Genomic DNA, 57,671 nt, shown 5'->3' with positions numbered 1-57,671 from the left:
GAAGACTAACTATGGTCGTCCGCACAACGGCGGCTAGTCCGAAAAAGCGGACCAAATCCCCAGAGGAAACGCGCATAGACGAGAGTGCCAAAGTCCACACCTTCTCTAACCTCAGTGGCGCTATCGAGATCGGGGCGCGAGTGGTGATTGCTCCGGGGACTTCCATCCGCGCCGATGAAGGAACCCCCTTTCACATTGGCGACGACAGCAAAATTCAGGACGGAGCAATCATCCACGGTTTAGAAAAAAGCCGTGTGGTGGGAGATGACGGCCGAGAATATTCGGTGTGGATCGGCCGGGGCAGCTGCATCACCCACATGGCACTCATTCACGGGCCTGCCTATGTGGGCGATCGCTGCTTTATCGGTTTTCGCTCCACCGTCTTTAATGCCCGCATCGGGGCCGATTGCATCGTCATGATGCACGCCCTCGTTCAAGACGTGGAAATCCCCGCCGGTAAATTCGTGCCATCCGGTTCCGTGATCACCAGCCAACAACAGGCCGACCGCTTACCCGATGTCACAGAAATCGATCGAGCCTTCACTCGTCACATTGTCGATATCGACCTCGCCCCCAGCGTCCCGGTCAAGGCCCACAGCCCAGCGACTCCTGCACCGGCAGCCGCTATAAACATCGCTAATGAGACGCTATATAGAAATTCGGTGACACCTATGAGTTTAAATACAAACATTCGAGCGCAGGTTCGCTCCCTCCTCTCCCAAGGCTACAAGATCGGCATCGAATACGCTGACAAACGCCGCTTTAAAACCAGTTCTTGGTTAAGTGCCGGCTTTATCGACGGCGGCCGCGAAGAACAGGTATCCCAATCCCTAGAAGCCTCCCTCAGAGACCTACAAGGCGAATACGTCCGCCTGATCGGAGTCGATCCCGCCGCTAAACGGCGCATACTGGAAATGATTATCCAACGCCCCGAAGACACCCCCGGAGAACCAGCCCGCACCACCACCGCCGTCCACGGCGGTCATGGCAACGGTAACGGCCATTCCGACCTGTCGGTACAAGTGCGTTCCCTGCTGGCCCAAGGACTGAAAATCGCCACCGAACACGCGGATAAACGCCGGTTTAAAACCAGTTCTTGGTTAACTGGACCTGCGATCGAAACCAAGAGCGAAGCGGGCATCATTCGCGATATTGAAGCGATCGTGACTGAAAATAGCGATGAGTACGTTCGCCTGATCGGGATCGACCCGCAAGCGAAAAAACGCGTCGTCGAAATGATTATTCACCGCCCCGGCGGCACCCCCGCTAGTAACGGCAGCGGCAAAGCCAGCAGCTACAGCGCCCCCGCTAGTAACGGAGCCAGTCATAGCAGCAGTGGTAGCTTAAGTGGGGAAACGATCGCTCAAATTCGTTCCCTGCTTGCCCAAGGCTACAAAATCGGCACCGAACACGCGGATAAACGCCGGTTTAAAACCAGTTCTTGGCAGAGTTGCGCCCCGATCGAAAGCAATCGCGAATCCGATGTAATTACTGCTTTGGAAGATTGTTTACGCGAGCATAGCGGCGAATACGTCCGCTTACTCGGTATCGATGCTAAAGCCAAAAAACGGGTTTTAGAAACGGTGATTCAGCGTCCCGATGGTTCGGTGAGTAGTAATGGCAGCAGTAAAACCGCCACCGTTGCTGAACCGAGTTTCAAAAGCTATGCTTCTGGCTCCTCCGGCGGCGGTACTGCCACTTTAACCAGTACCTTAACGGCGGAAACGATCGGTCAGATTCGTTCTTTATTGAACCAAGGTCACAAAATCGGGGCCGAACACGCGGATAAACGTCGTTTTAAAACCAGTTCTTGGCAAAGCTGCACCCCGATCGAGAGCAGTCGCGAATCCGATGTGGTGGCCGCTTTAGAAACCTGTCTGCGCGACCATCAAGGGGAATACGTTCGTCTGATCGGGATTGACTCCCAAGCGAAACGCCGTGTTCTCGAATCGATTATTCAACGCCCTTAATTTCAGGACTCGGCGATCGGTGAAGGGAGATAGGTGTTAGGTGTTGGCAGACCGGGAAAAATACCGGAAACTCTAACCCCTACCCCCTAACCCCCGCTCACTGATCACTGATCACTGAGTAACTGTCAATTATGTCCTTACCCCCCGTTCAACCTATTAGCCGCTCGGAATTCTATGTCAATGGTGATGTCACCATTCATGAGAGTGCGATCGTGGCTCCGGGGGTGATTCTCCGAGCAGCCCCCAATAGCCAAATAATTATCGGTGCGGGTGCTTGCCTGGGTATGGGAACAATTTTAACCGCCTATCAGGGTGTGATTGCTATCGGTGCAGGGGCAATTTTAGGTACAGGTGTTCTAATGGTCGGTCAGGGTGAAATCGGTGAAAATGCCTGTATTGGTTCAACCACAACGATTTTTAATGCTTCTGTGGCAGCGATGTCGCTCGTACCGTCCGGCTCCCTGATCGGAGATACTTCCCGTCAAATTACCATCGAGGTGTCAGCGACCCCATCGGAACCGGAAAGACCCCCTTTACCGGAACCGCAACCCGTAGTCAGTCAAGTGTCCCCAGTCCCGTCCATGGAGGAAGTGGTCGCCGAAACCGTGGCCAGTCCTTGGGATGGCGAGGAAACGGTGGCCGAGGCCAGTCCTGCGGAAACCAGAGAACCAGCATCTACTACTAACCGACCGAATCAAGCATCGGTGGTCGGAAAGGTCTATATCAATCAGTTATTGGTCACGCTATTTCCAGAACGTCATCGTTTTAATGGCAACAATAACCTTAATTCTTGAAGGGGAAAATAATCGTTCACAAGCCAAAAATCTCAACAATAATTACTGAGTAATTAGACCTAATTTATCTAGAGTTCACTGCTGTCTAACTGTCCTCTAGGTACTGGGTATAATTGCTTAAAAATCTAATTCATCTTTAGCGATTGCCGACAATTTTTTGAGGTTGTAATTATTGATAATCTTCCTCAATTAAGGAGTAGTTTTAATCGCTCAAAGCCTGATGAGCAGAAGTTTCTGTGTGTCAATCAGGTAAATTTTTGTTGATTTTTTTGTGTTTTTGTAGAGATTGTCAAAGTTAGATGACGACAGATTAAAGAAACTAATCCCCCCGAGAAAAAAAAACAATCAAAATTTTAGGGATAGAGAAAAAAAATGATCAGAATAGGATAAAGTTCGTGTTAAGATGATCAGTTGAAAAAAACATTAGTGAAAATTGCTCCCTAACTTCGCTCCTAGCAGCAGGGGACAGGAGCTTAAGAAAAATCTATGTCGGTTGACGGCGAGATTTTACAGGTGCGACTAATCATGCAGTTTATGGAGGAATAATCCCAATGGTGCAAGCCAAATCCAAAGGTTTCCAGGCCGGCGTAAAAGACTACCGACTGACCTACTACACCCCCGACTACACCCCCAAAGATACCGATCTACTAGCTTGCTTCCGGGTGACACCCCAACCCGGAGTTCCTCCGGAAGAAGCAGGTGCGGCAGTAGCGGCGGAATCTTCCACAGGTACCTGGACCACCGTTTGGACCGATAACTTAACCGACCTCGATCGCTATAAAGGCCGTTGTTATGATATCGAACCCGTACCCAACGAAGATAACCAGTTCTTCTGTTTCGTTGCCTATCCTTTAGATCTATTTGAAGAAGGTTCCGTCACCAACATCCTCACCTCGATTGTTGGTAACGTTTTCGGTTTCAAAGCTCTACGCGGTCTCCGTTTAGAAGATATCCGTTTCCCCGTCGCTTTAATCAAAACCTTCCAAGGTCCTCCCCACGGTATCACCGTTGAACGGGACAAATTAAACAAATACGGTCGCCCCCTACTCGGTTGCACCATCAAACCCAAACTCGGCCTTTCCGCTAAAAACTACGGTCGTGCCGTTTATGAATGTCTCCGCGGTGGTTTAGACTTCACCAAAGACGACGAAAATATTAACTCTCAACCCTTCATGCGTTGGCGCGATCGTTTCCTTTTCGTCCAAGAGGCGATCGTTAAATCCCAAGCAGAAACCAACGAAGTTAAAGGACATTACCTCAACGTAACCGCTCCTACCTGCGAGCAGATGATGCAACGGGCTGAATTCGCCGCCGAAATCAAAACCCCCATCATCATGCACGACTACCTCACCGGTGGTTTCACCGCTAACACCACCCTGGCGAAATTCTGCCGCGACAAAGGGTTACTGCTCCACATTCACCGGGCAATGCACGCGGTTATCGACCGTCAGAAAAATCATGGTATCCACTTCCGCGTTTTAGCTAAGTGCTTACGTCTGTCCGGTGGTGATCACCTGCACTCGGGAACCGTTGTCGGTAAACTCGAAGGTGAACGCGGCATCACGATGGGTTTTGTTGACCTAATGCGTGAAGACTATGTAGAAGAAGATCGCGCTCGTGGTATTTTCTTCACCCAAGACTACGCCTCCTTACCCGGGGTAATGCCGGTTGCTTCCGGTGGTATCCACGTTTGGCATATGCCGGCGCTGGTGGAAATCTTCGGTGACGATTCCTGCTTACAGTTCGGTGGTGGAACCCTCGGCCACCCCTGGGGTAACGCACCGGGTGCCACCGCTAACCGTGTGGCTCTGGAAGCTTGTATCCAAGCTCGTAACGAAGGTCGCTCCTTGGCCCGCGAAGGTAACGACGTTATCCGGGAAGCTTGCCGTTGGAGTCCTGAACTGGCTGCCGCTTGCGAACTCTGGAAAGAAATCAAATTCGAGTTCGAGGCTATGGATACCCTCTAATACAGCCCTTCAGAAGGTTGTTAGCAGTTATCGGTGCAAAATAATGCCGGGGACTTGCCCAAAATCGGCAAGCAGTCGCTAGAATTTCAACACTGATAACTGTCTAGCCAATAACTGAAAACTGTATAAAATGTATCCGAAAAAAGTTGTTCAAGATACCGCGAAAGTCTTACAAAGTTACCTAACTTACCAAGCGGTTCGCACGATTATCGATCAATTGTCAGAAACTAATCCGACTTTGGCTATTTGGCTGAGTCACTATACTTCTAGCCATTCCATTCAGGATGGCGAGGCCTATATTGCGGGGTTGATGACTGAGAATAAAGAGTTAGTTTTGCGGATCATGACGGTAAGAGAACATCTAGCCGAACAGGTTTTAGAGTTCTTGCCAGAGATGGTAAAAACGGGAATTATTAATGACAATACCGAACATCGTCGGCAACTTTTGGAACGTCTCACCCGTACTGCTATAAGTCAACCAGAGACATCGGAATTAAATCTCGATGTTGATGATCTACCCAACCCATAAGGAATCAAGAAACCCATGAAAACTTTACCTAAAGAGAAGCGTTACGAAACTCTTTCCTACTTGCCCCCCCTCACCGATCAACAAATTGCTAAACAAATTCAATACATGATCGATCAGGGTTATATTCCTGCTGTGGAATTTGAAAAAGATCCCAAACCCGCGGATTATCATTGGACGATGTGGAAACTGCCTTTATTCTCTGTTTCTGGCCCCCAAGAAGTTCTTAATGAAGTTCGCGAGTGCCGCACCGAGTATTCTGATTGCTACATCCGCGTTATCGCTTTTGACAACATCAAACAATGTCAAACCATGAGCTTTATTGTTCATAAACCCAACGCCGGCCGCTACTAATTTGGCTGTCATCTAATTATTAACTATTGAGGGGGGTTCTTAGACCTCCCTTTTTTTCTATTTGTCTGGTAGAATTTTTAGCAAGAGTGAATCCGAGCTAGAAATACTATGAGAGAAATCGTTTTTTAGATAAGCGGAGGAGCTAGAAACCCAGCGATCGATGGTTAGGGATGCGGTTCACTGTCATTTTCTCGGTGAGTCAACCCGTCTTCAATTAATTGGGTTACATATTGTTGGCTGAAAAAGTCAGAATATAAAAGTTACTATGTAAAGGGTAAATTTATCCCAAAAAGTAATTAGTGGAATTTTCGACAAAAAGATATAGTTAAACCTGTCTAGGCAAAAGAAAAGATTAACAAATAAAAAAAAATGAGACTTGTTTAAGTTTGAGGTGTATCACAGTCTCACGGCATAATATTAATTTACAATTTACCTCAGCTGCTTTAGAAGGTCTAGAGTTAGTACAATAATATTATTAAGATTGAATAAATTTTAAACAGGCGACTTTAATATAACTTGTGGAGAGAACCTTTAGATAATCGGAGACACATTTGGCTTGTTGGGCGAGTCTCTGAGTGTAAACTTGAGCCATGACATGAGATGATGATAGCTGAAAAACAACTTAAAAGGCTATTTCAAGCCTTCAAAGAGCGTGACGATGTTGCTTTTTACAGAGCGGCGGAGTCTCTTATTGCCGATGAATTAGCCGCTAATCATCATGCTCTTGCTCAAGAGCTACAGCAAGTTTTAGGAAAGCAACCGTTGAAACAGATTCCACAGAATGGATTAAGATTACTCCCTAAAGATCGTCGCAGTGGCGAGGATTTAGTTATACTTGAAGAAAGCTCTATAGATTCAACTCAAATTGTTTTTAATCAAGAAACTAAAGCTAAAATAGAGAGAGTCTTAGATGAGCATCGTCAACGACAAAAATTAGCTAAGTATGGATACTTACCAAAGACTAAACTTCTTTTCTGGGGGCCTCCTGGGTGTGGTAAAACGTTTACCGCAAAATATTTGGCGTATGAACTTGGGCTTCCAGTAGGTTTATTAAGATTAAGTGCTGTTATTTCTAGTTTTTTAGGAGATACTGCTTCTCATCTCCAGCGTGTTTTTAATTTAGCTAACACAACTCCAATGGTACTGCTTTTAGATGAAGTTGACGCAGTGGGCAAGAATCGAGATGATCCTAATGATGTGGGGGAACTCAAACGAGTTGTTAATAGTTTACTGCAAGCTATGGATTCTTTTGATTCATCCAAAAGTATTGTCATTGCAGCGAGTAATCATCAATATTTACTAGATCCTGCTTTGTGGAGACGATTTGATGATTTGATTGAATTTTCCTTACCCACTAAAACCGAACGAGAGTTTTATCTTCAAAGTCTTTTAAATGGAGTTTATTTTGATGGCTCACTGGAATATATCGCTAAGAATATGAGTTCACTATCGTATGCAGATATTCAACGTATCACGATAGAAGCTATTAAAACGATGATTCTTGAAGGTCGAGAACAACTTCAAAGTCAAGATATTTCCGAGCAACTTAAAGCTTTTAAAAAAGCCTCATCTGAAGCAAGAACAAAAACTAGGATAATTGTGTAATGAACCCAGATTTTCCCCTCTTATCTCTCACTCAACCTCAAACGGCTAAACGTGGTAAGGAACGACCTCGTTTGCTGCCACTTTCACCAGAGAAAATCCAACAGCGAAAAGAGAAAGCTGATAATTTAAGACAGCAAGTTAGAAGGATCTCTCGTCAACTACAAGAAATGTCTGAAGAGGAAAGAAAGGCCGTATTAATTAAACTGGAACATGAACAAAAAATTAATTTAAGTGGTACAGGTTTAAAACCAATTGCTGAATCTACGCAACATTTTACTCTTGCTGTTCCTCGAACTGAAAAATTAGATAAACTTGAAGAAAAAATTGAGGAATTTGGGGAAGGAGACTTAAAAAGAGGGCAACCCCCTAATAAAGATTTTGCCTATCTTAATACGATAGAAGAAGCTTCTCCCCAAGACCGTCTTTGCCAAGTGTTTTTTGAGCAATATGATGAATTAATTCAGAAGGATTGGATTATTTTTGAGATTGAAATGATGTCTTTAGAAAGGGGGAAAAAGCAGCAGAGACAGGAGTTATTAAAAATACGAGAAGAAATAAGCAAACTATTTGAGAGTGGGACTAAAGGAAATTTATTTGAGCATGAAGAAATCAAAGGAACTTGTCGTGCTGTAATTCGATGTACCGGAGAAGTTTTTCAAGAATTAGTAGAAGATAGGAAGTGGCAAACTAAAATAGTCTATTTTGATGCTCGTCCAGCCTTTGAAACATTTCATCAAACACTAAGAAACTTTAGTGTTGAAAAATTAGGTGAATTTATCATTCCTCCCTCAGATGCACCAATGGTCTGTATTGTAGATTCAGGCGTTACGATTGAAAATCCTTTTCTAAAACCTGTGGTGAGAGAAGATTTAATCCTTTCTTTTCTTAGGACTGAATCAGATAAAGATAATCCTAACGATGAGTGTGGACATGGTTCTGGTGTGGCTTCTTTAGCTTCTTATTATGCTTTAAATTTATATCAAAATGCAGAAAATAGTGGTAAGATGTGGATTGCAAGTGCTAGAATTTTAAATAAGGATAATGAAATTGAGGATGAACGATTATTTTCAAAAATACTAACAGAAGTCGTGGAGACTTTTGAAAAAATTGGAATTAAAATTTTTAATTTATCCCTTCAATTTATAAATCGAAAATGGCATGAAGAAGCAAAGCGAACGATTCCTCGTCGTTCTTGGATAGCTAGGACGATTGATAGACTTTCGAGAAAATATGATGTAGTTTTTATTACAGTTACAGGCAATATATCAACTTCTAATGTCAAATACTATTATGGGGATGGATTAGCTTATCCAGAATATTTTATAGACGATGAAGCCTCAATTTATGACCCTGGACAAGCATCACTCGCTATTACAGTAGGTTCTATGAGTCCTACTACTCAAGCAGTAGGACAAATAACAACAGCAATGGCAATAGCAGAAGAACATCAACCTTCTCCTTTTACTCGTTGTGGACCTGGAATTAACCGTGAAATTAAACCTGAGTTAGTGGAATATGGTGGCAATTATTTATTAGATCAAAATGGCGCAGTAAGAGAAAATCCGGGGATGAATGTAATAATGGCAAGTCATCAACTGACACCTGCAATTACTCATAAGTCAGGGACAAGTTTTGCTGCTCCTCGTGTTGCTCATAAAATGGCTCGTATTCTCTATGATATGCAGTCTCTTGGTTTTTATGATATTTCTGCCTCTTTATTGAAAGCACTAACCGTTAATTCTGCTACTTACCCTCCCTATTATGGAAATTTTGACAATTTTAAGCAGGCAATGGATGAGAAAAAACCTAAACATTGGTTAAATGTGGTTGGTTACGGAATACCAGATGATATCAGAGCAACGGAATGTGATAAATACACGGCAATTCTAATATTCCAGGAGAAAATTCAACCTAATACTGTCAAGTTTTTTGATATTCCTGTTCCTGAGTGTTTAGTAGAAACACCACCAACAAAAGTAAAACGGTTAACTGTTACAGTGGTTTATGCTCCTGAAGTTCAGCGATGGGGATTAGAAACCTACTTAGGAACAACCCTTAAATGGCGAATGTTTAGAGGCAATGTGGATCAAGAAGAAGTTATTAAGTATATGTCTGTAGAAGAAGAGGAGAATGATGAGGAGACTGGAGAAAATCCCAAAGAATTAAAATTTGAACCCGGTATTACTCTACGTTCTAGAGGAACAGTTCAACATGGAATATGCGAGTGGAAGCAACACAAACCTGTGTATAGTCAAAACTGCTACACATTAGCTATTGCTGCTTACGAAAAATGGAATCGTGAAAATCCTGATCCTGTATCTTATGCGGTAGTTGTACGCCTTGAAGATACGACACAAACAGCAGATGTTTATGTGGAAGTTCAGAATATCATGGCACAACTTGAAGTTCAAGCTAGAAGCAATATTTAAAAACGCTATATCTAAGACTTCATAGCTAATAAAGTCAATAAAAAGCGGGTATTATCATAAGTGATCTATTTATTTAGGATTGCTATAGCTGGACTTCCCCCCTTGACAAAAGACCATAACCCGTGCTGTATCTGATGTGCCGTTACTGGGTACAAATTAAGGAAACCCCAAATAAATCTAACGCCTTCGAGCCGTTGCTTTTTTATTTTTTGATTCGATTCGTCAAACTATACCGATATTTTCTAGGTGTCGATAGCCTTGAATAGAGGTTCCTTTTAGGTTCAAAAATTTGTCAACTATCATAAGTAAAATACTCTCGTTTTTGGCGATTATATCAAATCTTAACTCTATTGTCTATCTTTGTGGCCTTAACTTGTTTGTGCCTTAAGTCCTTCCCTATATGAATTTTAGCTTTTATTTTAAGTTAATTATTTGCATAACAATTCTGGAATAGCCTATTTTTCCGATTTTATTGATACAAAGAGCGGGTGAAATCTAAAACTTTTTGTTGCTTTTCTTTGGGTAATTTATCGATTAAAGCTGTTAGCTTTTCTGTTAAAGATAACCAAGTTTTGTTCTGAGCTTTCCAGATGACAATAAATTGCTGCATTGGGAGAGAACAAAGGGCTATAGTTTCCCCTAGATTATTACTAAATTCAATTTCGTAACAACCATCATTGTAGTCTTCAACAATTGTCCCTTGTTCTCCCATTATTAAGTTATGTTCAGGCAAGTCAACTAATAATTCCACAAGGTCAAATAATTCTGGTTTAATCATGGTCTTTTTCTCACATATAAAGTTACTAATTTAGCTGTATCACTATCAGGCTCAACAATCCATCCAGTCCTCACTATTTCTTGTTGCCCTGGTTCAATTCCTGTAATTTCTAGGTCAACTTGATAGCGTTTGCCATGTCGATCTGTACTTTGATAAACAGCTTTTGCTTCAAGGGATTTGTTAGCGATTTGTTGTAGAAGTGGCTCATAATTATCTTGAGTATATCCTAAGTGGCGTTGAAACATGATGGCTTTATTTAATCCTTTTGGATTGTCTAAATTGAGAGCATATTGGGTTAATTTTCTAGAATCTATTTTGACTTTGTTGACAATATCTTTTAATTTCATTGGAATTAAGACGATTATTAATTTTGACTTTGCCTCTAGTTTCATATTTCATAAGGGAGCATCTCACCCTTGCAATAAGTAGAAATGCTTAATGAGATCAATAAAAAAGTTAAAAAAGGCAACCATTTAGCTCTGGACTTTACCCGTACAAAAATACTAGCTATGGCTAAAAGTCTTACAGAGCCTGAGTTAAAGCCATATAATACCAATGAGCTACTGAACACAAAATCCTGAAGTCTTTATGCAGATAGGGTTTGCGGCAAAATTTTTCAAATTCGACCCTTAGACCATTATAGCTTGTTTCGGGGCAGAAAACCAGCAAAAACATGGCTACAGAGGGAATTGCTTACTCTAAAGATTAATGACATCATCTGTGATCATAAGGTTAGCGATCACCATACAGCCAACTCCACAGAATCGCTCTACTCTAGATACAGTCAACGGTACAGCCATTTTCAAGGGGAAAATGTACCCAGTAGCGTCTTTTCAATTTTTTCTGAGAAGCGACCTGCAGTAAGGGTAAGGGTTCCGCCCTAATGCCAATAAACAGCGATCTTATCTCCCCAAGCCTAGATTATACTGTTCGGATATGCCCTGCCCTACAGTTTGAGTTTTCAAGGTTATGGGTGCTAGTTTTCGGTACTTGTTAGAGTCTATAAGCTGCGCTGGTATTGGAACTTTTAGTACAAATGCTCAAACTGCACCAGTCAAGATTTAATGGGTGAAAAGTATGTTAACATCGCTGACTCTTCGGAATTTCAAAAGCTATCAGGAGGCAACCTTGTCTCTAGCACCCATCACCTTTTTAATCGGTGCTAATGCGTCAGGTAAAAGTAATACACTAGAAGCAATTCGCTTACTTTCGTGGTTAGCGAAAGGCAGCAGGTTAGATGACATTGAACGCAACATTCAAAGCGGGAATGCAATTGCTCGTGGACAAGCGATCGATCTTTTCGGTGCAGAAAAACAGTATTTTACCTTGGGAACACACATTGATAACGCTCCTGACGGTTGGACTGATTTCGAGATTGAAATTGGGCTATTATCAGACCAACTTATTATAATCGGAGAAAGTGTCAGTAAAGCTAGTAAAGATCAGGAATTAACACTTTACAAAATTGATGGCGATCCCAACTCACACACCGATGAAATTAGGGTGATGTATAACAATTTTAAGACAGGTAAAAATAAGCCTCATATACCTTGTTCTAACCGACAAGCCATTTTTTATCAATTGGAAACTCCCAGTCGGTTCCAGCCAAGTCATACTCAATCACAAAAAATTATTCCAGCAGTTACTAAAGTAATTCGAGAAACCTTGAGAAATATTGTCTTTCTTGATCCTCGTCCAGCAGTAATGCGGGATTATGCTTACGCTAAAGATGATGATATTAAAGAAGATGGCTCTAACCTTTCTAGTGTTCTTTACGCAGTTTGTCAGCAGGGAGAGACTCAAAAAAACAAGTTGCTTGACTTCATTCGTTCATTACCAGAACAGGATATTACCGATATTCGCTTTATCATTACAGACCGCAAGGATGTTATGGTGAAACTAATAGAGTCTTTTGGGAACAAAGAACATCAGATAGATGCTCCTTTGTTGTCTGATGGTACTCTGAGAGTTTTAGCGATTGCTGCAACTCTACTAAGTGTAAATTCTGGAACTTTCGTAATTATTGAAGAGATCGATAATGGTGTTCATCCCAGTCGTGCAGATAATTTAGTTAAGCAAATTCGGGAGATCGCCTTAGAAAGAAAACTGAGGGTACTGATCACCTCCCATAACCAGGCGTTATTAGATGCAGTACCCGATAGTGATATTGGAAATGTACTTTGTTGTTACCGAGAGAGTTTGGCTATATTTGAAAAACTTATTGGCATGGTCTAATTTTAACTCCCCTGATAACTTAAGTACCTAAGCAAAATTAATTACACACATCTAACCACCTCTTGCCTCTTGCCTCTTGCCTTTTGCCTTTCTTCACTAGGAAATTAATTTTGCACGACTACTTAAGAAGTAAACTTTACCATCTTTTCAGTTCTCTATCCAATGACACGATCGACTATTTGACGGGATGGTCTTGGATTTTAGAAGCTCTAGCTAGGTCTGTCAGGACTTTAGAAAAATGGTATTCGCTTGTCCCCGTCTGGGCCAGTTTCCCTAGCCATTGCCTCATAACTGATATATTTAATGAAAAACTGGGCAATCTAGGACTAGACAGCATCGTGATAAGGGGGATAAGACTTTGGACTCTGCTAACGCTCGGAAAATTCTCGGCTATTTCATCGAAGAAGCAAAAGAACACCTGGAAACTTTGGAACAGGGGATTTTAGACTTAGGCAATCTCGTCAACAACAATGAACAGATGAACGAGATGTTTCGTGCCGTCCATTCCGTCAAGGGGGGGGCGGCCATGTTAGGTTATGGCAGTATCCAAAAAACTGCTCACCGTCTTGAGGATGCTCTTAAAATACTGAAAGAAAATCCCCTAGAAGTGGATCAAAAATTAGAATCTTTGTTCCTCAAGGGTTATGATCTGCTTCAGATATTGATCGATAAGCTGCAGAGTCCCTTGGGTTTGCAAGGCGAGGAAGCTGACGCTATCGTTAAAAACGGTGAAGCGACTTTTGCCGAATTACACGCCCATCTTAACTATCTTCTGGGCCAAGTAAAATCCACCCCAGCTATTGCGGCGGCCTCTTCTATTTCTATCAGCGTCAGAGATATCCTCAAACAGATGTTACAACTGTTCAAACAGCAAGAAACCAGCGCTTCCCGTCAGCAATTACAAAAATTAATTTTACCTCTGTCTCAATTGGCTTCAGAACAGCAACAATGGCAATATTTAGTTAAAAATGCCCAATCGGCCCTGGCTAACCCCAAACATTCCTATCGTACTCTCGCCCCAGTTATTATTAAGGAGTTAAAACAAGCCGGTGATTTATTAGAATGGGGTCGCGGGGAAGAAATCACCGTCAGTCAAGAATTGCAATTATTAGCCACCGCCAAATTACCACAAATCCTGATCACCCTGGAACCGGAATTAGTAGCTAGTACCCTGCTGCAAATGTTCAATCGCCAACAGGTCTCGCAACTGGTACAGTTATTACAAACGAGACGTTAACAGCTGCCCCGACGTAACTAATTGTGCGCCCACCGAGGTGGCAATAATCCTCGATGGTGAATTGGGATAGAGCCAAACCAGAAAAAGCTAAGATATGGCAAGATAAAAACTTAATGCTGATGGCTGACCAATATCAGACCTGAGGCAGCATCTCTTGAGTCACCGGTCAAGCCGGGATTTACTGAGAGTAAGCGATCTGCTAGAGTTTTAACGTTCGTTAAATTTCTCGGGCAGAGAAAACAAACAAAACCATAATGGTGTTACTGGGTGTGTGGAAGTGCTTAAAAATCTCAATTTTTCGAGGCGATACTCCTCGCTGGCCCTGCTGCTGGCTATTTTCGGATTATTTCACGGGACGGTAATGGCCGAAGAAGAACCCCCAGAGACGGTTTTTCCCCGCGTCGAGCAACTAGTACAGTCTCCTCCCGCGACGGCAGAAACTACTCCACCCGTGGCACCAGCGCCGGAAACCCCGACGGAAACCCCAACCCCCCCGGAAACTCCCACAACGGCCCCACCGGCGCCGGCAGAGGAGTCGCGAGTTTTGGTGGCTGAAGTGGTAGTAGAGGGGGCCGATCGAGAATTAGAAAATCTAGTTTATAATACCATTCGCACCCGACCCGGACGCAGCACGACTCGATCGCAACTACAAGAAGATATTAACGCCGTTTTTGCCACGGGTTTTTTTGCCGATGTGCGGGCAGTTCCCCAAGATACGCCCCTGGGGGTGCGAGTCACCTTTGAGGTGCAACCTAACCCCGTTTTTCAGGGGGTACAGATTCAAATTGCCCCGGAAACCCTGGACAAATCGATTTTACCTGCCGGGGTGGTCGAGGAAATTTTCGCCGGTCAATACGGCAAAACCCTGAATTTGCGGGAATTACAGGCGGGGGTAAAAAAAATCAATGACTGGTACAGCAAAAACGGCTATGATCTGGCCCAGGTAATCGGTGCGCCGCAAGTAACTCCCGATGGTCGGGTGATTCTGGTCATTTCCGAAGGTTTAATCGAAAAAATTCAAGTACGCTACTTTAACGTCGAACAGGAACCGGTCAAGGGTAAAACCAGAGAATTTATCATTACTAGGGAAATGCGCCTAAAAGCGGGGGATATTTTTAACCGCAATACGGCCCAACAGGATTTACAGCGTGTTTTCGGTCTCGGTTTATTCGAGGATGTGCGTCTGTCTTTTTCTCCCGGCAGCGACCCAAGGGAGGTGATCGTTAACGTCGATGTGGTGGAAGGTAATACCGGTTCCCTGGCCGCTGGGGGTGGTATTAGCTCGAATGCGGGCTTATTCGGGACTGTTAGCTATCAACAGCGCAATTTTGGCGGTAATAACCAAACTTTAGGGGCAGAATTCCAGTTAGGGGAACGGGAATTTTTATTCGATCTGAGTTTTTCCGATCCTTGGATTGCCACGGATAACTTCCGTACTTCCTACACGGTGAACGTTTTCCGGCGACAGTCGATTTCTCTGGTTTATGATGGGGAAAATTCCTCGATTCGGACGCTTAACGATAATGATAGTCCCCGTATCGTCCGGACGGGTGGCGGTATTACTTTTGTCCGTCCTTTGGCCCCCGATGTGTTTACGAAACCAAAATGGGTGCTTTCCCTAGGCTTTAACTATCAACAGGTACAGGTGCAAAATGCCAATGGTGACATCTCCCCCGTCTCTGCACCTCTCAATGGTTTTGGTAGTCAACAACTGGCTTTTAGTTCCTCTGGGATTGATGATCTACTTTCCCTAAATATTGGCGCTATTCGAGATTTTCGCGATAATCCCCTGCAGCCCACCAGTGGTTCTTTCCTGCGTCTAGGTTTAGAACAAACTATTCCAGTCGGTTCTGGCAGTATTTTAGGCACTCGTGTTCGGGGTAGTTACAGTTACTTTATCCCCGTTCGCTTTATTAATTCCTTTAATCTCTTTGAAACCGATATTTTTAAAGGTCAGCAATCCCTCGCTTTTAATGCGCAAGCAGGGACAGTATTAGGCGATTTACCCCCCTACGATGCTTTTATCGTTGGGGGTAGTAACTCTGTACGGGGTTACGCCGAGGGGGAAGTGGGTAGCGGTCGCAGTTATTTCCAAGCCACCGCCGAATATCGTTTCCCCATAGTAGCAATTATTGGGGGGGCGTTATTTGTCGATTTCGGCACTACTGTTGGTTCCCAAGGCGATGTCCCCGGCCAACCCGGGATTGTCCGGGATTTACCCGGTACCGGTCTCGGTTACGGTTTGGGTGTTCGGGTACAATCTCCCGTCGGCCAAATTCGGGTTGACTACGGTTTTAATGTCGATGGTGGTTCTCGTCTCCATTTCGGTATCGGGGAAAGATTCTAATCAGTTATCAGTTATCAGTTATCAGTTATCGATAAATTTAGTTTTTTTGTTGTTCACTGATCAAAGCTTTATTACTTAATAATTATGGTTTCTACTATCGCTAAACAATTTGAATTATCGGGAATTGGCCTGCATTCAGGGGAAATGACACGGGTGCGCGTCTGTGAGGCAAACCCCGGGGAAGGACGTTATTTTGTCCGCAGAGATTTAGCCAATCAACCGATTATTCCCGCTCTAGTTTCTTCGGTTTACCAAACGACTTTATCAACGGAATTGGGACAAGGAGAAGCAAAAGTTAGAACCGTTGAGCATTTATTAGCGGCCTTAACCGCTTTGGGGGTAGAGGACGCTCGCATTGAGGTGGATGGTGCGGAAATTCCCCTCCTCGATGGTTCGGCCAAAATCTGGGTGGAAGCGATCGAAAATGCTGGTTTAAATAACTCTTTTTCTCCATCAGATTTAACTATTTCTCAACCGATTTGGTTGTACGAAGGAGATGCTTTTGTGGCGGTGATTCCTTCTCCTGAATTACGTTTTACCTACGGCATCGATTTTACCTATAAACCCATCGGTAATCAATGGTATAGTTGGAGTCCTGATCAAGAAAGTTTTCGAGATGCGATCGCGGCTGCCCGTACTTTCGGTTTTGCCGATCAAATTGAATATCTGCAAAAGGCTGGTTTAATTAAAGGAGGCAGTTTAGAAAATGCTTTAGTCTGCGATCAAAATCAATGGTTAAATCCTCCTTTACGCTTTGAAAATGAACCAGCAAGGCATAAATTATTGGACTTAATTGGTGATTTGAGTTTACTGGGAACCATTCCCACCGCTCATTACATGGCTTTTAAAGCTAGTCATAAACTCCACATTCAATTAGCTCAAGCAATTCAGGGTTAATTATTTCTTGGATCAAGGGGACGAACGACAAAAATACCGATGGCTTTGTCCACTTTAGTGATATATTTTTCTAGGTCTTTAGCAATGGTAATTTGACCAGCAGGAGAGGCATGAATTAAGCCAATTTTGCCATCAGGAAAGCGATAAACTAGACCGGTATGGGTGGTATCTAAACCAGGGATATTAGTCACGACACCGATAATATCTCCAGCTTGTAGTTGTGGATAAATATCTTTAATCTTAGCGGTGGGAATATAGTTTAAGGATAAGCTTTCTAATCCTCGTTCTACCTGTTGAATACAATCATAATTACTTTGAGTTTTTAACTGGGGATATAGAGGGCGATTTTTACTCATAAAGTTGAGCTTTTTGTCAAGAGTAATTCCACCTAATTTTTGAGTTATATTTTCTAGATTGCCCCGTTTTTGGTTGTCATTAATCCAATCGGAAAAGTAATGCAGACGACTACAATAACCGTCGAGAATACCGTGGCGATAACGTTGATTTAAAACCTGCTGACTAAAAGCAGAATACTGATAATTTTTTAAAGCAAAATTGTGACTCAAAGCGAGAACTGTTTCCACAAACAGGACACAATCAAACTCTTTTAAAGAGATAAATAATTTTTCTGTTGCCGAGCGATCGAGTAATCCTGCTTGATATTTTGCTCCTAAAAACTGAGTGGCGATATTCTGGATTATATCAGCCATGGGTAAGCGATCGAGTTGTTGATTTTGAGCGTACTGCACCAGTTTTTTATAATTAGGATCGCTGACTTCTCGAGCAAGAATAGTTTCCGATCGAGCTATACTCAAGGGAATTAAAACAGGATTAATTAATAAATAGGGTAAAGTTATCCAATTAAAAAACATTTTCGATCGATTACTGAAAATAATAGGGTTTATCACCGACTAATACAAATTAACTATCAGAGTTGTCAACTGTTAAAATCTGCTAGGTTTAGTTGGTGTTTCTCATTATATTCTACTCTATATTATAGATAAATTTATTATCAATATCCTCAAATTATTTAGGCTCTAAAGAACCTGTCATGTAAAACTATTAACAACTCATGCTTGTAAAGCCTATATACTAAAGCTTTGAGTTTTTGTTAGATTGATATTTATCAACTGTAGAGCATTGCTGGGCAGAGAGGGAGTTTGAGGAATTTTCTACAGTGTAAGTTCGGCAGAACCTTTTTTTAAAATGCCTTGTAGTTGGCCATTGACCATGTTTTTAAATTCTAAACGAGCCAATTTTTCCAAATAATTTTGATCCAGATTTTCCGCCTAATTAGGGTTTGCTGAAAAAGTTTGTTGGTGGGGTTAGGAGTCGGTCGTCAGGAGTTTCAGGCTTTGTTGCCCTCTTTTTTGTATTATTTTTGTACTAAAAAAGGATAATGCCAGGTTTTTGAAGGTCTCAATCCTATTTTCGCAGCATGAACATCGGATTTTAACAAGTCAAAAGCCTTATTTTAAAAGGGTTTTACCATTATTCAGCAAACCCTAATTAACTGCAAATTTTGATTAAGGAATAGAGTTTGAGGCTCTATTCCTTGTTTAAATCAATTACACTAACACCAGATCGCGGTTGACATTGAATCCTGTAAGGGTTATGAAGTTCTCTAGGATAGCGAATTGCTGATTATTAAAGGATAACGCTCCATTCGTACTGTTGTAAGAGAACTGACTGGTGGAAGTTGCTCCGAATCCTGCTTTATCAACACGAATTTGATCGGACAAGCTAGGCGATGCCAGCTGGACAGTGAAATCCGTAATTCGATCCACACCTTCACCTAGTTTGTAAAAAGTAAAGATATCTTTACCTGCGCCGCCCGTAAGAATATCATTGCTAGAATCAACCGTTCCATCTCCTTGAGCGGTGCCACCGGTAAGAACATCATCGCCAGAGTCTCCTATTAGTGTATCGATGCCGGAGCCACCGGTGAGAACATCGCTAAATTGACTACCTGTAAGACTATCATTACCTTCGCCACCTCGTATAGATACGTGTCGTCCGTCAACGGGTGCAGTGGGTAAGTTAGTGAAATTGATCACATCGTTGTATTTACTGCCGATGACCGATTCAATGTTTAGGCGATTAGAACTAGCACCAGTAATAGAAATTCCAGAGCTTGCGAGAGAATAACTTACTTGGTCGTATCCTTCTCCTCCATCGATAGTATCATTTACTCCACCGGCGACAATGAAATCATCTCCCGTGCCACCATAAATTGCATTAGCTCCCGTTGTGCGACCCTTAAGAATATCATCGCCATCTTGCCCATAGATACTGACAACGCCTGTAGTGCGATTACTATCAGGAACATAGATATGTTCTCCTGCTATTGTTCCGTTATAAGTTAAACCAGTGACTGTTGTGCCATTTTTAACGGTTGTGCCAATCACAGAATAGGTTGGATACACCTTGAGTAAACTTTCCATGAACTGTGTTATGCCCATGTTTTGCCCATTCATTGTGGATAAAGTATCTGGGCTGAATCCCAATCGCAAGAAAGTTGAAGCTTGATTGGTTTGATTGTTGTAGGCAACTTCTACGGTTGTTTGTCCGCCACTATTGGTGGCGATATTAAACTTATAGCTTTCATTGGTTGCCAATTTAGGTAGGGTTATGGTGTCTATCCCGGGTTGAAAATCTAGAATTTCTACGAGGGAGCGACTTTGAGTAACCTTCACTGTTCCCCATCCTTGACTTCCTTGGCCGGCAAAGAAATCACCAATTCCTCTTAAGTTATTCTGATATTCTTCAATATCTAAGGCATAGTTAACTTCGATATTGGCAAGATCATTGGCTAAGTGGAGTGTTGCGGCCGCTACATTAATAACGGCTTCGACAGCATTAGAACCATAAGGTAAAGCACCGGATAAAGCAGTGGCAGCGGCGGCGGCATAATCAATTCCTGCCCCCGTTACAGCAGCAGCAATATCTGCGGTATGGCGTTTTTCTCTTACATCCCAATCGGGTTCGACAAGCAATTCGGCAAGTTGTTTGAGTTTGCCTGCATTGAAATCAAGTCCGACAATCCCCGAAGCAGGTTGTATGGCAACATTGAAGATATCGGCTCCCCCACCACCGTAAACCTTTTGTGAGGTGGTTAAACCATCATAGGATTGGAGTTGGAAAATATCGTAGGAATTACCCCCAGAAACCGTAATATTGACGTTATTTGGTTTGTCAAGGGTAAAAAACTGAGAGCCGTTATTGCCGATGGGTTTGAACTGATTAATTTCAACAATCCCCTTCAAAGAAGTGGTACTGTTATAATCGTTCCATTTGCCCGCAGCACCGAAATTCATCCCCACATAATCTTCATTTCCCGCATTATCAGGTTGTCCTGTATTCCAGTTGGTATAAGTGGAAGTTTCACCATTGATCCACTGAAATTGTCCTTCGGTCACTTTATCGGTTAACCCAGTCCAAAATTGCTCAGAACCACCAAACTTAGAGACTAAAAAGTCTTGTTCGGCCTGGGAATTGATGGTGACAAGATTTCCGCCTAAACTAACGGCTTGAGCTTGAGCCTGTTCCCAAGTTCCCGCACCTGTTACCAGATACTTGCTGCCATTCCACTCAAAAAATTTGTTTTCAACAATCCCCTTCAAAGAAGTGGTACCGTTATAATCATTCCATTTGCCCGTAGCACCGAAATTCATCCCCACATAATCTTCATTTCCCGCATTATCAGGTTGTCCTGTATTCCAGTTGGTATAAGTGGAAGTTTCACCATTGATCCACTTAAATTGTCCTTCGGTTACTTTATCGGTTAACCCGATCCAAAATTGCTCAGAACCACCAAATTCCCCAGTTAAGAAATCTTGTTCAGATTGTGAGTTAATCGTCACCAGATTACCGCCTAAACTCTGGGCTTGAATTTGAGATTGTTCCCATGTCCCAGCCGTAATAACGCGGTAAATCGAACCGTCATACTGTTTATAACCTTGAGGTAAGGAGAGGTTATTTACCGTTCCGTATTTGTCTAGATTCTCAAAACCAAAGCCTTGGGCTGTCACACCATCTCGAACGAAAATATCCTTCGCTAATCCTTGACCATTATTTGCCCCCGTACCCCCCTGAACAGAGTTGTTCACAAAAACACTATTGAAAGAGGTTAAACCAGCACCAGTGTTAACAAAAATCGCACCGCCTAAACCGGCTCCACCGCCACCTCGACCCCCAATACCGCCATTACCTGGATTATTGCCACTAACGCTATTACGTCCATTGTTTCCATTGCTTCCATTACCTCCATTTCCGGCAAACTGGCCTCCCAAACCTCCTGCGCCTCCTGCGTCTCCTGCGCCTGTCCTTCCTCCCAGAAGATTTGAGCCGCCGCCGCCGCCGCCGCCGCCGCCGCCGCCGCCGCTACCGAATCCTCCATTGAGGCCGTTTTGACCATTCCCGCCATTACCGACAGTCCAGGCGTTTGAACCGCCTTTACCGCCTTGACCACCTTGACCACTAGCACCCCCCACACTGCCTAGAAAACCGGATGCACCGGGGTTACCCAGTCCACCACTAGCACCATTGTGGCCATTAGCGAATCGATAATTACCACCCTGGCCGCCATTTCCTGCTGTGCCATTAGCATTCCCGCCAAAGGCTCGGTTATTGGCAAAAGTCACATTATTAAGGGTGACATTCCCTGAGTTAATTAGCAGTGCGCCTCCTGCACCTAGTCCACCACCACCACCATTGAAGCCATCGCCTCCTTTGGCGTAACCATTAGCGAGGGTAAGTCTTGATAAGGTGACATTCGCCCCATTAATACTAAAGAGCTGCCGTGCATTTTGACCGCTAATAGTGGTATTGCCATCATCAACAAAGTTAATGTCATTACCGGCACCGATATTCAGGGTACTGTTGAGGTTAATTGTGCCACTAACGCCTGTTAAATCAATGGTGTCTATCCCTGGATTAATATTGGCGTAATCAATGGCAAGACGCAGAGAGCCAATCCCACCATCATTATTGTTGGTGACTTTGAGGAGATTATTGTTGAGAGGATTAATGACAACAATTGAGGAAGTAAGATCGTTGAAAGTGTCAACAAAAGACGTATCTGCGGTGAATGTACGACTTGCTCCTGTAAAGCCAGCATGTTCGTATAAAATAGCGGCAAATCCAGGAGCTACCTTTAATGAACTCAGTTGATCGTTGCCAATGGTTAACGAATTAATATCGTAACTTCCTACTTGAAGGGTTTGGAAAGTTCCAGAATAGGTACTATGTTGATAAATGGTTACACCCTGAGATGTATTCTGCTCAATTTCAACTACTTCACCCCCTAAAACAATCGTTTTACTATCATCCTCATCCTTTAAATTGGCCAGGGTTTCTGCGCTCAAAGTTTCCCCATTGACTAAACGGGAAAAAATATCTCCCTCATCCCCCGCACTATCGGTTGTATTAATTTGAGCGTCAACAAAATGCCCGATTTCCTCAATAATCACATCGGCGATAGTCTTCGCATTTCCTACATTCTCGCTTAAAAATCTTTCATTCAGATAGATTTCATTTTTCTGCTTTGTATAGGCTCCATTGGTTGCTCCTAACACTTCCTCAGAGAGAATTTTTATGGTAGGAACTGCCGTAAAATTACCTTGAGCGAAAGCCTGAAATAATTCTTGGGCAAGAATTTGATTGTAATTATTGCCAAAGGCTACTGACCCATCGCTGAGATTATCAAAAAAAGAACTTAGGGATTGTTGAGCAATAGCAATCGCCTGATTCAAGACACTAGCTTCAGAAGAAATTTGCTGATGATTATTCATTGTCTTTACCTTGGTAAAAGTTTGATAATGATGGAGAAGGAAAAAATCGTCAAAACTAAGCCATCGATAGATACCGAGCGACTGCATCCCACTTTTATCATAAGTATAAATGCTTATCTCTCTACTCGAAACCAGGGCTAAATTTTGAATAGTCCCAATTGTATTTTTGATTTACACCCTTAAGACACTCTGAAAAATCCATTCCTGAATTGTTTGATTTTACCATAATTCTATAAGGCAAAATGTCTTGTCTTTTGGGTTAAAAGTGATTGAATTAATCACTTTTGATATCAGAATAGCTTTTATTTTTGCTGATGGCAATCTATAAAATTAATACTTTTCTAATAGATTTTTTTGAGCAGAATATTAGATTTATATTAGATTTATATTAGATTTTAAAGAGTAACTTTATGGGATAGATCCCTAATTCATTAAACTAGAACAAATAAATTAATCTGGATCGATTGGGAGATTAAACCTGATCTACCTTAACTGAAATCCTCAAAACCCTTTGATATTCTGATTTGTAGCGTTTTCAGACAATGAAAAGAAAGTCTCAAAAAAGCGATAGCCTTCTTCCTTAAATAGTAGAGATGCTATAGATTTTCATCAATGCTAGATTCTGCAACTGATACTTTGCACCGCATCAGCATAATAATTGCGATCAATAAACTCTGAAAGTTTAGATAATACAACGACAACACCCCAAATCCTTGACTAGCAATCGAGGGTTAATGCTTATCAGCCTGAGAAATTTTCAATAGCCTTAAATTATATCACAGCAAGAATAATATGTCAATAGATTAAATATTAATTTTTGTAAAGAAACTCCTGAGCAGTTACTCAGAAAGCTCTTTACCATCTGTTACAAAATATGGCAAGATATTTATCGAATTGTGTCAAAACCCAGAGTAAATGCTCATCAGGGTTACATTTTCTGATACAAAACAGAAACATATATCTAAATACCTTAAACAAAGGGCGATCGTCATCTGATGACGAAAATCCCTTCATACCAGACTCAGCAATAATAAGGAGAACCATCATATATGTTCACTCACGTCAAGTCCACCATTCGTCACATAGTTCCTGACGCGTTGAATGGTCGATCGCTGGTCAAGGTGGTCTATGTCGTGCTAGAACCTCAGTACCAAAGTGCGCTGAGTAGTGCGGTCAGGGAAATCAACGCTAACAACCAGAAACTAGCGATCGAAATTAGTGGTTATTTAATCGAAGAACTGCGCGATGCGGAAAATTATCGCAATTTTCAGGAGGATGTAGCCAAAGCTAATATTTTCATCGCTTCTCTCATCTTTATCGAAGATTTAGCCGATAAAGTTGTGGCTGCTGTCGGTCCCCATCGGGATAAATTAGATGCGGCGATCATCTTTCCCTCCATGCCCCAGGTAATGCGCTTAAATAAGTTAGGTTGCTTTTCCATGGCACAATTGGGACAGTCTAAGAGTGTCATCGCTAACTTCATGAAAAAGCGCAGGGAAAACTCTGGCGCTGGTTTCCAAGATGCGATGTTAAAGTTATTGCGAACTTTACCGCAAGTCCTGAAATATCTCCCTATGGAAAAAGCTCAGGACGCACGCAACTTTATGTTAAGTTTCCAGTATTGGCTGGGAGGTTCCGCAGAAAATTTAGAGAATTTCCTGTTAATGTTGGCTGATAAGTACGTCTTTGATAACAAGGATGACAGTGTAGTTTACAAGGAACCGGTAGTTTATCCAGATCTGGGTATCTGGCATCCTTTATCCCTGAAAATGTTCGAGGATGTCAAGGAATACTTCGCTTGGTACAATAACCGCAGTGATATTGCTGATGACCTCAAAGACCCCTTAGCTCCCTGTGTTGGCTTAATTTTACAGAGAACTCACCTCGTTACTGGTGATGACGCTCATTATGTCGCTCTCGTGCAGGAATTCGAGTCTATGGGTGCGCGAGTCCTTCCTGTTTTTGCTGGGGGATTAGATTTTTCTAAACCGGTAGAGGAATACTTCTGGGATAAAAGCTTAAAAGGAGTGGAAGCGGTTGCTATCGTTGACACAGTAATTTCCCTGACAGGATTTGCTTTAGTGGGGGGTCCAGCGCGACAAGATCACCCGAAAGCGATAGAATCCTTAAAACGTCTCAATCGTCCCTATATGTGCGCGTTACCGCTAGTTTTCCAAACCACCCAGGAATGGGAAGAAAGCGATTTAGGTTTACACCCGATTCAAGTGGCGCTACAGATTGCTATTCCGGAATTAGACGGTGCGATCGAACCTATTATCTTATCGGGCCGGGATGGGGCCACGGGTAAAGCGATCGCTTTACAGGACCGGATAGAAGCGATCGCTCAACGGGCGCTAAAATGGGCTAACCTAAGAAAGAAACCGAAACTCAATAAAAAGGTCGCCATCACCGTCTTTAGTTTCCCCCCTGATAAGGGGAATGTGGGAACTGCAGCCTATCTAGATGTGTTCGGTTCTATCTACGAGGTGATGCAAGCGTTACAAAATAATGGTTATGACTTGCAGGACTTACCCGCATCTCCGAAAGAACTGATGGCAGCGGTAATCCATGATGCCACCGCACAATACCATAGTCCGGAGCTAAATATCGCCTATCGGATGTCTGTGCCTGAATATGAGCGTTTAACCCCCTATTCTGTCCGTTTGGAGGAAAATTGGGGACCACCACCTGGACATCTCAACAGTGATGGACAAAATCTGTTAATCTACGGCAAAGAGTTCGGTAATGTTTTTATTGGGGTTCAACCCACCTTCGGTTATGAGGGGGATCCGATGCGTCTGCTCTTTTCTCGTTCTGCTAGTCCCCACCACGGTTTTGCGGCCTACTATACCTATCTCAATCAAGTCTGGAAAGCAGACGCGGTTCTCCATTTTGGCACCCACGGTTCCCTAGAATTTATGCCGGGGAAACAGATGGGAATGTCTGGGGAATGCTACCCGGATAACCTCATCGGGATGATTCCCAATCTCTACTATTATGCCGCTAATAACCCCAGCGAAGCGACGATCGCTAAACGTCGTAGTTATGCGGAAACTATCTCCTATCTTACTCCTCCGGCAGAAAATGCTGGACTTTACAAAGGGTTAAAAGAACTGAGCGAGTTGATCGGTTCCTACCAAACCCTGAAGGATAGTGGGCGTGGGGTGCAAATTGTCAATACTATTGTCGATAAATGTTTATTGGTCAATCTCGACAAAGATATAAGTTTACCTGATGGTGACACTGCCGATCTCAGTCAAGAGGAACGGGATAATATCGTCGGTTCCGTCTATCGTAAACTGATGGAAATTGAATCGCGCTTACTTCCCTGCGGACTTCACGTTATTGGGAAACCCCCCTCGGCGGAAGAGGCGGTGGCAACTTTGGTCAATATTGCCAGTTTAGACCGGGAAGAGGACGATTTACTTTCCTTACCGCGGATTATTGCTAACAGCATCGGCCGGGATCTAGAGGAAGTTTATCGCAATAGCGATCGAGGTGTGCTGGAGGATGTGGAATTACTGCAAAACATCACCCTCGCGACTCGCGCTGCTGTTGCTGCTTTAGTCAAGTCCCAAACCGACGCAGAAGGTCGGGTATCGATGCTTTCTAAGCTGAATTTCTTGAATATAGGCAAGAAATCGCCTTGGCTGGAAACTTTACAGTCGATGGGTTATCCAAAAGTTGATCCGGTGGCGTTAAAACCTTTGTTTGAATACCTAGAATTCTGTTTAGAACAGGTCTGTGCTGATAATGAATTGGGGGCCCTATTAAAAGCATTGGAAGGAGAATACGTTCTTCCCGGTCCTGGTGGCGACCCCATCCGTAACCCCGGGGTTTTACCGACGGGTAAAAATATCCACGCTTTAGACCCCCAGTCTATCCCGACCCTAGCGGCGGTCAAATCGGCTAAAATCGTCGTGGATCGTCTGTTAGAACGGCAAAAACTGGATAATGGTGGTAAATATCCTGAAACTATCGCTTGTGTTCTCTGGGGAACGGATAATATCAAAACTTATGGGGAATCCCTAGCACAAATTCTCTGGATGGTGGGGGTTCGTCCTCTTCCCGATGCTTTGGGACGGGTGAATAAATTGGAATTGATTCCCCTAGAGGAGTTGGGAAGACCGCGCATTGATGTGGTGGTGAATTGTTCTGGTGTTTTCCGGGATTTATTTATCAATCAGATGAATTTGCTTGACCAAGGGGTAAAAATGGCCGCGGAAGCAAACGAACCGGTGGAGATGAATTATGTCCGCAAACACGCTAGGTCACAAGCAAAAGAAATGGGTTTAACGGTTCGACAGGCGGCCACCCGCATCTTTTCTAATGCTTCTGGTTCCTATTCTTCTAATATTAATCTCGCGGTGGAAAATAGCAGTTGGGAAGACGAAAAAGAGTTACAGAATATGTATCTCAACCGCAAGGGTTTTGCTTTCGACTCGGATAATCCGGGGATGATGGCCGATAATCGTCAGTTGTTTGAAGCATCTTTAAAAACTGCCGAGGCAACTTTCCAAAACTTGGATTCTAGCGAGATTAGTTTAACCGATGTTTCCCATTATTTCGACTCGGACCCGACAAAAGTTGTGGCTAGTTTACGCGATGATGGCAAAAAACCGGCGGCCTATATTGCCGATACTACCACCGCTAATGCTCAGGTGCGTACTTTATCGGAAACCGTGCGCTTGGATACCCGCACCAAGTTACTCAATCCCAAATGGTACGAGGGAATGTTAAGTCACGGTTACGAAGGAGTCCGAGAATTATCGAAGCGTTTGGTTAATACGATGGGTTGGTCTGCAACTGCTGACGCGGTGGATAATTGGGTTTATGAAGATGTGAACACCACTTTTATTCAAGATGAGGAAATGTGTCAGCGTCTGATGAATCTCAATCCTAATTCTTTCCGCAAGATGGTGGGAACCCTGCTAGAAGTTAATGGTCGCGGTTACTGGGAAACTTCTCAAGAGAATTTAGACCGCTTACAGGAACTTTATCAAGAAGTGGAGGACCGTATCGAAGGAATCGAGTAATTGATCTAGTAAAATACCTCAAGGTAGAGAGGCAAAATATCGCTTCTCTACCATTTTTGTCTAGGAAAAACTTACAGTATTTGAATCACTTGTCTTGATCATCTTGTTCGGACTGAATTCTTCTCTCTTTATCCCCTGTAACAAAAACCGTCACCAAACCTGTTAAAGTACCCGCACTCATAATTCCAGATGCCCAAACTTTATCATTAATCCCCAGATAAATAGAGCCACCTAAACCAACTATCGCAATCGTAAAACCGGCAATTTGTCCAAGATAAGAGCGGATATTATCGTTTTTTACCAGTTCTGTTTCTATCTTTCTTCGATGTTCACCTTCTTTCTCCGTCATAGACAAAATCCGATCAGCACTACCGGGCAAAACTTCTTCATATCCTTTTAGAATTGTTGGATGAGGAATCGGGCCAGAGAAGGTTATGCTTTTGTTTATTTGTCCCAGGAGAATCGAGGTTTTAGTTGACTGATCAATAGTCTCATCTTTTAATATTTCATCCGATGAGACTATGGACTCTAAAGGTCTTTCAACTAGCTCACTATTATCCTGGTCTTCTGACTTTTTACTTTCGTCGGACATTTTAAGACAACTTTCCCCCATATTCACAAATGGCATTGTAAATATCTAATCCCGTCTTCATCCAATCAGACTGAATTGCGGCAGCGTCTGGGTTCAAATGTACTTTTTTGCCCACACGAACACGACAACGATAATCTAGATTGGCACGATAAGTCCCCCCTATATCTAGAACAGAGACCAGACCATCCATAAAGTACCGTCTAGGAATAGAGTAATTTTGGGAAGAAATGTCACGATAGTATTTTTTTCCCATAACATCCTCGTTTAAGTTATGCCTACCCCTTTATTCTAGCATTTTATCATAGCAATTTTTTGAATTTATAAGAAATTATCACACTTAACCCATTTTTTACAGTTACAACACATAGCCACTACATTCGTACTATTAATGATCAAGGCAATTGACCGACCTTATCATTAAATCTTGACAAATATAAGTTTAAATTATAGCTATTGCGCCCTAAGAGCGATAATATTTAATATTAACCAGATTTATACCAAAGATAAATCATTATGGAAAACGTCACAGAAACTCCCCTTTTATCCCCTAAAGGAACCTTTCCTGCCGCTGTCGTTAAGGTTATTGACGACTATAAATTAGTAATGAATAGAGGTGAACAAAACGGAATTCGAGAAGGTCAAAGAATGATGGTTTATCGTATCGATGACGAAGAAATATTAGATCCGCATACTGGCGAATCTTTAGGGTTTCTCGAATTAGTAAGAGGTACGGGAAGAATTATTTTTGTTCAAGATAAAATATCTATTATAGAATCAGACAAAAAGCCAGACATAGATTTAAATAAACTTTATTATTTGATCAGAGAATATCATTTGCTGCAACCTAGAGACTTGTCTGAATTATCTTATATCCCTCCCTTGACTCCTTCTGGAATTGAATACTTAGCAAAGAAAGAGTTACAATCAAAAAGAGAAAGAGAGTTAAAATCAATGATTGATAAATTAGGAGAAAGACTACCGTTTGAAAATCCTCAAGTTGGCGATCTAGTCAAGCCTATTTAATCGTTATAATCAAAAATTAGTCCGGTTGTGCATTTTATTCAGCAAAAAAAAGGATTAAGAGGGTTTCTGTCGGGTTGTCGGGTTTCGTAGCCTCAAACCGACCTAGTAATTTACTACCATTTTTGTCTAGGAAAAACTAATTCCCGATTTACCCAGATGTATGAGTCAGGGTGAAACTTTAGAGGAAGGGATTATTAATATTGAAGAAGCGAGCGAATTTGGATAGAGACAGTTTATTTTAGTGATAAAAAAGATATTCCCATGTTTTCTAAAAGATAAAAAAATATCCCCGTAAATTGTTGCGGCGATGCGATTTTTTAAGCATTATTGACCTTCTGACCTCTAAGATCCGAAAATAAACAGAGACGACCCAAACCCATGATTGCTGGTGAGAAGGTCTCTTGGTTGGGGGCTTCTAGATGGCAGCCAGCAAATTCTTGCTGAATTTCTGTTAAGAAATAGGGCCAAATAGTCAAGAAAAAATTACCGCTAAAAATTATTCGATCGATATCTTTAAGACTTTTTTGCTGTTTTTCTAACAAATCATTAACTTTCTGTTTTAAATTATCTAGATATGGTGCAATCACCTTCTTATTTAAGTCCCTGCGACTGACAGTCCAAGTATGACCGGCTAGAGAGGAGGTAAATTCGATTTCTTCTTGGAGGATTAATTTGGTTAATCTAGCGGCTGCCAGTAAAGATTTTTTTAAGGGATTAGTATCGGTGAGATCGGCGAGGGAAAACGGCAAAAAAGAACGCCAGAGAGGATAAATTAACTGAGAGAGTATGGCCTGTTCATAGGTGTTTTCCCCGTAGTTAAAATGGCTTAGAGCGATTGCCGGACGGGATAAAGAGCAAGTTTGCCTTGGGACTTCCAGCAGTGCTAAAGTGGTAGTCTCTCGTTTACCTTCGATCACCAGTAGGGTTTGGGGTTGAGGTTGGTCGCTAGTGGGAATATAGGCCAGAGCAGTAGCGATCGCTGTTTCCAGACTAGAGAGGCAATCGGGGGGTATTAGTTGCGCTGTGAGAAGGGCTTTTTTTAGGTCATCCGTGGGGGTTTCCCCGTCATCGGTGATAATAATAGCTTCTAATCGCTCTAGAGCTTCCCAGAGCCAAGAATCGGTGCTAAAATCCCGATTAGATAGCCAGCTAATTAGATATTCTTCCACCTGATGGCAGGGTAAGAGATCGCTTGTTCCCGTTGCCAGACTCCAAGAAAGAGGATAAAAATCAATCAGTCCCTGGCTTTCCCGAAAAAAGACGATTTTCACCCCTGGTGGTTGTACCTCCATTCCCAGGGACCAACGGGCAACTTCAGGGGTTCGATCGGGGAATAATAAGGGAGAAAGAAGCCCTCTGGCCGATTCTAAATGTTGACGAGTGGCGATAATTGTCTCGGAAGTAACTTCTTGCGGGTTAACTAGAGAGGAAATCACCTTGGCAAGAATCCGATCGATCTCGGTCAGTAGGGAGGAAAAATCCTGTTTATCGGTCACTAGATAATTAAAAATACCTACAACTGTCTATTGTAGAATCACCCACTTAAAACGAACAAAATTTAAATATTAAACCATGGAAGAAAAACGCTATCCTGCGGAAAAATCAGCAGAGATTCAAAAATTATTAGATACAGCCACTTTATTGGTCGGTTTGCCCCCTGAAACCCTCGATCAAGTTACTTTTCATGCTGTCACCCGCACTCATCCTGCTAATCGGGCGATTTTATTAGAAAATGATTGGGGTGGTTCGGTTTACTTTATTCTGGATGGTTGGGTGAAAATTCGTACTTACGATATGTCGGGTAAAGAAGTCACCTTAAATATCGTCGGTAAAGGGGAAATACTCGGAGAAATGGCCGCTTTAGAAGAATCTCCCCGTTCCACTGATGCTATCACCTTAACCACGGCCACAATTAGCAGTATTCCCGCCCAAGATTTTGTTAATCTGCTCAAATCGGAGCCTTTAGCGGGAATTCGTCTTTCTCAGTTAATGGCCAAGCGTTTGCGTCAAGTTAACCGGCGTTTACGTTTACGCGAGGCCGATAGTCTCTCCAGAGTCGCCGATACTTTACTCTTTTTAGCCGAAGGTCAAGGAGAAAAAAGCTACCAGGGTACAGTAATTCCCAATTTACCTCACCGGGAATTGAGTGGTATTAGTGGCCTGGCCCGGGAAACCGTGACCCGCTCCTTGACCAAATTGGAGAAAAAAGGCCTGATTCAACGAGAGCAGCAATCTCTCTGTATTCCTGATCTGGCCGCTTTAGAAAAAGCGATCACCTAAATTCAGTTATCAGTTATCAGTTATCAGTTATCATACTAAATCCAGTTATTAAAGACTGATTATCTATTCCTCCTTTTGCCTTTTGCCTTTTGCCTATTGCCTATTGCCTATCTTCACTAGGAAATTTATTTTGCACGACTACTTATGACTGAAAAATTAACCGGTTTTGGAGTGGTGCTGGTGACAACGGCCAGCGAAACGGAAGCGGAATACCTAGCGATCGCCTTACTTAACGAGCGCTTGGCAGCTTGTGTCAGTATTTACCCGATTCGTTCCATTTATCGTTGGCAGGGACAGATTGAAAACGAGAGCGAATGGCAATTAGCGATTAAAAGCGATTTAAAGCAGTTTGAGCAGTTATCGGCGAAGATACAGGAACTTCATACCTATGCAGTCCCAGAAATCATCGCTTTACCGATTGTGGCGGGTTCTCAGACCTATTTAGACTGGTTAGCCTCCCATACGGGTAGGGTGTCAGAATAGACCAATCGGCAACTTTAGCGAAAAAAATCTATATAATTCTTAATAAACTATCTCAGGAAGCGCAAAAAGTTTTAATCTAGATGCTGATTAAATTTTTAAACATCTGGTTTTAAGACCGATCGCCTCCACGATTGGAGAACTCAGCACATCGTCAAGGGAGATAGTTAAAATCCAATGAGTCTTAAGGCAAGCGGTGGCAGCTCCTTAGCGCGTCCCCAACTCTATCAAACCGTCCCAGTATCTGCCATTACCCAAGCAGAACAACAAGACCGCTTTCTCGATAAACCCGAACTCAATGAACTGATCGCCTACTTCCAATCGGGGAGCAAGCGCTTAGATATTGCCCAAACGCTCACCCGGAACTCCGATCTGATCGTCTCGCGGGCAGCTAACCGGATTTTTACCGGCGGTTCACCCATGGCCTACCTAGAAAAACCCCCCGTGGAAGAAATGGCCCTGGTGGGTGCGGGTAAAGTTATCAACGTCCAGGAAGGGATGAAATTAGGAACCGTTACCTACGCGGAAAGCGGCTCCGGTGGCGGTGGTGGCTTCCTCGGTGGCTTAAAAGGGATTTTCGCCTCTAGCGGCCCGATTCCCCCCGGATTCCGACCGATTAACGTCTCTCGTTACGGTCCGAGCAATATGCAGAAGTCCCTCCGGGATTTATCCTGGTTCCTGCGTTACATCACCTATGCGATCGTAGCTGGTGATACCAGTATCCTGATCGTTAATACTCGCGGTTTAAGGGAAGTTCTCGAAAATGCCTGTTCCATTGATGCCACCATCGTGGCCCTACAGGAAATGCGGTCCGCTTCGATCGAGTATTTCCAAAGAGACAAGGATGCGGCCACTTTAATCAGTGACTATTTCAATATCCTACTGGGGGAATTAAAAGCCCCCACCCCCTCTAATAAACTGCGTCAGCGTCCCAGTAGTGACCAACAGGGTTTAAGTCTTCCCCAAAGCTACTACAACGCCGCCGAAAAACGGCAAAAGTTTGTCATGAAAACCGGTTTATCGGAGTCGGAAAAATCTTCGATTATCAAGGCCGCCTACAGACAAATTTTTGAACGGGACATCACCCGCGCCTACAGTCAGTCCATTTCTGACCTAGAATCGAAGGTGAAAAACGGCGACATCTCGATGAAAGAATTCGTCCGTCGTCTCGGTAAATCGCCTCTCTACCGCAAACAGTTCTTTGAACCTTTTATCAATAGTCGCGCCCTAGAATTGGCTTTCCGTCATTTCCTCGGTCGCGGTCCTTCCTCCCGGGAAGAAGTGCAGAAATACTTCTCGATCGTCTCTAGCGGGGGTTTAGCGGCGTTAATCGATGCTTTAGTCGATTCTCAGGAATATTCCGACTATTTCGGCGAAGAAACCGTTCCCTATCTCCGGGGTTTGGGTGCAGAAGCACAGGAATGTCGTAACTGGGGGATGCAGATCGACCTGTTTAACTACAGCGCACCTTTCCGCAAAGTTCCCCAATTTATCACCACCTTTGCTAAATACGATCGCCCCTTACCGGATCAGCACGTTTACGGTTCCGGAAATGACCCCCTAGAAATCCAATTTGGGGCAATTTTCCCGAAAGAAACCCGCGAACCTAGTTCTAGTCCCGCTCCCTTCGGTAAAGATAGCAAACGTATCCTCATCCACCGCGGACCTGCTACTAATAACCAAAATAGCAACCCCGGCGCCCGAGGTGAATTCCCCGGTACTTTGGGACCGAAAGTTTTCCGTCTCAATAACGAGTTACCCGGTTCTAGTAATGGGGTGAGCGTTAAATTTGGCGAAAGTTCCACCCAAAGAGTGATTTTAGCGGCTTATCGCCAGGTTTTCGGTCGAATGCCCTACGAAGGTCAGCGTTTATCCGTGGCCGAGATTAAGCTAGAAAATGGCGATATTACTCTGCGCGAGTTTATCAAAACCCTAGCTAAATCCGAGGCTTTCCGGAAAATCTACTGGACTCCTCTCTATGTGGTGAAAGCGATCGAATATATTCACCGTCGTCTGCTCGGTCGTCCCACCTACGGTCGTCAGGAAATGAATCAATACTTCGATATCTGCTCGAAAAAAGGCTTCTATGCTTTAATCGATGCTCTGATCGATAGTCCTGAATATACGGAAGCTTTTGGCGAAGATACGGTTCCCTACGAGCGCTATCTAACTCCCCAAGGGATGCAGTTACGGATGGTGCGTTTGGGCAATCTCCGCGAAGATATCGGCCAAAGAGTTGATAAAGAGGAAACCCCGCGCTTTATTGAATTGGGTACACCTTCGGTCTCGATTCGCACTGAACCCGATATTCAATCTCGTGTCGGTCAAGGTGTCACGGTTCAACGGGAACAAACTAAGGTCTTTAAACTGTTAACTAATCTCGATAAAGTTGCCGTACAAAATACTGTTCGCGCCGCCTATCGTCAGATTTTTGAACGGGATCTCGAACCCTATATCATCAATGCCGAATTTACCGCTTTAGAGAGTAAATTAAGCAATGCTGAGATCACGGTGAAAGAGTTTATTGAGGGTTTAGGTTGTTCGGATCTTTACCTGAAAGAATTCTATGCTCCCTATCCGAATACGAAAGTAATTGAATTGGGAACCAAGCACTTCTTAGGTCGCGCTCCCTTGAATCAAAAAGAAATCCAGAAATATAACCAAATTCTGGCAACTAAGGGATTAAAGGCCTTTATTGGTGCCATGGTTAATAGCATGGAATACCTACAATTATTTGGTGAAGATACGGTTCCCTATCGTCGTTTCCCGACTCTACCGGCCGCGAATTTCCCCAATACGGAACGCTTATACAATAAGCTGACTAAACAGGATAGTGAACTGGTTGTTCCCAGTTTTAAACCAGTAGTTAAAGTCGGTGGCTAATTAGTCCTTGAAGTTAGTTAATTTAGCTCGTGTTCAACACGAGCTTTTTTTCAGGACAAATTACTGGCCAAAATTTATTAAGTAGGTAGGCGTTAAAAATTATCAGATGCCCCCCTTATCAAGGGGGGACTAAGGGGGGATCGGCACCCCCCTTATCAAGGGGGGACTAAGGGGGGATCGAACCTAAAATCCATTTTTAATTTAATTATAACCAGCTACTTATCGTCAATCAAGGGGATAACAATGAGCCAAATTAAAGTTAAAGACTTCGGTCCAATTAAGGCGGGTTTAGTAGAAAATGATGGTTTTATCGACGTTCGGAAAGTAACGATTTTTATCGGTAATCAAGGAACTGGAAAAAGTAGCATTGCTAAATTAATATCAACATTAAGCTGGTTGGAAAAAGCTCTATATCGTGGAGATTTAGAGGAAAAATATGTGACTAAATATAATCGTTTTGTTAAATCTTTTTGTCAATACCAAAATTTAACCAATTACTTTTTACCCGAAACCCAAATTGAATACAATGGAGATGTTTATCGAATTAGTTTTGAAAATGCTAAATTATCGATCGAGCGTACTGATAATTCAAAGTATCGAGTACCAAAAATTATGTATGTACCAGCAGAGCGAAACTTTTTGAGTGCAGTAAGATGGCCAGAAAAACTCAAAGGACTGCCAGAATCATTATATACTTTCTGGGAAGAATTGGATCGCTCACAACAGGAATTATCTGGCAGTTTGACTTTGCCAGTAGGTGAGGTTAAATTGGAATTTGATAAACTCAATAGACTGGCCAAGATTGTGGGTAGTGATTATCAACTAAATCTATCAGAAGCTTCCAGTGGTTTTCAGTCTTTTGTTCCTTTATTTCTCGTTTCTCGAAATATTGCTTTATCGATTAATCGAACTCAAGAAACTTCCCGCAATGAACTCAGTGGAGAGGAGCAAAAAAGATTAAAAATGGAAATCGAGAAAATTCTCTCTAATGATAATCTTTCCGATGACCTAAAAAAGGCAGCACTAGAAGTGTTATCTTCTAAATACCGCAATGATTGTTTTGTAAATATTGTGGAAGAAATCGAGCAGAATCTATTTCCCCAATCTCAGAAAAAGATTTTATATAAATTATTTGAATTTGCCAATTTAACCCAGGGAAATAAACTAATTTTAACTACTCATAGTCCTTATATTATCAACGATCTAACCCTAGCTATCAAAGCAGATAAAGTTATCAAAAAAATCCTATCATCAGCGATTTCTAACGCCGATTATCTCCAAGAAAAGCTCAACCAAATTGTCCCGAAAGCCTCTTGTATAGCGGCAGAAGATGCTATTGTATATGAATTAACAGAGCAAGGAGAAATCCGAGAACTTGCTACATATAATGGTTTACCTTCTGATGAAAATTATCTCAATCTTTCCCTAGGAGAGACAAATCAGCTTTTTGATGATTTACTGGAAATCGAAGAACAGTTATGAAGATCAATTTCTTTGATAAAAAATGTCAGAGTCAAACCCCTCGGCATAAATTTGGAATTTGTGATCAGCCACCTCCCCCAGAAACTCCCGCTTATTTAGATACAGAAAATCCCAGGGATTGGATTGCTATTGTGGAAAACTCTCAAGAAATTGAAGTGACATTTACCGCTATTGATAAATGTATTGAAATTAGAAAAGTCGATGGTAGTGGTATGGATAAACGCTGTGATGGAATGCTGACCTATGCTAATTGTTTGATTTTTGTAGAATTAAAAGAACGAAAGGGGAAAAATTCGGGGTGGGTAGGAGACGGAGAAGAGCAACTAAGAAACACAATTCGGGTATTTATTGAAAATCATGGTATAGAGGATTATTCATCTAGAAAAGCCTACATTGCCAATAACAAAAAGCCTACCTTTCAGACTTCACAAACAGAGAGGATGGAAAAATTTCACCAAGAAACTGGGTTTAGATTAATCATTCAAAATATCATCAAAATTGACTGATTCAATTCTATTTGATTCCCTTGCTCTGAAGATATTTATTTTCTAGAGTGTAGAGATATCCTAGTTTGATATTGAATCTCACCCTGCCGACCGCCTTCGTTATCTCAATATCCCAAAGCTAACCCATCGGACAGAGGTTCGCAATTTGCCGGATAATTTGACCCTTGCCAAAATGGGAGGAATCTGCGATCGCCACCTGATGGACTCTGGGGGTTAATCCGGGCAGTAATTCGGGGGCTGCACCCCTTTCTAAAAGTACGCTGTTTCCCCGTAAAAATCGCCATCTAGGGGCATCAAGGGCGGTTTGAGGATTGAAATGATGGTTAACCATGTTTACCGCCATTTATCGGGGGACTTGGGGGGCATCGGCGCACCCATCAAAATTGCCATCATCCCAACGGAGAAAACTGGGGATAATCAGATGAAAAGGGCGTTTAGCGGGGGTAATGGGGTTAGGATGACCCAATTCGAGGGTAAAACCACTAGCACGGTTATGTAGGGCGATTCCCGTCTGGGGGACTAAAATAGCAATGGCAAAACCATCAAAATTGGATTGAAACTTTACAATACCAGAAAATCTCGATCGCTTGTGGCCAGATAGACGGTTCCCTTCTGGGGTTGTTGGTAGAATTAATGGTGCGAACAAGTGTATTAATCGAGAATTTCTCACCTTCCCCGATGGAAGTTGGAAGCATTAAGTCTCGGTGACTTCTAAACTGTCCACAATTGTCCGAAAGCTTTCTAATCCAGCTTCGAGGTTTTCCATAATCTCCAAAGCCAGCACATCGGGGTCAGGCAGGTTGTCAAGGTCGGTTAAACTTTTATCTTTGAGCCAAAATATATCGAGGCTGGTTTTATCCCTGGCGATAATCTCATCATAGGTGAATTTTCGCCAACGTCCTTCGGGATTCTGTTCTGAATAGGTTTCGCTGCGTTGATGACGATTTTGGGGATGATAACAGGTGATGAAGTCCTGTAAATCGGCTGGTTTTAAGGGGTTTTTCTTGAGGGTAAAGTGAATATTGGTGCGAAAGTCATAAAACCAGATAGCTTTTGTCCAAGGGTCTTTAGCGGCGGGTTTATTATCAAAAAAGATGACGTTGGCTTTCACTCCCTGTTTATAAAATACGCCGGTGGGTAATCTGAGGATAGTATGCAAATCGGTGGTTGATAATAGTTGTTTGCGGACGGTTTCCCCGGCGCCACCCTCGAAAAGGACGTTATCGGGGACAACCACGGCAGCTTGTCCTGTGCTTTTGAGCATGGAACGAATATGCTGGACGAAGTTGAGTTGTTTATTAGAAGTGGTTGCCCAAAAATCCTGACGATTATAGGTTAAGTCTTCTCGGTCCTGTTCCCCGTCTTCATTGGTAAAAGTTAGGCTGCTTTTTTTGCCGAAAGGGGGATTAGCAAGGACATAATCGACGCTAAGGGGAGAAGGAGCAATCAGAGCATCGGTGGAGGCGATAAAGCATTGCTCATCGTTAATATCGCCGATATTATGCAGAAACATATTCATCAATGCCAGGCGTCTTGTATTGGCGACGATTTCATTACCGTGAAAGGTGCTTTTTTTGAGAAATTCTTTCTGTTCTCGGTCTAAGGGATGATTTTTGACCAAAAAGTTATAGGCTGCCAGAAAAAAGCCGCCGGTTCCACAGGCAGGGTCAGCAATAGTTGCCATGGGTTGGGGACGCAAGCATTCTACCATGGCCCAAATCAAGGGCCGGGGGGTGAAGTATTGGCCGGCACCGCTTTTGGTGTCTTCGGCGTTTTTTTCTAGAAGTCCTTCGTATATGTCGCCTTTGACATCCGTTTCCATCATCACCCAGTTTTCTTCATCTATCATGGTGATGATTTTGAGCAGTTTGGCAGGGTCTTGGATTTTATTTTGAGCTTTGGTGAAGATTTGCCCTAATAAGCCTTTTTTTTGCCCTAATTCGCGTAATATGCCGAGGTAATGAGCTTCGAGGTCGGCCCCTCGTTTGCTCCGCAGACTTTGCCAGTCGTATTCAAAGGGGATGCCGATTTTGCGATTATAGGGCGGTTTGGCGTATTCATCAGCCATTTTCAGGAATAGGAGGTAGGTGAGTTGTTCAAGGTAGTCCCCATAACTGACCCCATCATCCCGCAGGGTGTTACAAAAACTCCAAACTTTTGACACAATTGAGGCGGTATTCATGACATTGGTTTGTTTATTAGGGTTTTATTGGCGTTTTTTGGCTTTTTCATAAGCAGGGTCATGTTCAGCAAAGCTTAGAATAACCACTCGTTTAGGAGAAGGTTTGTCATGGATGCGATAAACAAGACGGTAGGGGGTTCCATTCCAATCGATTTCTAAGGCACGACATCCTTTGAGTTTTCCTGTTAAGTTATGACTAGGAAATCCTAACGTTTGATAGGGGTCTAAGGCGAGTATTTTTTGATAGTTTTGCCATTTTTGTTGCAGTTTTGGCGGTAATTGCGAGATGTCATTTTGTAATTCTTTGACGCTTTGAACAATATAAGGATTTTTAGCTTTGCTCATTGGCAACCCACTGTTTTAGCTCATCTTCGTCAATTTCTTGGTCTGCTTCGATAAGAGTAATTAATTGACTGGGATTATCTAATTGGGGCAGTCTTTCTATAGCTAAAGCTTCGGCTGACAGGGTTTGAGGATTGTCTTCGAGGATGACAATAACTTCGACTTTTGCCCCTTGGGGAAGTTGGGGGGTGTCGATTTTTATTGTTCCATCGGATTGAACGAAGGTGGTTTGACGAATTGCTTGTGCCATTTCTGTACTATATTTTGTGTGGTTGTTTGATTGACTATAATTAGATTTTGCTACAAGTATCAGATTTTTTGAATTGAGCATCCTATTAGTTATCTCAATCATAGTCATCATTTAATGATTCCTAATCATGGTTTTGGTTTTGGTTTCATGACTCGTTTAAATTCTAAGCTTCTTGAGCCAAAGTTAATTAGTAAACCGATGGGAAGTCTATAAATTTCTATATAATTAATGGCTTGTGCGAGGTGAACATCTTCAAGTTTAATGACAGCTTTGATTTCTAACATTATCCTTCCTTCTACGAAAAAATCAACTCGTCTTGTGCCGATATGTGTTCCTTTATAAATGATATTCATTTCGTGTTCTTGACTAAAGGAAATTCCTTGATATGTCATTTCTATGGCTAAGGCGCGTTGATAGATTTTTTCCTGAAAGCCGTTTCCTAGTATGCGGTGTACTTCCATGGCACAACCGATTATTTTACCTGTTAATTCGCTGTCTGGATATTGAGAAGAAACGTAACTCATGCTATTGACTTGATACGATTTTTTGATTGGCTATGATTAGATTTTACTCCGGGTCACATAATTTTTCTAACCCCCCGTACTGTGATTTATGTGATTTTTTGATTGGCTATGATTAGATTTTACTACAGGTCACATAATTTTTCTAACCCCCCGTACTGTGATTTATGTGATTTTTTGATTGGCTATGATTAGATTTTACTACAAGTATCAGATTTTTTGACCACTTTATCACCCCATCAATCCCTCAATCATAGTCCTCATTTAATCATTCCTAATCATAGTACGAGTTTCCCCTCAAAGGCCCGTTTTAAGATGCTTTGGCGCAATGCTTCTGCTTTGTCTAAGTTCTCGGTGAGGGTGGCTTCTAATTGGTCACATACTGATAATCTTGATTCGATTTCTTGCACAATTTGCGTTTGTTCTTGGAGGGAAATATAAGGAAAAGGATAGTTACATAATTTTTCACCATTAATATTGGATTGATTCACCCCATCGGTTTTTACTTTATTACCATGATTCTTGGCTATTGTGCTGTTAAGAAAATAAGTCAAGTATTTAGCATTTACAATAGAGTTAATTTGATTAATTCTAATTAAATATCCAGCAAAAATAGCAGGTACTTTTCCTGAGTATATAGCTGTCTTTCCTACTAATTCAGGACTATTTGTTCGGTTAAATAGAACATCATTCTCCTGAAGAAGGTACTGTCTAATTTCGTCTTCATTACTTGTAAAAACAAGGTCAGACCAATCTATAATTCCGTTTTGGATGTTACCCATTCTAAGAACAGGAATTTTTCCTTCTTTTTGTGATTTTGATGATGTTCCATATTCCGTTCCTATCGTCATGTAACCCAATTTCACCCACATCCAACCATTAGGTAAACTGGGTAAATTGCTTAATTCTTCTTTGGTGAGGGGAGGTAAATCTTTTGGTTGTTGGGGTTTGGTGGGTTTTTTAGTTTCCTTGCCGTTATTTTCCCATTCTTTAAGCGCTTGTTTCCAGTCCTCTAATTGTTGCTGATAATGGCGTTTTCTTTCAGCTTTAATCTGTTCTAATAGGGTATCACCATCCTCTAGACTGTCTTGATGTGTGTTGCGCCATTTTTCGGTTAATTTGCCCTCAAATGCCCATTTTAACACTGCTTGACGGTAGGTTTTTAGTTGTTCTAGCGCTTTTTTCAGGGATGCAACCCCGTTATCTAATTCTGAGAATAATTCTTCAATTTTCTCGACAATTCGATGTTGTTCGGAAGGAGGTGGTAATTTTATGAGTATTTTTCTCATGGACGATTGATTAAGCTTTAATCGAGTCGTACCAGTTACATAATTATGATAATCAACTTGATTCAGAAAATAACATAAATAAGCGTTAGAAACATGAGCTTTTAAAACATGAGCATGATTATTAACCCATATTTTTCCATGTACTAAGTAAGCCACATTTTTAAAAGGTTCAAAAAAGGGCGCACCATCTTCCCCTAATAACAAAAAATCGCCATCTAAAAGATAATTATCAATATAACCTACTTGTCCAGTAGCACCATAATATGGATATAGTTGATTAGAAGTTTTTCCCTCTATTCTGCTCTGTCTTTCTGTTGAATTGATTGGCTTTCTATGCTTATCCAAAATATCCACTACATTTTCTAATTCTACCCACTTCCATCCTTGGGGTAAATCTGAATAATTTGAGTTGGCTAATTCCATCACATCTTGTAAGGTCATATTTACTCCTTAATTTGTAGGAAATAATTCCTCAATAACTGACAAATATTCAGTAATTGCGTCTTGAATGTTGCTTAACCCTTCTTTCTCTGTCTCTCCCTGGGACCAACAACCGGGCAACCCCGGACAACAGACGCTGCAGCCTTCTTCGGATTGATAGAGAATGATTTTATGTTTCATGATTTAGGAGTCCTTTTGATTTCGTATTTTATGCCACTAAAGCGGTGTTTAATTCCTCGATAATAGCCTCCATCTCATCGCCAAAAAGCTGATGGAGTTTACCGATTCCCCCCATACTATCAAAAGGGGTATAGTCCAAATCCTCTCGCTCTAAGGCAAAAGAACTGATAATATGTTCCTTGATTGCCCGTAGCCATTGCATCTGTTCTTGATTAAATTTTACTGATGCGCCCGCCTGTTTTTGAAAAACCCAAGTTTGAAAAGCTTTATCGATGCGTTTTTCATGGGGGGTTAAAACCTCATCTAAGCCAATAACACGCCGGATTAGGGCAATTAACGCTGTTAACTCACTGGTGGGATTGCTTGGCACCGCTTCTATCTGTTGATAGGCTGCCCATACTCTCACTGGCGCTAGGTTGGGGCGGTCTTTTTTGAGAATATCTAAGACTTCCTTGACCATTTTATAGGTGACGGGACGCTGTTGATAGGGCAGGTTATAGAGGATACGCAGGGCGGTGATTTCGTCCTTATTTGCCTCAATAAAGGCTGTAAAGTCATTTATTAGGGCTTGATTGTCTATCCGTTGCGCTTCACTCCATCCTGAGAATGTCACCCTATCCAGATTCTGAGTATCTATGTACTGTTCGTGTACTTTCCGCACATTCTCAAGGTAATGACTCAATTCCCCAGTCAAATAGCCGGCAGCCGCACGAGTAAGGGCTTTTTCCGCCGCTTTTAACTGTTCTGGGGTCGGATTTGTGGTTTGATAGGTTTCTTTGGCCCTATCCTCAATATTATCGGGGTCTGTGGCATTGAGCAGGGCTTTGGCCATATCTCCCAAAGTTGCCCCTCCGGTGATTTCTTTTATCTTTTCAGCTTCTTTTGGCGTGATTTGTCGTTCTAATCGCGCAAAACGACAGGCTAGGGAGATATAGGCATCGCTATCGTCTGTTCCCATCATAATGCCCATCATCAGGTCTTTTAAGGGGACACTGGATTTTCTTTCCAGGGGCCGGCTATCGGTTTTGGCTGATTGTTCCACACCGACAGCATCGATGATAATAAAGTGAGTTTTGGCAGAAAGGGCCGATTGAGAGACTTTTTTGAGACCATCATGGTCAAGGGTGCGTGTACCTCGTCCTTTCATCTGTTCGTAGTAGTTTCGAGATTTGACATCCCGCATAAAAATTAAACACTCAAGGGGTTGAATATCGGTTCCCGTGGCAATCATATCGACTGTAACGGTGATACGGGGATTAAACTCATTTCTGAACTGAGAAAGCACAGATTTCGGGTCTTCTGGCGATTTATAGGTAACTTTTTTGCAAAAATCGTTCCCTTCGCTAAATTCTTCCCGGACTATCTGAATAATATCGTCAGCATGGCTGTCATCCTTGGCAAAAATCAGGGTTTTCGGGACTTCTTGGCGATGGGGAAATAATTCTGGCAGTTTATCGCGAAAGGTGCGGATAATTTGGCGTATTTGGCTGGGATTGACCACATCTCGGTCAAGTTGCTTGCCGGTATAGACAATATCCTCGTCCGGTTGTACCCAGCGTTTTTCACGGGTTAATTTTTCCCTTTTTTCGATGTATTCCCTGAGAATACGCCCGCCATTCTTGGTTATCTCCGTTTCTATAGTATAGACTTGATAATCTACGTTTACGCCGTCCATTACCGCTTGTTTGTAGCTGTATTCACTAACCACATTTTCATGGAAAAAGGCAAATGTCCGCACGTCGGGAGTGGCGGTTAAACCAATCAGAAAAGCGTCGAAATATAATAAAACCTGTTGCCAAACGTTGTAAATCGAGCGATGACACTCATCGATGACGATAAAATCGAAGAATTCAAGAGGAACTTTCGGATTATAGACCACGGGGACCGGTTGTTTCCCTTGTACTAATTCATTTGGGTTGGTTTGTTCGGCAGCCTCATCGAGACTTTCGCCTTTAAGGATAGAATACAGTCTTTGAATGGTTGAGATGCAGACCTGAGCATCTTTGGCCAGATAACTGGAGGATAATCGCTGAACGTTGTAAAGTTCGGTAAATTTTCGGTTATCATCATTGGGAACAAAATTCCTAAACCCCCCTTCAGCTTGTTCTCCTAAGTTTTTGGTATCGACTAGAAATAACACCCGTTTGGCATCGGCAAACTTTAGGAGACGATAAATAGCGGTAATAGCGGTGAAGGTTTTGCCGCTTCCCGTGGCCATCTGCAGCAAGGCCCGGGGAAAATTTCGCTTAAAGGAGGCTTCTAAGTTGGTAATAGCTTTAATTTGACATTCTCTTAGTCCATTCGGGTCAAGGGGGGGAATATCTTGCAGTTTATCCCGCAAGCTTTTGGGTTTATCTTGCCATTCTTGCAGGGTTTCCGGTCGGTGAAAGGAAAAAACAAGACGGGAACGAGGTTTCGGGTCGCGGCGATTGGTAAAGCGCGTCAGCTTGCCTGTGCTTTCGTAAATAAAGTTAAGGGGCTGGTTATTGATATATTTCAGCTTACTATTAGCGTATTTGTTTGATTGTTCCTCCGCCACCGTTAAGTACAAGCCTTTTTCCTCTCGTTTGGCCTCAATAATACCGACGGGTTCTCTATCCACAAACAGGACATAATCAGCGAATCCAGTATCGGTTCGATATTCCCTGATAGCTACTCCCAAACTGGTATTGAAGTTGATTTCTTTTTTATCTTGGACAGACCATCCCGCTTGACGCAATTGTTCGTCAATCAGTTCACGCGATTGGTTTTCTGGGGTTTGATTGCTGGAAGGCATGGTTAGCAAATTTGGCGCGATAAGCTGACTAATTTAACGGCAAATGTCAATATTTATCTTTATCTAAGCAGATTTTAGAAAGTTTTTTTTTATCTTAATATTAATTATCAGTGGTCGGAGATAAGGTCTTAAGAAATGTCAATTATCGCTATTCTTACTGACCCTCAATAAATTAAAATCAGATCATAAATGCGATCGCTTGCTCAATTCTCGATGATTAATCTAGAGGCTAAAATCAGCAACTGAGACAATTAACCTTTTTCCAGCTACCGAGTTTAGGTGGTAAGCTCTTGACTATCTAAATTACTCGTTAAGATTGCAGGGGAGCAGCAAGAGGCAGTTCGAGCATTTGTACTAAAATTCTCAATACGCAGTTTAAATGCAGTACAGCTTAGTCCGCTAAACAGTAGTAAACTTGACAATGTTGTTGATATTGTTACCGAAAAAGATAGAATCAGAGAGCGCATACTTAGGACTGGCTGAATAAATCTAAAAACCTTGTTGGGTAAGAATTTTAGACTTTTTGTCAATCAAAAAATACCAGATCTGGGAGTGAGCAGCGGGAAAATTCAGGTACTTTTTCCCTGAAAATTAGGATTGACCCTAAATAGCTGGGCAAAAAATCAAGAAAAACAGCAAAAAAGCGCAGTTACCCCCTTGACAAATAGCCAAAACTAGGCATTAGTTAAATTTAATTATTTTTTAATAAAAACCGCTTTCTATCACCAGAAAAAGCTATCGGTAGATTTTTATCAGAGTAATGTAATCATCTTTACAGCTATCGGGGATCAAAGGATGTTACGGTGAAGGAGCGATGACAAACCCACTTTAAGATCACCCCGATTGCTATGGCACAGATTCTCGATCCCCTCCCCAACGGCAAGAAAAATAGTATTCTTTGTTGCTATGTCAATGCGACCAATCATATTCAAATTGTTCGCATCACCAATATTGCTAACTGGTATTTTGAAAGGGTGGTTTTCCCCGGGCAGCGTTTAGTATTTGAGACCCTAGCGGATGCTTTCTTAGAGATTCATACGGGGATGATGGCCAGTGCCATCCTTTCCGATAATATCCCCTGTGAACGCCTTTATATCAGCGATGGGGATGACGATGACTCCGATGGTCAACTAGAGGGGGAAATATTCTACCCCCATTCCCTAGGGGAAAGTCAAGGGGCCAAAATTGACAATACCGTACCCTTCGGTTTAACTTTAGCTTCCGCCTAGCTAATAACCTACTCCGATAATTCCCCTCGCACGAGAATGACAGTGCAGTTAACGGCACGGGCAATCGTCGAGGGGATATTGCCATTTAAGAACTGATTGAGCAAACTTTCCCTAGATGCACCCAAAAGCACCAAAGAACAATCCTCCGATTCTACCAGATTAATTACCGCCTCGGCCGGAGAGGCCGAACGAATCGGTAAAGGCAGGACTGGCTGTGCGATCGCTTTCTGTAAAGATGCTTGTAAAACTTCCAAAATAGACAGATCTGGCAGTAACTCCGTCGGAGAATAGATTTTACATAACCAAAGTTTGGGATAATCCGAAGACTCGGACAAAGACAGCAAACTAGGCAATAATCCTAAGGCGCGTTGGGCATTGGGACCGCCGGCGGTGGGAATCAGCCAAATCCTTTCCCGATTAGGATCGTTGGGAAAACAATCCTTTGTCCCCAATTTTACCAAGATGGTTTCACAGGGAGCTTGAGCAATCAAAGTATCGACTAAAAACCCAAAAATCGCCCCAGTAGTGGATCTTTCCCCCGTCCAACCCATAATTAATAAATTGCTGTGTCGTTCGCGAATCGTGGCTAAAATCCCGTCGGCGATATCCTGAGCCACAGAAATTTGTGTATGAACAGAGATATTCTGCTGTCGGGCTAATCTTTCTAGACGATGAAGTAATTTGCGTCCTTCCCGCGTATCCACCCTGACTTCCGCCGGAGAACTAAGACGAGGCACAGTAATCACATAGAGACAATCTATCTCATAATTGCGTTCACGGGCGATGGCAACAGCAATTTTAAACAAAGCGGTAGCGGTGTCGGGATTGGCAATAGGTAATAAAATCCGGCCTATTCCCACAGCCGGGGAACGAGTTTGATAAACCACATAGGAAGGGGTACTGCGTTGGGGCAGTTGACAAACTCCCCCCAATTGATCAGCTTCCACCCGGATAATATCGGTGCGGGTGATGATCCCCACCAGTTTTTGACCGTCGGTAACGGGTAAACGGGAAAGCTGATAGCGATTTAACAGAAATAAAACATCGCTTAAGGCTGCCTGGGGAGCCACCGTAATCGGATTGGGAGTCATCATCTCCCGTAGGACTGTTTGACTGTTTTTTGATCGCCATTTATCCAGATCACTTTGGGTAAAAATCCCCAATAGTCGCCCCTGTTCCACCACGGGAAAACCGCGATGATGGGAACGGGACATAATTTTCACCACTTCCCCCAGGGGTAAATCCGCCGGCAGAATTTCCACCTGCGATTGCATCACATCCATAGCCGACAGATGGGCCAACACATCATTAGAAGGGGTTTCTTCGTTGAGAATAATACCACTAGCGGAAAGTAAATGCTGATAGAGGGAACCGGGGTGAATGCTTTCGGCAGTGATATAAGAAACGGCACAGGTCAACATCAGGGGCAGCACAATATTAAAATTGCGATGCAGTTCAAAGACAATCACGATCGCCGTTACTGGAACCCTGACTACTCCCGTAAAAAAAGCCCCCATACCGGCTAAAGTATAACTAGGTTCGCTGCCGAAACCCATAATTTTCGTCTCGATTCCCCCCACCAGAAACCCCAAGCAGGATCCCAACACCAAAGCGGGGGCGAGGAGTCCTCCAGGGGCGCCGGAACTATAGGAGATCATCGTCAGGAAAAAATAGACCACAAAAGCGAGGGCGGTATTCTGCCAACTTAATTCCCCTGCCAGCAAAAATTCGCGTAAACCCGTATTATCTCGGAAAAAGTCGGGTAAAAAAGCCACTACCGTTCCCGATAAGCCACTGACCAGACCGATGCGCCAAGCTAAAGATAACCGCCAACGCCGCTGCATCTGGCTACAAAAAAGGATGCCTTGATTGAATAAAGCCCCCAATAAGCCCGCTAAAGCCCCTAAAAGGCAATAAATGGGTATTTCTTGGGCAGAGAAGCTAATATTGGCATATTCAGTGATGATCGAGGGGGTATTCTGCAGCATCATCGAAACCACGGCCCCGGTAAAGGAAGCCACGATCGCCGTTTCTAGGGTCATACTGGAAACATCGCGCATTAATTCCTCGATCACAAAGAGGACCCCGGCGATGGGAGTAGTAAAACCGGCCGCTAACCCGGCGGCTGCCCCGGCTGCGATCATCTGACGACGGTGATCGGGACTGGTGGGCAGCCAGACACTTAATTGGGCCGCTAGGGCTGCCCCGATGTGTACCGTGGGGGCCCGACGACCAAGGGTTAAACCACCGCCAAGGATCAGGATCGCCCCGATCATTTTTACGACGGCAACGCGCCAAGACAGGGGCAAAGGATATTTAGCTAGGGCCGCTTTTACTTGGGGAATACCACCCCCGGCGGCCGCGGGGGAGAAGTGTTCCACAATCCAGCCGGCGCTGTAACCAAGCAGAAAACCGCCGAGGGGCAAAACTAGGAAAGGAGAGGAATTGGCTACTAGATGCACCCGCCAACCACCTAACCAACCGATGCCCAATTTCAGGATAATAGCGGCAAGGGCGGAGAGAATTCCGATTAAACAGGCGACCAGTAAAGCATAACGACTATCGGTGGCGCTACGTCCGAAGTGTTGGGATTTAAACCACTGACGGAGGTTTTGGTGACGGGCAAAAAGTCCCATAATTATCAGGGAGAATCAAGGCAATGGCGGAGCGAGGATTTATTTCGGGTTGGCTGAATAAATCTAAAAACCTTGTGGGATAAGACTTTTAGACCTTTTTGAAATCCAAAAGTGCCGAGACCGGGAGTACTCAGGGGGAAAATTCCTGGACTTTTCCCCTGAAAATTAGGTAATTGACTACCTGAAAATCGGTAAAACCCTACACCCTACACCCTACACCCTACACCCTGCTCCCACCAACAAACTTTTTCAGCAAACCCTAATTATGTTAATTTAGCTCAAGTGCCGAAGCTCTTATCACATTTTTTAGCTAATGTCAATAAAGTTATGAAACGATTTCTATTATTATTTTGTGTTCTCGTCAGTTTTTTGCTATTTATTAGCCTTCAAATCGATTTTTCCTTGTCCGCACTAGCTCTAACTCGACAACAGCTAGAAGGACCGGGGCAGCTGTTATATCAATCCCGTCATAGTTTGCGCGATGATGTCGGTAGTCCTTGGCAGGTGGTGTTATTTAAACGAGTTAAAGATGGGGAAACGGTAGAAATTAGTTTGCGCTTGGTGGGATTTCCAGAGGGGATTGAGTTTCTTCACCCAGAAAGATTAACGATAACCACTGCTAAAGGGCAAATTTTAGCGGCTGAGGATGCTTTTGCCCAAGAATCACCCGCAGCTAACGTTGGTCAATACAAGATGCGGGATATCTTAGCACAGCTACCCGTTACCGAAGCGATCGAGCTTTCCCTACCCCTAGACAATCCCCGCTCTCTCAGTATCCCGATTCCTGTACTTTTGGAATGGCAAAGTCTGCTTTTTTCCGTAAATGTTTGACTTTTTGGGTTAGGGTGAAAAATTGAGAATCACCTTGGGGCTGTTTGGTACTTTATCTGACTACAATGCCCAATTAGCAAAAGTTTCAGCTATCACCACTACAATACAATCAGTACCAAAATTCTAATTGTCTGACTACAGTTCTAAAGCTTCGTAGATGTATAATTTGTTCAAAAAACCGACGGTGCTGAAGTGATAACTAGGTAAAGGGGGAGGGAACGATAATTCCGTTTGATAAACGCTGAAAATGAGAAAATTCTTTCTAGTGGTGTTAGTGGCGATCGCTTCTTGTAAAAAAGGATGACCCGTATCCACCAACATTTTACAGTAACCCCGCAAGAGAGCCTGCACCTCGATGGAAGCTTGCGCCCGAGCGCAGACATTATCCTTAAGATAGCTAGTTAACCTCTGGGAAGCGTATTGTTCGTAATCTTGACGATTAGGGTTAGTTGTCAGCAATATCCCCGCAATTCCCCCGAAAACCACTCCTAACACCATTCCCCCTAACCGCGCCAATTTCATAAGCTCTCAAATCATCACTCGCTTACCCTAACGATAGCCCGAATTAGGATAAAAAACCTCTTGTCAACCATTCGTCTTGTGCTATACTTGAAAAGGTGTACGGCGAGCGTAGCCAAGTGGTTAAGGCAGTGGATTGTGGTTCCACCACTCGGGGGTTCGAGTCCCCTCGTTCGCCCTATTTTTAAGACCCTCGATTTCAGGCTAGACTAAAATTCGCACTAAATCAACGTCCTTTTTGTAGTAGTTCCGATCGTGGTTGCTAACAACGTTCAACAGCAAGATAATGTCTGGGGAGTTTAGCATCTAATGGGTCAGATAGTGATGCCATTCAGACTTAAATTGACCTTTTAAATACAGCAATTTTTTCCGGAATGTAGTGATTAGGAAAAATTTAAGAATACTTTCTCACCTAGCCCGGTCTTTTATATTAACCGATTAAGAGGATAATTACCGTGAAAACAGCGAAATATCCCGAAAAAATTGCCGCTCTCTGGACAACATTTCTCTTGGGAACCCTATTTCACACGCAACTAGGGTTAATGCCACTCTTCCATGGTCAATCGATCGTCGAGAGTCATCAAACCAGCAATCTCGATCCGATTTTCTGGGGAATGTTACTCTTTTTTTTGCTGCCAATGTTAGCGATTATCGGGGTCAATTTTAGTGAAAGTCGTTCCTTGATAAAAACCCATTTCTGGCTAACAATTCTCTATTCTATCTTGAATTTAGCCCATCTGATCGCCGATCTTTTGGTCAGACCGATTGCCTGGTATCAAATCGCTCTCATGGCAATTTTACTGATCATCGGACTGATTTTAAATCTAGTTTCCTATCAATGGCTGCGGTTAGCGATCGCCCATCCGCGCCATCTCTCGGAAAATCATTAGCAGCGCCAAGATCAAAGGGTAGCCGGTTGACTAACTGATCCACACAAGAGGATGCCTTTTGATCTTAAGTTGGTGCTTATTAAGGCAAAAGCAAGCTTAAACCGTAGCTAAAGCGATTTTTTTGAAAATATAGCTTAAAAAATCTAATTAGGGCTTGCTGAATAAATCTAAAAACCTTGCTGGATAAGACTTTTAGACTTTTTGTCAATCCAAAAGTACCAGACCTGGGAGTGAGCGGGGGGAAAATTCAGGTACTTTTTCCCTGAAAATTAGGTAATTGACCAGATGAAAATCGGTAAAACCCTACACCCCACACCCCACACCCCACACCCTGCCCCCACGAAAAACTTTTTCAGCAAACCCTAATTAATTCCTATTATTCCCCAGATCAGCCCATAAATTGCCCCTATTTCCTGGCCGCTGCTGCGACCACATCTGACCAAGTATGGATCTTTTTAGCTATGATGGTTCAGAAGCCAGCCAATAAAGGGAACTTTCGCGGCTGGTTATTCATCAAAAAACTCCTAATCGGAGGAGTTAAGTAGACGATATAGTTCAGATTAACGGCAAATATTGGTTAATAGTAATAACGAGGTAATTATTTTGATGAAATCTCTCATTCGTTGGACAGCAACTCTTGGTTTAGTAGGGACGACAATGTTGACTTCGCTGCTGGGCAGCTATTCTAAAGCACTCGCTTTACCGGAAGAACAAATCGTCAAAACCTTGCAGTCTGTACCTGTCTTCGCTATTGCTGATGATCAAGGAGTCCCCTTAATTGCCGTAGAAAAAGAACAAAAATTCACGCCAGTTTTTATCAGTCAGCAGGACGCACAGAACTTTTTTGAACGACTGAAAAAAGAGAATCCCGAAGTGGCTAGTAAAGTTAAAGTTCAGCCTGTTTCTTTGGCACAGGTCTATAAAATGCAAGCCAGTCAAACCGAACAAAATCGTTTAATTGTCGATTTTGTTCCCAAAGAGTCGGAAGTAGAATCGGCGAAAAAACTGCTCAGTGAAAGAGGTCAACAATATCAAGGTGGTGTACCTTTATTTGTGCCGAAAGCGGGAAAAGAGGGTAGTTTTCTGATGATCAGGCCCAATAATCAGGATGTTATTCCTTTCTTCTTTGAAAAAGCCACCGCTTTGCAAATGGTAGAACAATATAAAAAAGCTAATCCCGCAGAAGCGGCCACGGTGAAAATTGATGTTGTTCCCCTAGAAACTGTCATCTCCAGCCTACAACAAAGCAACGATGAATTTTTTACTAAAATTATCCTCTTTCCTAGCCAAGAAATGCTTAATTTTATCCGAGCAAATATTAACCAAAATGCTCCCAACCAACCCCCAGCAAATCAGCCACGCCCTAATAATAATACCAGTAATCCCCCCGCCCCCAATCGTTAAGCCTTGTGACTGCTAGTATTTCCGGTCAAGAATTAAGTCAATGGCGCCAACAGGCGATCGCTGATTTAGAGCAAGCGCAAATATCTCCGAAGGAAGTGGATATCTTTCTGCAAGCAGTGACAGATCTAGATACTCTTTCCCTGCGCTTACAATCCTTTCGGGAACGAGAAAAAATCCCCTTGAGTTATTCTTGGTCGGAAATTACTAAACGCTGGCAAAAACGCCTGCAAGCAAGGGTTCCCTTGCAGTATTTGCTCGAATCGGTGGTCTGGCGTAATTTTACTCTAAAAGTCTGCCCGGGGGTCTTAATTCCTCGTCCCGAAACCGAGTTATTAATCGATATTGTTGGAGAAACCGTCAGAGGAGACGACGGGGGAATCTGGGTAGATCTGGGAACCGGTAGCGGTGCGATCGCTATTGGTTTAGCCAGTATCTTGACAAAAGCAGAGATATATGCTATTGATTACAGTCAAACGGCTTTAGCGATCGCCAAAGAAAATATCATCAAGACGGGTTTTGCCGACAGAATTATCTTAAAACAGGGTTCTTGGTGGACACCCCTAGAGAAGTGGAAAGGACAGATTAGCGGTATGCTGTCCAATCCCCCCTATATTCCCAGTGCAGAAATCCTCGACTTACAAATTGAAGTGCGGGAACATGAACCCCGTTTGGCCCTCGATGGAGGTGAAGACGGATTGACTGCGCTGCGCTATCTAGTGGCCACTGCTCCCGATTATCTGCGATCGGGAGGCCTTTGGCTAGTGGAAATGAGAGCCGGTCAAGGGGAAAAAGTAGCGCAAATGCTGGAAAATCAGGGCAATTATCGACAAATTCAGATTATTAACGACCTAGCAGGTTTCGATCGCTTTGTTTTGGCCGAGCGAATTTAGCGCAATGTCCCCGCTTCGCAGTCCCGCAGCCAGAGACGCACCGCTTGGCCGATGGTGCCTTGGCTGGTTTCTAGGGGAGGTAAGGGGACTTGAGCGGGTTCAAGGGAAGCTAATTGACTGTAAACCGTCACTAATCGCCATCCTTCCCCAGTTTTAGTTAAAAATAACCAGTGATAATTCTGGAGGCTGACAGAGCGATTTTTGCTATACTGACGCTCTAAAGTCGTAAAAAAAACCTGTTGAGTGTCATCGGCAATTTGACCGGAATATTGACTAGCAGTTAAAGGTAGGGGTGCAAATTCGGGACGACCGGCAATAATCACAAAAACCGGTGTAGATAATTTTTGGTCGATTTGGGAACGGGTAATAACTCGATTAGCATAACCGGGTAAATCTGACAAGAGGCGATCGACTAAAAGATTTAAATCCTCCGGACAGCTAGAAAGAGGACGACTAACTGCTGGGAAGTTAATCCCGAAAATAACCAGTAATACAGCTAAATGTCGGCTAATTCTTGACAAATTTTTGCCCATGCTACCTTTGGCTCCTCCGCACCGGTGATCGGTCGTCCAATTACTAGATAATCAGCCCCAGCTTTAATCGCTTGGGCCGGAGTCATCACCCGACTTTGATCCCCTTTACTTGACCAGGAGGGACGAACTCCGGGACAAACTAAGAGAAAATCCTCTCCACAGACGCGACGCAATTGCGCCACTTCTTGGGGAGAACAAACCGCCCCATCAATTCCCGATTCTTTGCCCAATAATGCCAGATTTAAGGCATATTCCGATAGTTCTAGGGGAATTTTGAGGTCGAGGGCTAATTCGCGGGCGTTAAGGCTGGTTAAAACGGTGATAGCGAGAAGTTTTGGCGGGGATAGCAGGTCAGAGATTGCCTCCTTAGCCGCCCTCAGCGCTTGCCGTCCGGCCGTAGCGTGCAGGGTGAGTAAATCCACTTGATAGCGACTGGCGGAACGACAGGCCCCGGCGACCGTATTGGGAATATCATGAAATTTTAGATCGAGAAAGCTCTTTTTTTGTCTTTCTTGCAGAATCCCTAGAATTTCTGCACCGCTACTGACAAATAATTCTAGTCCCACTTTCCAAAAATTGACTTCCGGCAACAGATCGAGCAGTGCGATCGCTGATTCTAAATCCGGCACATCGAGGGGAACAATAATTCGGTCTGAGTTGGTCATATTGGGGCGATAAATCAGAGAAAAATCCAATCGGCAAAAGTGGCAGCCTGTCCGCAGTAAATGCCATCACGATCGATGATATTCCAAACGATCGCTTTTTCAATGCGAAATAGTTGACCGTTTTTCGTGATCCTTACCCCGTGATAATCGTTGATATAGCCCTGTTTTTTGACTAAATCCAGCATTTTTTGTCTTTCCTCAATTTTTATTTCCTCTCCCTCTACCGTCGCTCGCGAAGGAGTTGTTAATAATTCTTGCCAAGTTAAACCCCAGAGATCGAGGGCGCAGCGATTACCATAATTGAAGATCGGATTAGTTTGTGTACCGTGGGAAACTAGCACAAAAGGGGCATAAAAGAGCATTTTACTCTGTTCTTTGCCAGTACCGATCCGGGGCAAAAGCGATCGCCCGATTAATCGTTCATAATTATCCAGCAGCAATTCCGTCCAAGCTATAATAGCTAAATCTTCCCAAATTTCCATAAAATTATCTTGAAAAACCGGTTTAATCTTCCCTTTGCCAATATTTATAGGCCGCGTAGGCTAAAGTAATCACTCCCGTCAGAATTGCCGACTCATCCACTAAAAATTCCGGATGGTGAAGGGGGGGATTGAGGAGGTGAGGAGAACCCACTCCCAGACGGAACATTGTCCCCGGGGCCTGTTGCAAATAAAGGGAAAAATCCTCGGCCCCCATGGAGGGTTCCGAGAGAATTAAAACCCGATCCTGTCCCCAAGCTTCTAAACCAGCTTCTTCCACCAAACGGGTTAAAAATTGGTCATTTTGCACCGATGGCACACCCCGGCGATATTTTACTTGACATTTTGCGTTATATGTGCTGCAGACATTCGTGACCAAACTCTCGATCCATTCCGGGAGATGGGCGTGGGTTTCTGGGTGCAGCGATCGCACTGTTCCTGCCATGCGTACCTGATCGGCGATGACGTTGGGGGCGCGACCACCGCTAATCTGCCCGATGGTGAGGACGATGGGACGCAAAGGGTTCTGAGTCCGACTAATTGCCTGTTGCAAAGTGGTGATTACTTGGGAGGCGATCCAGATAGCATCGATCGCCTCGTGGGGCCGGGCCCCGTGGCCCGATTCCCCTTGAATAAAGATCTCCAGATCGTCGGCAGCCGCAGTTAAGGCCCCGTAACGAACCCCGATCGATCGGGCTGGAATCGAGGGGAAAACGTGCAGCCCGAAAACGGCGCTGACATCCCGCATCACCCCCTCCCGGATCATCCAACTGGCCCCCTGGGCGATTTCCTCTGCTGGTTGAAAGAGAAAGCGTATTTTTCCCCCCAAAGGTTCCGAAAGACGGGAAAGCACCATCGCCACCCCTAAACCGACGGTAGCATGAACATCGTGACCGCAGGCGTGCATAATCCCCGGTTTGCGGGAAGCAAAGTCTAAATCCGTCTTTTCTTGGATCGGTAGGGCATCCATATCGGCGCGGATGGCTAAAATCCTTCGATCACTGCCTTTTCCTGCCAATTCTCCCTTAACTCCCGTTTTTCCCACCGCTTCCTGCACCGATAGACCACAGGAAGACAAAACCCCGGCAATATAGGCGGCAGTTTGATATTCTTGCCCGCTTAACTCTGGATTCGCGTGAATGTGGCGGCGAATCTCCACTAATCGGGGTGCGAGACTCTCGGCTATGTTTTTAATCTCGGAGAGCATGAAACCAGTTTTAGAGTATCTTTAGGGTTAATCATAGAGCATTTTTTACCTGAAAATTCGACTTGGCTGATTTTCAGTCTCAACTGTCTTCTCGGCATTCTTTCAACCTAGGACTAAGCTAATTTGTCAAGAGGATGCAGGAGTTAAGTAGGTAGGCGTTAAAAGTTGTCAGACACCCCCCTTATTAAGGGGGGACTAAGGGGGGATCGGCACCCCCCTTATCAAGGGGGGCAGGGGGGATCGAACCTAAAATCCATTTTTAATTTAATTATAACCAGCTACTTACTATTCATCTGTTGATTCGGCAACGCCTCTTCAGAGAATATTCCAGCTATGATAGGAAACATTGTCTAGTTGGGAAAAAACATGGTTCAGTCTTCCGAAAAAATTGAAGTTAAGTACGGGGAAAGAGAAATTGCCGAAGGAACATTAATTACTTTCCCCAATCCACGTCCTGGCAGAAATTACGATATTCAGATCACTCTGCCGGAATATACCTGTAAGTGTCCCTTTTCTGGTTATCCCGATTTTGCCACTATTTATCTTAGCTACGTTCCCGATCAAAAGGTGATGGAATTAAAGGCGATTAAACTTTATATTAATAGTTATCGCGATCGTTATATTTCCCACGAAGAAGCAATTAACCAAATTTTAGATGATTTGGTGGCCGCTTGCGAACCCTTGCAGATGAAAATTAAGGGGGATTTTCATCCCAGAGGTAACGTACATACCGTGGTGGAGGTGATGTATAAAAAAGAATAGCATAATTTTCTAGTTTGGGGATGGGTTAGCCCCCATCTCTAGCTGTTCTAGTTTTTGTTGTTCAAGTTTTTTGCTGTCGTCGTCTTCAATACCCATTTTGAACTTTTCCTCTATACTTAAAGCTTAAATATTATACCATTTTTCAAAAAGTGTCTCCTACTTAGTAAAGGTACAGTTTATGCAGTAAAAAGGCAATGAGTGGAGTCCTTAATATTAATATTGCTGAGTCGGTAGAAGAATTAAAATCCTTTTCCGTGAGGTATTGTGGTGCGGTATGTCGGATTTGCTGCTTAATTAGGGTCTGCTGAAAAAGTTTTTCCTAGGGGCAGGGTGTAGGGTGTAGGGTGTGGGGTGTGGGGTTTTACCGATTTTGAGGGGGTCAATTACCTAATTTTCAGGGAAAAAGTAGCTGAATTTCCCCCTGATCACTCC

At 43.2% G+C, this 57,671-nt stretch carries 45 protein-coding genes, 1 tRNA gene and 2 pseudogenes; 26 read left to right on the top strand and 22 right to left on the bottom strand.

Features of this window, described 5'->3' with window-relative positions; translation table 11 throughout:
• The first annotated feature begins 11 nt into the window (after nucleotides 1–11).
• From IM450_RS07780 to IM450_RS07750, 7 genes are all read left to right on the top strand, one after another.
• Complete coding sequence (locus tag IM450_RS07780; protein ID WP_287668567.1) at nucleotides 12–1,970, top strand: ribulose bisphosphate carboxylase small subunit; 1,959 nt, start codon at nucleotides 12–14, stop codon at nucleotides 1,968–1,970.
• 131 nt (nucleotides 1,971–2,101) lie between these two features.
• Complete coding sequence (locus IM450_RS07775; RefSeq protein ID WP_002800746.1) at nucleotides 2,102–2,764, top strand: hypothetical protein; 663 nt, start codon at nucleotides 2,102–2,104, stop codon at nucleotides 2,762–2,764.
• A 551-nt stretch (nucleotides 2,765–3,315) separates the two neighbouring features.
• Entirely contained in the window at nucleotides 3,316–4,731 is a 1,416-nt protein-coding gene (locus IM450_RS07770) for a form I ribulose bisphosphate carboxylase large subunit (RefSeq protein WP_002753365.1), read from the top strand.
• Between the two features lie 130 nt (nucleotides 4,732–4,861).
• The gene (rcbX, locus tag IM450_RS07765) at nucleotides 4,862–5,260 is read left to right on the top strand and encodes a RuBisCO chaperone RbcX (protein WP_002732424.1); all 399 of its coding nucleotides are present in this window, start codon (nucleotides 4,862–4,864) and stop codon (nucleotides 5,258–5,260) included.
• A gap of 15 nt (nucleotides 5,261–5,275) precedes the next feature.
• Nucleotides 5,276–5,611, top strand: coding sequence for a ribulose bisphosphate carboxylase small subunit (locus IM450_RS07760; protein WP_002741682.1), 336 nt, complete (start codon nucleotides 5,276–5,278; stop codon nucleotides 5,609–5,611).
• Nucleotides 5,612–6,211: 600 nt separating this feature from the next.
• Nucleotides 6,212–7,216, top strand: a complete 1,005-nt coding sequence (locus tag IM450_RS07755) for an AAA family ATPase (protein WP_125730781.1) — start codon at nucleotides 6,212–6,214, stop codon at nucleotides 7,214–7,216.
• Nucleotides 7,216–9,645 (top strand): S8 family peptidase, encoded by a 2,430-nt coding sequence (locus IM450_RS07750; RefSeq protein WP_287668564.1) that lies wholly within the window; start codon nucleotides 7,216–7,218, stop codon nucleotides 9,643–9,645. The genes IM450_RS07755 and IM450_RS07750 overlap by 1 nt, the downstream gene beginning before the upstream one ends.
• Nucleotides 9,646–10,114: 469 nt before the next feature.
• Here IM450_RS07750 and IM450_RS07745 read toward each other — a convergent pair whose 3' ends face one another.
• Together IM450_RS07745 and IM450_RS07740 are read right to left on the bottom strand one after the other, a co-directional pair.
• On the bottom strand, nucleotides 10,115–10,423 hold the full coding sequence (locus IM450_RS07745) for a DUF4926 domain-containing protein (RefSeq protein ID WP_002753368.1): 309 nt from the start codon (nucleotides 10,421–10,423) through the stop codon (nucleotides 10,115–10,117).
• Complete coding sequence (locus tag IM450_RS07740) at nucleotides 10,420–10,770, bottom strand: DUF6883 domain-containing protein (protein WP_002777278.1); 351 nt, start codon at nucleotides 10,768–10,770, stop codon at nucleotides 10,420–10,422. The genes IM450_RS07745 and IM450_RS07740 overlap by 4 nt, the downstream gene beginning before the upstream one ends.
• Nucleotides 10,771–11,500: 730 nt before the next feature.
• Between IM450_RS07740 and IM450_RS07735 the strand changes: the two are divergent.
• The 4 genes and pseudogenes from IM450_RS07735 to lpxC form a co-directional block, all read left to right on the top strand.
• Nucleotides 11,501–12,628: pseudogene (locus tag IM450_RS07735) on the top strand (AAA family ATPase); the annotation flags it as partial.
• 388 nt (nucleotides 12,629–13,016) lie between these two features.
• Nucleotides 13,017–13,895: an Hpt domain-containing protein gene (locus tag IM450_RS07730; RefSeq protein ID WP_287668560.1), complete on the top strand. Its 879-nt coding sequence runs from the start codon at nucleotides 13,017–13,019 to the stop codon at nucleotides 13,893–13,895.
• Nucleotides 13,896–14,256: 361 nt separating this feature from the next.
• Nucleotides 14,257–16,242, top strand: coding sequence for a BamA/TamA family outer membrane protein (locus tag IM450_RS07725; protein WP_409803808.1), 1,986 nt, complete (start codon nucleotides 14,257–14,259; stop codon nucleotides 16,240–16,242).
• 84 nt (nucleotides 16,243–16,326) lie between these two features.
• Nucleotides 16,327–17,139 (top strand): UDP-3-O-acyl-N-acetylglucosamine deacetylase, encoded by an 813-nt coding sequence (lpxC, locus tag IM450_RS07720; RefSeq protein WP_287668556.1) that lies wholly within the window; start codon nucleotides 16,327–16,329, stop codon nucleotides 17,137–17,139.
• Here the strand turns inward: lpxC and IM450_RS07715 are convergent.
• Entirely contained in the window at nucleotides 17,136–18,011 is an 876-nt protein-coding gene (locus IM450_RS07715; RefSeq protein WP_287668554.1) for an N-acetylmuramoyl-L-alanine amidase-like domain-containing protein, read from the bottom strand. The genes lpxC and IM450_RS07715 overlap by 4 nt on opposite strands.
• 696 nt (nucleotides 18,012–18,707) lie before the next feature.
• Nucleotides 18,708–22,931, bottom strand: coding sequence for a lectin-like protein (locus IM450_RS07710; RefSeq protein ID WP_287668552.1), 4,224 nt, complete (start codon nucleotides 22,929–22,931; stop codon nucleotides 18,708–18,710).
• 1,049 nt (nucleotides 22,932–23,980) lie between these two features.
• On the opposite strand from IM450_RS07710, the gene IM450_RS07705 reads away from it, so the two are divergent.
• Nucleotides 23,981–27,967, top strand: a complete 3,987-nt coding sequence (locus tag IM450_RS07705; RefSeq protein ID WP_287668550.1) for a magnesium chelatase subunit H — start codon at nucleotides 23,981–23,983, stop codon at nucleotides 27,965–27,967.
• A gap of 85 nt (nucleotides 27,968–28,052) precedes the next feature.
• Here the strand turns inward: IM450_RS07705 and IM450_RS07700 are convergent, their stop codons facing one another.
• Both IM450_RS07700 and IM450_RS07695 read right to left on the bottom strand, forming a co-directional pair.
• Entirely contained in the window at nucleotides 28,053–28,559 is a 507-nt protein-coding gene (locus tag IM450_RS07700) for a DUF2335 domain-containing protein (RefSeq protein ID WP_287668547.1), read from the bottom strand.
• Nucleotide 28,560: 1 nt separating this feature from the next.
• Nucleotides 28,561–28,749 carry a hypothetical protein gene (locus IM450_RS07695; protein ID WP_002733271.1) on the bottom strand — a complete coding sequence of 63 codons (189 nt, stop codon included), beginning with the start codon at nucleotides 28,747–28,749 and terminating at the stop codon, nucleotides 28,561–28,563.
• Nucleotides 28,750–29,072: 323 nt separating this feature from the next.
• Here IM450_RS07695 and IM450_RS07690 point away from each other — a divergent pair, with 323 nt between their 5' ends.
• Both IM450_RS07690 and IM450_RS07685 read left to right on the top strand, forming a co-directional pair.
• Nucleotides 29,073–29,582, top strand: a complete 510-nt coding sequence (locus IM450_RS07690; protein ID WP_287668543.1) for a hypothetical protein — start codon at nucleotides 29,073–29,075, stop codon at nucleotides 29,580–29,582.
• Between the two features lie 136 nt (nucleotides 29,583–29,718).
• Nucleotides 29,719–29,861 (top strand): annotated as a pseudogene (locus tag IM450_RS07685) (type II toxin-antitoxin system HicB family antitoxin); the annotation flags it as partial.
• 38 nt (nucleotides 29,862–29,899) lie between these two features.
• Here IM450_RS07685 and IM450_RS07680 read toward each other — a convergent pair.
• A complete protein-coding gene (locus IM450_RS07680; RefSeq protein ID WP_287668541.1) occupies nucleotides 29,900–31,078 on the bottom strand; it encodes a hypothetical protein in 1,179 nt (392 codons plus the stop codon).
• Nucleotides 31,079–31,154: 76 nt separating this feature from the next.
• Between IM450_RS07680 and IM450_RS07675 the strand changes: the two genes are divergently transcribed.
• The 5 genes from IM450_RS07675 to IM450_RS07655 all read left to right on the top strand — a co-directional run bounded on the left by IM450_RS07675 (nucleotide 31,155) and on the right by IM450_RS07655 (nucleotide 37,213).
• Nucleotides 31,155–31,862, top strand: a complete 708-nt coding sequence (locus tag IM450_RS07675; RefSeq protein WP_287668539.1) for a Crp/Fnr family transcriptional regulator — start codon at nucleotides 31,155–31,157, stop codon at nucleotides 31,860–31,862.
• A gap of 144 nt (nucleotides 31,863–32,006) precedes the next feature.
• A complete protein-coding gene (cutA, locus tag IM450_RS07670) occupies nucleotides 32,007–32,345 on the top strand; it encodes a divalent-cation tolerance protein CutA (protein ID WP_287668537.1) in 339 nt (112 codons plus the stop codon).
• Nucleotides 32,346–32,519: 174 nt separating this feature from the next.
• Nucleotides 32,520–35,225, top strand: coding sequence for a phycobilisome rod-core linker polypeptide (locus IM450_RS07665; RefSeq protein ID WP_287668535.1), 2,706 nt, complete (start codon nucleotides 32,520–32,522; stop codon nucleotides 35,223–35,225).
• 243 nt (nucleotides 35,226–35,468) lie between these two features.
• Nucleotides 35,469–36,707, top strand: coding sequence for an AAA family ATPase (locus IM450_RS07660; protein WP_287668533.1), 1,239 nt, complete (start codon nucleotides 35,469–35,471; stop codon nucleotides 36,705–36,707).
• Nucleotides 36,704–37,213: a hypothetical protein gene (locus IM450_RS07655; RefSeq protein WP_002800765.1), complete on the top strand. Its 510-nt coding sequence runs from the start codon at nucleotides 36,704–36,706 to the stop codon at nucleotides 37,211–37,213. Before IM450_RS07660 ends, IM450_RS07655 begins: the two co-directional genes overlap by 4 nt.
• Nucleotides 37,214–37,331: 118 nt before the next feature.
• Here IM450_RS07655 and IM450_RS07650 read toward each other — a convergent pair whose 3' ends face one another.
• The 9 genes from IM450_RS07650 to IM450_RS07610 all read right to left on the bottom strand — a co-directional run bounded on the left by IM450_RS07650 (nucleotide 37,332) and on the right by IM450_RS07610 (nucleotide 45,194).
• Nucleotides 37,332–37,544 carry a gamma-glutamyltransferase gene (locus IM450_RS07650; RefSeq protein ID WP_287668530.1) on the bottom strand — a complete coding sequence of 71 codons (213 nt, stop codon included), beginning with the start codon at nucleotides 37,542–37,544 and terminating at the stop codon, nucleotides 37,332–37,334.
• Between the two features lie 12 nt (nucleotides 37,545–37,556).
• Nucleotides 37,557–37,859: a gamma-glutamyltransferase gene (locus tag IM450_RS07645; protein ID WP_223211080.1), complete on the bottom strand. Its 303-nt coding sequence runs from the start codon at nucleotides 37,857–37,859 to the stop codon at nucleotides 37,557–37,559.
• A gap of 48 nt (nucleotides 37,860–37,907) precedes the next feature.
• Nucleotides 37,908–39,395 carry a class I SAM-dependent DNA methyltransferase gene (locus IM450_RS07640; protein ID WP_103111580.1) on the bottom strand — a complete coding sequence of 496 codons (1,488 nt, stop codon included), beginning with the start codon at nucleotides 39,393–39,395 and terminating at the stop codon, nucleotides 37,908–37,910.
• A gap of 24 nt (nucleotides 39,396–39,419) precedes the next feature.
• On the bottom strand, nucleotides 39,420–39,740 hold the full coding sequence (locus tag IM450_RS07635) for a type II toxin-antitoxin system RelE family toxin (RefSeq protein ID WP_002733533.1): 321 nt from the start codon (nucleotides 39,738–39,740) through the stop codon (nucleotides 39,420–39,422).
• Entirely contained in the window at nucleotides 39,727–39,987 is a 261-nt protein-coding gene (locus IM450_RS07630; RefSeq protein ID WP_002731890.1) for a hypothetical protein, read from the bottom strand. The genes IM450_RS07635 and IM450_RS07630 overlap by 14 nt, the downstream gene beginning before the upstream one ends.
• Nucleotides 39,988–40,112: 125 nt before the next feature.
• Complete coding sequence (locus IM450_RS07625; RefSeq protein WP_002734461.1) at nucleotides 40,113–40,511, bottom strand: GxxExxY protein; 399 nt, start codon at nucleotides 40,509–40,511, stop codon at nucleotides 40,113–40,115.
• Between the two features lie 275 nt (nucleotides 40,512–40,786).
• Nucleotides 40,787–42,238 (bottom strand): restriction endonuclease subunit S, encoded by a 1,452-nt coding sequence (locus IM450_RS07620; protein WP_287668524.1) that lies wholly within the window; start codon nucleotides 42,236–42,238, stop codon nucleotides 40,787–40,789.
• A gap of 9 nt (nucleotides 42,239–42,247) precedes the next feature.
• A complete protein-coding gene (locus IM450_RS07615; RefSeq protein ID WP_002734875.1) occupies nucleotides 42,248–42,418 on the bottom strand; it encodes a type II toxin-antitoxin system HicB family antitoxin in 171 nt (56 codons plus the stop codon).
• 28 nt (nucleotides 42,419–42,446) lie between these two features.
• Nucleotides 42,447–45,194, bottom strand: a complete 2,748-nt coding sequence (locus tag IM450_RS07610) for a type I restriction endonuclease subunit R (protein ID WP_287668520.1) — start codon at nucleotides 45,192–45,194, stop codon at nucleotides 42,447–42,449.
• 848 nt (nucleotides 45,195–46,042) lie between these two features.
• Here IM450_RS07610 and IM450_RS07605 point away from each other — a divergent pair.
• Nucleotides 46,043–46,423 (top strand): DUF1830 domain-containing protein, encoded by a 381-nt coding sequence (locus IM450_RS07605; RefSeq protein ID WP_002733612.1) that lies wholly within the window; start codon nucleotides 46,043–46,045, stop codon nucleotides 46,421–46,423.
• Nucleotides 46,424–46,431: 8 nt separating this feature from the next.
• Here IM450_RS07605 and IM450_RS07600 read toward each other — a convergent pair whose 3' ends face one another.
• Nucleotides 46,432–49,059 carry a chloride channel protein gene (locus IM450_RS07600; RefSeq protein ID WP_287668517.1) on the bottom strand — a complete coding sequence of 876 codons (2,628 nt, stop codon included), beginning with the start codon at nucleotides 49,057–49,059 and terminating at the stop codon, nucleotides 46,432–46,434.
• Nucleotides 49,060–49,386: 327 nt separating this feature from the next.
• Here IM450_RS07600 and IM450_RS07595 point away from each other — a divergent pair, with 327 nt between their 5' ends.
• Nucleotides 49,387–49,890, top strand: coding sequence for a DUF3122 domain-containing protein (locus IM450_RS07595; RefSeq protein WP_046660652.1), 504 nt, complete (start codon nucleotides 49,387–49,389; stop codon nucleotides 49,888–49,890).
• A 135-nt stretch (nucleotides 49,891–50,025) separates the two neighbouring features.
• Here the strand turns inward: IM450_RS07595 and IM450_RS07590 are convergent, their stop codons facing one another.
• Nucleotides 50,026–50,412, bottom strand: a complete 387-nt coding sequence (locus IM450_RS07590) for a DUF4359 domain-containing protein (RefSeq protein WP_002800780.1) — start codon at nucleotides 50,410–50,412, stop codon at nucleotides 50,026–50,028.
• 102 nt (nucleotides 50,413–50,514) lie between these two features.
• On the opposite strand from IM450_RS07590, the gene IM450_RS07585 reads away from it, so the two are divergent.
• From IM450_RS07585 to prmC, 4 genes are all read left to right on the top strand, one after another.
• Nucleotides 50,515–50,587, top strand: a tRNA-His gene (locus IM450_RS07585).
• A gap of 277 nt (nucleotides 50,588–50,864) precedes the next feature.
• Nucleotides 50,865–51,299 (top strand): hypothetical protein, encoded by a 435-nt coding sequence (locus IM450_RS07580; RefSeq protein WP_287668513.1) that lies wholly within the window; start codon nucleotides 50,865–50,867, stop codon nucleotides 51,297–51,299.
• Nucleotides 51,300–51,905: 606 nt separating this feature from the next.
• Nucleotides 51,906–52,703: a Tic22 family protein gene (locus tag IM450_RS07575; protein ID WP_287668510.1), complete on the top strand. Its 798-nt coding sequence runs from the start codon at nucleotides 51,906–51,908 to the stop codon at nucleotides 52,701–52,703.
• A 5-nt stretch (nucleotides 52,704–52,708) separates the two neighbouring features.
• On the top strand, nucleotides 52,709–53,593 hold the full coding sequence (gene prmC / locus IM450_RS07570) for a peptide chain release factor N(5)-glutamine methyltransferase (protein ID WP_287668508.1): 885 nt from the start codon (nucleotides 52,709–52,711) through the stop codon (nucleotides 53,591–53,593).
• Here the strand turns inward: prmC and IM450_RS07565 are convergent.
• From IM450_RS07565 to IM450_RS07550, 4 genes are read right to left on the bottom strand one after another with little or no spacing between them, the layout of a single operon-like run.
• On the bottom strand, nucleotides 53,590–54,126 hold the full coding sequence (locus IM450_RS07565) for a hypothetical protein (protein WP_287668505.1): 537 nt from the start codon (nucleotides 54,124–54,126) through the stop codon (nucleotides 53,590–53,592). The two genes, prmC and IM450_RS07565, sit on opposite strands and share 4 nt — an antisense overlap.
• Entirely contained in the window at nucleotides 54,090–54,791 is a 702-nt protein-coding gene (gene pyrF, locus IM450_RS07560) for an orotidine-5'-phosphate decarboxylase (protein ID WP_287668503.1), read from the bottom strand. Before pyrF ends, IM450_RS07565 begins: the two co-directional genes overlap by 37 nt.
• Before the next feature lie 14 nt (nucleotides 54,792–54,805).
• Nucleotides 54,806–55,273, bottom strand: coding sequence for an MEKHLA domain-containing protein (locus IM450_RS07555; protein WP_287668500.1), 468 nt, complete (start codon nucleotides 55,271–55,273; stop codon nucleotides 54,806–54,808).
• 22 nt (nucleotides 55,274–55,295) lie between these two features.
• The gene (locus IM450_RS07550) at nucleotides 55,296–56,477 is read right to left on the bottom strand and encodes a M20 family metallopeptidase (protein WP_287668497.1); all 1,182 of its coding nucleotides are present in this window, start codon (nucleotides 56,475–56,477) and stop codon (nucleotides 55,296–55,298) included.
• Between the two features lie 366 nt (nucleotides 56,478–56,843).
• On the opposite strand from IM450_RS07550, the gene queF reads away from it, so the two are divergent.
• Entirely contained in the window at nucleotides 56,844–57,239 is a 396-nt protein-coding gene (gene queF, locus IM450_RS07545; RefSeq protein ID WP_002783291.1) for a preQ(1) synthase, read from the top strand.
• Nucleotides 57,240–57,671 lie beyond the last annotated feature (432 nt).

The sequence above is a fragment of the Microcystis sp. M083S1 genome (assembly GCF_020246405.1).
GTDB classification, from domain to species: domain Bacteria; phylum Cyanobacteriota; class Cyanobacteriia; order Cyanobacteriales; family Microcystaceae; genus Microcystis; species Microcystis aeruginosa_C.
Note: the sequence above shows the minus strand (reverse complement) of the source record. Positions and strands in the feature narration are given on the sequence as shown.

Bases quoted from the DNA above. Each gene is read 5' to 3' on its own strand.
- IM450_RS07690 (WP_287668543.1), top strand. From the start codon at position 29,073: ATGGAAAACGTCACAGAAACTCCCCTTTTATCCCCTAAAGGAACCTTT.
- IM450_RS07675 (WP_287668539.1), top strand. From the start codon at position 31,155: ATGGAAGAAAAACGCTATCCTGCGGAAAAATCAGCAGAGATTCAAAAA.
- IM450_RS07655 (WP_002800765.1), top strand. From the start codon at position 36,704: ATGAAGATCAATTTCTTTGATAAAAAATGTCAGAGTCAAACCCCTCGG.
- IM450_RS07740 (WP_002777278.1), bottom strand. From the start codon at position 10,770: ATGAAATTAAAAGATATTGTCAACAAAGTCAAAATAGATTCTAGAAAA.
- IM450_RS07755 (WP_125730781.1), top strand. From the start codon at position 6,212: ATGATGATAGCTGAAAAACAACTTAAAAGGCTATTTCAAGCCTTCAAA.
- IM450_RS07660 (WP_287668533.1), top strand. From the start codon at position 35,469: ATGAGCCAAATTAAAGTTAAAGACTTCGGTCCAATTAAGGCGGGTTTA.
- rcbX (WP_002732424.1), top strand. From the start codon at position 4,862: ATGTATCCGAAAAAAGTTGTTCAAGATACCGCGAAAGTCTTACAAAGT.
- IM450_RS07750 (WP_287668564.1), top strand. From the start codon at position 7,216: ATGAACCCAGATTTTCCCCTCTTATCTCTCACTCAACCTCAAACGGCT.
- IM450_RS07715 (WP_287668554.1), bottom strand. From the start codon at position 18,011: ATGTTTTTTAATTGGATAACTTTACCCTATTTATTAATTAATCCTGTT.
- IM450_RS07775 (WP_002800746.1), top strand. From the start codon at position 2,102: ATGTCCTTACCCCCCGTTCAACCTATTAGCCGCTCGGAATTCTATGTC.
- IM450_RS07610 (WP_287668520.1), bottom strand. From the start codon at position 45,194: ATGCCTTCCAGCAATCAAACCCCAGAAAACCAATCGCGTGAACTGATT.
- IM450_RS07630 (WP_002731890.1), bottom strand. From the start codon at position 39,987: ATGGCACAAGCAATTCGTCAAACCACCTTCGTTCAATCCGATGGAACA.
- IM450_RS07635 (WP_002733533.1), bottom strand. From the start codon at position 39,740: ATGAGCAAAGCTAAAAATCCTTATATTGTTCAAAGCGTCAAAGAATTA.
- IM450_RS07565 (WP_287668505.1), bottom strand. From the start codon at position 54,126: ATGGGCAAAAATTTGTCAAGAATTAGCCGACATTTAGCTGTATTACTG.
- IM450_RS07620 (WP_287668524.1), bottom strand. From the start codon at position 42,238: ATGACCTTACAAGATGTGATGGAATTAGCCAACTCAAATTATTCAGAT.
- lpxC (WP_287668556.1), top strand. From the start codon at position 16,327: ATGGTTTCTACTATCGCTAAACAATTTGAATTATCGGGAATTGGCCTG.
- IM450_RS07780 (WP_287668567.1), top strand. From the start codon at position 12: ATGGTCGTCCGCACAACGGCGGCTAGTCCGAAAAAGCGGACCAAATCC.
- IM450_RS07575 (WP_287668510.1), top strand. From the start codon at position 51,906: ATGAAATCTCTCATTCGTTGGACAGCAACTCTTGGTTTAGTAGGGACG.
- IM450_RS07700 (WP_287668547.1), bottom strand. From the start codon at position 28,559: ATGTCCGACGAAAGTAAAAAGTCAGAAGACCAGGATAATAGTGAGCTA.
- cutA (WP_287668537.1), top strand. From the start codon at position 32,007: ATGACTGAAAAATTAACCGGTTTTGGAGTGGTGCTGGTGACAACGGCC.
- IM450_RS07605 (WP_002733612.1), top strand. From the start codon at position 46,043: ATGGCACAGATTCTCGATCCCCTCCCCAACGGCAAGAAAAATAGTATT.
- IM450_RS07710 (WP_287668552.1), bottom strand. From the start codon at position 22,931: ATGAATAATCATCAGCAAATTTCTTCTGAAGCTAGTGTCTTGAATCAG.
- IM450_RS07615 (WP_002734875.1), bottom strand. From the start codon at position 42,418: ATGAAACATAAAATCATTCTCTATCAATCCGAAGAAGGCTGCAGCGTC.
- IM450_RS07705 (WP_287668550.1), top strand. From the start codon at position 23,981: ATGTTCACTCACGTCAAGTCCACCATTCGTCACATAGTTCCTGACGCG.
- pyrF (WP_287668503.1), bottom strand. From the start codon at position 54,791: ATGACCAACTCAGACCGAATTATTGTTCCCCTCGATGTGCCGGATTTA.
- IM450_RS07650 (WP_287668530.1), bottom strand. From the start codon at position 37,544: ATGGTTAACCATCATTTCAATCCTCAAACCGCCCTTGATGCCCCTAGA.
- IM450_RS07590 (WP_002800780.1), bottom strand. From the start codon at position 50,412: ATGAAATTGGCGCGGTTAGGGGGAATGGTGTTAGGAGTGGTTTTCGGG.
- IM450_RS07595 (WP_046660652.1), top strand. From the start codon at position 49,387: ATGAAACGATTTCTATTATTATTTTGTGTTCTCGTCAGTTTTTTGCTA.
- IM450_RS07550 (WP_287668497.1), bottom strand. From the start codon at position 56,477: ATGCTCTCCGAGATTAAAAACATAGCCGAGAGTCTCGCACCCCGATTA.
- IM450_RS07745 (WP_002753368.1), bottom strand. From the start codon at position 10,423: ATGATTAAACCAGAATTATTTGACCTTGTGGAATTATTAGTTGACTTG.
- IM450_RS07665 (WP_287668535.1), top strand. From the start codon at position 32,520: ATGAGTCTTAAGGCAAGCGGTGGCAGCTCCTTAGCGCGTCCCCAACTC.
- IM450_RS07725 (WP_409803808.1), top strand. From the start codon at position 14,257: ATGGCCGAAGAAGAACCCCCAGAGACGGTTTTTCCCCGCGTCGAGCAA.
- IM450_RS07600 (WP_287668517.1), bottom strand. From the start codon at position 49,059: ATGGGACTTTTTGCCCGTCACCAAAACCTCCGTCAGTGGTTTAAATCC.
- IM450_RS07625 (WP_002734461.1), bottom strand. From the start codon at position 40,511: ATGAGTTACGTTTCTTCTCAATATCCAGACAGCGAATTAACAGGTAAA.
- queF (WP_002783291.1), top strand. From the start codon at position 56,844: ATGGTTCAGTCTTCCGAAAAAATTGAAGTTAAGTACGGGGAAAGAGAA.
- IM450_RS07640 (WP_103111580.1), bottom strand. From the start codon at position 39,395: ATGAATACCGCCTCAATTGTGTCAAAAGTTTGGAGTTTTTGTAACACC.
- IM450_RS07695 (WP_002733271.1), bottom strand. From the start codon at position 28,749: ATGGATGGTCTGGTCTCTGTTCTAGATATAGGGGGGACTTATCGTGCC.
- IM450_RS07770 (WP_002753365.1), top strand. From the start codon at position 3,316: ATGGTGCAAGCCAAATCCAAAGGTTTCCAGGCCGGCGTAAAAGACTAC.
- IM450_RS07760 (WP_002741682.1), top strand. From the start codon at position 5,276: ATGAAAACTTTACCTAAAGAGAAGCGTTACGAAACTCTTTCCTACTTG.
- IM450_RS07555 (WP_287668500.1), bottom strand. From the start codon at position 55,273: ATGGAAATTTGGGAAGATTTAGCTATTATAGCTTGGACGGAATTGCTG.